At 60.5% G+C, this 57,671-nt stretch carries 45 protein-coding genes (2 of these 45 cut by a window edge); 15 read left to right on the plus strand and 30 right to left on the minus strand.

What is annotated here, in order from left to right:
- The 3 genes from VGN12_28665 to VGN12_28675 all read right to left on the minus strand — a co-directional run.
- A protein-coding gene (locus VGN12_28665) for a hypothetical protein (protein HEY4313458.1) crosses the window boundary here: on the minus strand, nt 1–1,533 show its 5' portion. 480 nt of this gene lie to the left of the window's left edge; 1,533 of the gene's 2,013 nt are visible here — the first part of the coding sequence; it begins with the start codon at nt 1,531–1,533; its stop codon lies beyond the left edge, outside the window.
- A 194-nt stretch (nt 1,534–1,727) separates the two neighbouring features.
- Nucleotides 1,728–2,672, minus strand: a complete 945-nt coding sequence (locus VGN12_28670; protein HEY4313459.1) for an alpha/beta hydrolase — start codon at nt 2,670–2,672, stop codon at nt 1,728–1,730.
- A 41-nt stretch (nt 2,673–2,713) separates the two neighbouring features.
- Nucleotides 2,714–4,120, minus strand: a complete 1,407-nt coding sequence (locus VGN12_28675; protein ID HEY4313460.1) for a cytochrome c — start codon at nt 4,118–4,120, stop codon at nt 2,714–2,716.
- A gap of 379 nt (nt 4,121–4,499) precedes the next feature.
- Between VGN12_28675 and VGN12_28680 the strand changes: the two genes are divergently transcribed.
- Nucleotides 4,500–4,913 carry a hypothetical protein gene (locus VGN12_28680; protein ID HEY4313461.1) on the plus strand — a complete coding sequence of 138 codons (414 nt, stop codon included), beginning with the start codon at nt 4,500–4,502 and terminating at the stop codon, nt 4,911–4,913.
- Between the two features lie 182 nt (nt 4,914–5,095).
- Nucleotides 5,096–5,686 (plus strand): YHS domain-containing protein, encoded by a 591-nt coding sequence (locus tag VGN12_28685; GenBank protein ID HEY4313462.1) that lies wholly within the window; start codon nt 5,096–5,098, stop codon nt 5,684–5,686.
- Nucleotides 5,687–6,337: 651 nt separating this feature from the next.
- On the opposite strand, the gene VGN12_28690 is transcribed toward VGN12_28685, so the two are convergent.
- Nucleotides 6,338–6,646, minus strand: a complete 309-nt coding sequence (locus tag VGN12_28690; GenBank protein HEY4313463.1) for a hypothetical protein — start codon at nt 6,644–6,646, stop codon at nt 6,338–6,340.
- 232 nt (nt 6,647–6,878) lie between these two features.
- Nucleotides 6,879–7,049 carry a hypothetical protein gene (locus VGN12_28695; GenBank protein ID HEY4313464.1) on the minus strand — a complete coding sequence of 57 codons (171 nt, stop codon included), beginning with the start codon at nt 7,047–7,049 and terminating at the stop codon, nt 6,879–6,881.
- Between the two features lie 285 nt (nt 7,050–7,334).
- Here VGN12_28695 and VGN12_28700 point away from each other — a divergent pair, with 285 nt between their 5' ends.
- The 5 genes from VGN12_28700 to mqnE all read left to right on the plus strand — a co-directional run bounded on the left by VGN12_28700 (nt 7,335) and on the right by mqnE (nt 12,452).
- The gene (locus tag VGN12_28700) at nt 7,335–8,603 is read left to right on the plus strand and encodes a hypothetical protein (protein ID HEY4313465.1); all 1,269 of its coding nucleotides are present in this window, start codon (nt 7,335–7,337) and stop codon (nt 8,601–8,603) included.
- 194 nt (nt 8,604–8,797) lie between these two features.
- Nucleotides 8,798–9,508 (plus strand): bifunctional demethylmenaquinone methyltransferase/2-methoxy-6-polyprenyl-1,4-benzoquinol methylase UbiE, encoded by a 711-nt coding sequence (ubiE, locus tag VGN12_28705; GenBank protein ID HEY4313466.1) that lies wholly within the window; start codon nt 8,798–8,800, stop codon nt 9,506–9,508.
- On the plus strand, nt 9,505–10,203 hold the full coding sequence (locus VGN12_28710; GenBank protein HEY4313467.1) for a flavin prenyltransferase UbiX: 699 nt from the start codon (nt 9,505–9,507) through the stop codon (nt 10,201–10,203). The genes ubiE and VGN12_28710 overlap by 4 nt, the downstream gene beginning before the upstream one ends.
- Nucleotides 10,204–10,232: 29 nt before the next feature.
- On the plus strand, nt 10,233–11,117 hold the full coding sequence (locus VGN12_28715; protein HEY4313468.1) for a UbiA-like polyprenyltransferase: 885 nt from the start codon (nt 10,233–10,235) through the stop codon (nt 11,115–11,117).
- 198 nt (nt 11,118–11,315) lie between these two features.
- On the plus strand, nt 11,316–12,452 hold the full coding sequence (mqnE, locus tag VGN12_28720) for an aminofutalosine synthase MqnE (GenBank protein ID HEY4313469.1): 1,137 nt from the start codon (nt 11,316–11,318) through the stop codon (nt 12,450–12,452).
- A 42-nt stretch (nt 12,453–12,494) separates the two neighbouring features.
- On the opposite strand, the gene recG is transcribed toward mqnE, so the two are convergent.
- From recG to priA, 4 genes are all read right to left on the minus strand, one after another.
- Complete coding sequence (recG, locus tag VGN12_28725; GenBank protein HEY4313470.1) at nt 12,495–14,588, minus strand: ATP-dependent DNA helicase RecG; 2,094 nt, start codon at nt 14,586–14,588, stop codon at nt 12,495–12,497.
- A 33-nt stretch (nt 14,589–14,621) separates the two neighbouring features.
- Nucleotides 14,622–15,095, minus strand: a complete 474-nt coding sequence (gene rnhA / locus VGN12_28730) for a ribonuclease HI (protein HEY4313471.1) — start codon at nt 15,093–15,095, stop codon at nt 14,622–14,624.
- 68 nt (nt 15,096–15,163) lie between these two features.
- Nucleotides 15,164–16,936: an ATP-binding protein gene (locus VGN12_28735; protein ID HEY4313472.1), complete on the minus strand. Its 1,773-nt coding sequence runs from the start codon at nt 16,934–16,936 to the stop codon at nt 15,164–15,166.
- A 141-nt stretch (nt 16,937–17,077) separates the two neighbouring features.
- Nucleotides 17,078–19,363, minus strand: coding sequence for a primosomal protein N' (priA, locus tag VGN12_28740; GenBank protein HEY4313473.1), 2,286 nt, complete (start codon nt 19,361–19,363; stop codon nt 17,078–17,080).
- A 195-nt stretch (nt 19,364–19,558) separates the two neighbouring features.
- Here priA and nadD point away from each other — a divergent pair, with 195 nt between their 5' ends.
- On the plus strand, nt 19,559–20,212 hold the full coding sequence (nadD, locus tag VGN12_28745; protein ID HEY4313474.1) for a nicotinate-nucleotide adenylyltransferase: 654 nt from the start codon (nt 19,559–19,561) through the stop codon (nt 20,210–20,212).
- Nucleotides 20,213–20,227: 15 nt separating this feature from the next.
- On the opposite strand, the gene VGN12_28750 is transcribed toward nadD, so the two are convergent.
- Nucleotides 20,228–20,485, minus strand: coding sequence for a hypothetical protein (locus tag VGN12_28750; GenBank protein HEY4313475.1), 258 nt, complete (start codon nt 20,483–20,485; stop codon nt 20,228–20,230).
- A 264-nt stretch (nt 20,486–20,749) separates the two neighbouring features.
- On the opposite strand from VGN12_28750, the gene VGN12_28755 reads away from it, so the two are divergent.
- Nucleotides 20,750–21,568 (plus strand): ATP-binding protein, encoded by an 819-nt coding sequence (locus tag VGN12_28755; protein ID HEY4313476.1) that lies wholly within the window; start codon nt 20,750–20,752, stop codon nt 21,566–21,568.
- Here the strand turns inward: VGN12_28755 and VGN12_28760 are convergent.
- Complete coding sequence (locus VGN12_28760) at nt 21,565–22,236, minus strand: hypothetical protein (GenBank protein HEY4313477.1); 672 nt, start codon at nt 22,234–22,236, stop codon at nt 21,565–21,567. The two genes, VGN12_28755 and VGN12_28760, sit on opposite strands and share 4 nt — an antisense overlap.
- Nucleotides 22,237–22,611: 375 nt before the next feature.
- On the opposite strand from VGN12_28760, the gene VGN12_28765 reads away from it, so the two are divergent.
- Nucleotides 22,612–22,989: a VOC family protein gene (locus VGN12_28765; protein HEY4313478.1), complete on the plus strand. Its 378-nt coding sequence runs from the start codon at nt 22,612–22,614 to the stop codon at nt 22,987–22,989.
- Between the two features lie 627 nt (nt 22,990–23,616).
- On the opposite strand, the gene VGN12_28770 is transcribed toward VGN12_28765, so the two are convergent.
- Nucleotides 23,617–24,564, minus strand: coding sequence for a metallophosphoesterase (locus VGN12_28770; GenBank protein ID HEY4313479.1), 948 nt, complete (start codon nt 24,562–24,564; stop codon nt 23,617–23,619).
- A gap of 253 nt (nt 24,565–24,817) precedes the next feature.
- On the opposite strand from VGN12_28770, the gene VGN12_28775 reads away from it, so the two are divergent.
- Both VGN12_28775 and VGN12_28780 read left to right on the plus strand, forming a co-directional pair.
- Nucleotides 24,818–25,336 (plus strand): sigma-70 family RNA polymerase sigma factor, encoded by a 519-nt coding sequence (locus VGN12_28775; GenBank protein ID HEY4313480.1) that lies wholly within the window; start codon nt 24,818–24,820, stop codon nt 25,334–25,336.
- Between the two features lies 1 nt (nt 25,337).
- Complete coding sequence (locus VGN12_28780) at nt 25,338–26,111, plus strand: anti-sigma factor (protein HEY4313481.1); 774 nt, start codon at nt 25,338–25,340, stop codon at nt 26,109–26,111.
- 63 nt (nt 26,112–26,174) lie between these two features.
- Here the strand turns inward: VGN12_28780 and VGN12_28785 are convergent, their stop codons facing one another.
- The 10 genes from VGN12_28785 to coxB are packed head-to-tail and all read right to left on the minus strand — an operon-like array spanning nt 26,175 to nt 38,316.
- Nucleotides 26,175–28,145 (minus strand): PAS domain S-box protein, encoded by a 1,971-nt coding sequence (locus VGN12_28785; GenBank protein HEY4313482.1) that lies wholly within the window; start codon nt 28,143–28,145, stop codon nt 26,175–26,177.
- A gap of 53 nt (nt 28,146–28,198) precedes the next feature.
- A complete protein-coding gene (locus tag VGN12_28790) occupies nt 28,199–28,744 on the minus strand; it encodes a hypothetical protein (protein HEY4313483.1) in 546 nt (181 codons plus the stop codon).
- The gene (locus VGN12_28795; protein ID HEY4313484.1) at nt 28,741–31,269 is read right to left on the minus strand and encodes a cytochrome c oxidase assembly protein; all 2,529 of its coding nucleotides are present in this window, start codon (nt 31,267–31,269) and stop codon (nt 28,741–28,743) included. Before VGN12_28795 ends, VGN12_28790 begins: the two co-directional genes overlap by 4 nt.
- A gap of 55 nt (nt 31,270–31,324) precedes the next feature.
- Nucleotides 31,325–32,773 (minus strand): cytochrome b N-terminal domain-containing protein, encoded by a 1,449-nt coding sequence (locus VGN12_28800; GenBank protein HEY4313485.1) that lies wholly within the window; start codon nt 32,771–32,773, stop codon nt 31,325–31,327.
- A gap of 12 nt (nt 32,774–32,785) precedes the next feature.
- Nucleotides 32,786–33,322, minus strand: coding sequence for a Rieske 2Fe-2S domain-containing protein (locus tag VGN12_28805; protein ID HEY4313486.1), 537 nt, complete (start codon nt 33,320–33,322; stop codon nt 32,786–32,788).
- The gene (locus VGN12_28810; GenBank protein HEY4313487.1) at nt 33,319–34,107 is read right to left on the minus strand and encodes a c-type cytochrome; all 789 of its coding nucleotides are present in this window, start codon (nt 34,105–34,107) and stop codon (nt 33,319–33,321) included. The genes VGN12_28805 and VGN12_28810 overlap by 4 nt, the downstream gene beginning before the upstream one ends.
- Nucleotides 34,108–34,163: 56 nt before the next feature.
- Complete coding sequence (locus tag VGN12_28815) at nt 34,164–34,961, minus strand: hypothetical protein (protein ID HEY4313488.1); 798 nt, start codon at nt 34,959–34,961, stop codon at nt 34,164–34,166.
- Nucleotides 34,962–34,996: 35 nt separating this feature from the next.
- Nucleotides 34,997–35,629: a heme-copper oxidase subunit III gene (locus VGN12_28820; GenBank protein ID HEY4313489.1), complete on the minus strand. Its 633-nt coding sequence runs from the start codon at nt 35,627–35,629 to the stop codon at nt 34,997–34,999.
- A gap of 12 nt (nt 35,630–35,641) precedes the next feature.
- Entirely contained in the window at nt 35,642–37,285 is a 1,644-nt protein-coding gene (gene ctaD, locus VGN12_28825) for a cytochrome c oxidase subunit I (protein HEY4313490.1), read from the minus strand.
- A 20-nt stretch (nt 37,286–37,305) separates the two neighbouring features.
- On the minus strand, nt 37,306–38,316 hold the full coding sequence (gene coxB / locus VGN12_28830) for a cytochrome c oxidase subunit II (GenBank protein ID HEY4313491.1): 1,011 nt from the start codon (nt 38,314–38,316) through the stop codon (nt 37,306–37,308).
- A 580-nt stretch (nt 38,317–38,896) separates the two neighbouring features.
- Between coxB and VGN12_28835 the strand changes: the two genes are divergently transcribed.
- A complete protein-coding gene (locus VGN12_28835) occupies nt 38,897–41,293 on the plus strand; it encodes a glycoside hydrolase family 15 protein (GenBank protein HEY4313492.1) in 2,397 nt (798 codons plus the stop codon).
- Between the two features lie 25 nt (nt 41,294–41,318).
- Here the strand turns inward: VGN12_28835 and VGN12_28840 are convergent, their stop codons facing one another.
- The 5 genes from VGN12_28840 to VGN12_28860 form a co-directional block, all read right to left on the minus strand.
- Nucleotides 41,319–42,431 carry a hypothetical protein gene (locus VGN12_28840; protein HEY4313493.1) on the minus strand — a complete coding sequence of 371 codons (1,113 nt, stop codon included), beginning with the start codon at nt 42,429–42,431 and terminating at the stop codon, nt 41,319–41,321.
- Between the two features lie 533 nt (nt 42,432–42,964).
- Nucleotides 42,965–44,371, minus strand: coding sequence for a c-type cytochrome domain-containing protein (locus VGN12_28845; GenBank protein HEY4313494.1), 1,407 nt, complete (start codon nt 44,369–44,371; stop codon nt 42,965–42,967).
- Nucleotides 44,372–44,462: 91 nt separating this feature from the next.
- Nucleotides 44,463–46,970: a DUF1553 domain-containing protein gene (locus VGN12_28850; GenBank protein ID HEY4313495.1), complete on the minus strand. Its 2,508-nt coding sequence runs from the start codon at nt 46,968–46,970 to the stop codon at nt 44,463–44,465.
- A gap of 85 nt (nt 46,971–47,055) precedes the next feature.
- Entirely contained in the window at nt 47,056–49,344 is a 2,289-nt protein-coding gene (locus tag VGN12_28855) for a PPC domain-containing protein (GenBank protein ID HEY4313496.1), read from the minus strand.
- Between the two features lie 302 nt (nt 49,345–49,646).
- The gene (locus VGN12_28860; GenBank protein ID HEY4313497.1) at nt 49,647–51,068 is read right to left on the minus strand and encodes a DUF1501 domain-containing protein; all 1,422 of its coding nucleotides are present in this window, start codon (nt 51,066–51,068) and stop codon (nt 49,647–49,649) included.
- A 282-nt stretch (nt 51,069–51,350) separates the two neighbouring features.
- Here VGN12_28860 and VGN12_28865 point away from each other — a divergent pair, with 282 nt between their 5' ends.
- Nucleotides 51,351–51,851 (plus strand): NIPSNAP family protein, encoded by a 501-nt coding sequence (locus VGN12_28865; protein HEY4313498.1) that lies wholly within the window; start codon nt 51,351–51,353, stop codon nt 51,849–51,851.
- Nucleotides 51,852–51,911: 60 nt separating this feature from the next.
- On the opposite strand, the gene VGN12_28870 is transcribed toward VGN12_28865, so the two are convergent.
- Nucleotides 51,912–53,066 carry an ADP-ribosylation factor-directed GTPase activating protein isoform b gene (locus tag VGN12_28870; protein HEY4313499.1) on the minus strand — a complete coding sequence of 385 codons (1,155 nt, stop codon included), beginning with the start codon at nt 53,064–53,066 and terminating at the stop codon, nt 51,912–51,914.
- Between the two features lie 443 nt (nt 53,067–53,509).
- Between VGN12_28870 and VGN12_28875 the strand changes: the two genes are divergently transcribed.
- Complete coding sequence (locus VGN12_28875; GenBank protein HEY4313500.1) at nt 53,510–54,196, plus strand: zinc metallopeptidase; 687 nt, start codon at nt 53,510–53,512, stop codon at nt 54,194–54,196.
- A gap of 15 nt (nt 54,197–54,211) precedes the next feature.
- Here the strand turns inward: VGN12_28875 and VGN12_28880 are convergent, their stop codons facing one another.
- Entirely contained in the window at nt 54,212–57,220 is a 3,009-nt protein-coding gene (locus VGN12_28880) for a PVC-type heme-binding CxxCH protein (GenBank protein ID HEY4313501.1), read from the minus strand.
- A 172-nt stretch (nt 57,221–57,392) separates the two neighbouring features.
- Nucleotides 57,393–57,671, minus strand: the 3' portion of a protein-coding gene (locus VGN12_28885; GenBank protein ID HEY4313502.1) for a helix-turn-helix transcriptional regulator. It continues 87 nt past the right edge of the window; the window shows 279 of its 366 coding nt (coding positions 88–366); the start codon falls outside the window, past its right edge — the gene reads right to left on this strand; the stop codon is at nt 57,393–57,395.

A 57,671-nucleotide genomic window follows, 5' to 3' on the forward strand; every position in this document is an offset into this window, starting at 1 on the left:
AAGATTCGCGGCCAGCATAGTGCCGAGCGCCGATTTGATCGGCCAGTGCCAGCGAACAAGCGCACCGGGACTTACCGCCAGACCGGCCAGGAATGCCAGCACGGGCAGAATCGGTATCCAAAAGCGGTCTATGCGATGGGTTAATAGCCACCAGATGGCGAACACGTAGAACGCATACACTGCGAGCCCTACCGCCAGCCGGCGGTAACAACTGGTCGCTACACCCAGCAGGGCCAAGGGTAGAACCAGCGGGCTGATCCAGGGGCTGCGCCAGGCAACATTCGCTGCCGATTCAAAAAGTTCCTCCGCCCCGAAACCCGGCGGACGGTGGGCGCGCGTCCATTGCGCGTTCAGCTCCGCGTCGCGCGTCTGGCCCCCAAAAACCTCGAAGGCCAGTGGATAAACGGGATTTCCCGTGAGTATCCAGTTCTTAACGAACCACGGGCCACAAGCAACACTGCTTGCCAGCGCAAAGGCCATGATGGGTCGCACCCATTCCGTGCGATGCGTCCATCCCGCATCGCTTGAAGCATTTTGCTGTGACGAATGCCACGGCCGCCATGCGCGGACGACAACGACCAACGCAGCGGGCAACAGAATGTACAACACGTTCGGATACTTGCACGCGGCACCAGAGCCCGCCAGAAACCCGGCCAACAACAATCGTGACGTGTTATTCCCACGCTCATCGCGCCACCAATTTACGACGGCATATACCGTTCCCCACAAATAGAGTGAGGAGAAACCCTCCATCAGCCCCAAAGTCGAGACGCGCACGATCCACGGCGTTGAGATGTAGACGAGTGCCGCCACGACGCCTGCCGTGGTACTGACAAAACGTTGTCCGGCCGCCATCAAGCCCAGCGCCGTCAGTGGCGCCGCCAGGGCGATCACGACTTTGCCGACCAGCGCGCCAAACCACCAATCGGCAAACGTAACCATCGCCGCCAATGGCAACATTTCGGTTCCCAATGGCATGTTGCCGTAAACGGTGTGCGGCAAGAATCCGATATGCCCGTTCAGATAAAACTCTTTGGGAACTTGCAGGTGGTATTCGCGCACATCGAAATCGACAGGCGTCAGTGATCCGCCCATCACGATCACGATGACAAACGGCGCAGCCCACCACAGCCAGTTGGTTGCGTTGTCGCGTTCATTGGCTACTTCCGCATGCGTGCCGCTAGTCTTCGCGCGATACTTTCCTCGGAATTGCCAGAGCCCGACGAGCCCCCACACTGTTAGGGCAAGTCCCGGCGCCACGAACAACGCGCGGACGTGCAACCCACCAGCGATGCCTACAAGAAAGGTGTAGAGCGAGACCACCCCGAATCCCACGCCGCACGCGAAGAAGACATGCTCGGCCGGCGTTAGCCCGCGATCAGCGCGGGTCGCGCGCATTACCAAAGTACCTGCCAGCCCACAGACGCCAAACAGCGCAAGCGCCGGCACGATTACTCGCAACCGATCGACAATTGCGAATTCTGCTGGATCGCCCGTCCAGTTGGCCGCTACCTCGTCGGGCAGCAGCAACATTTGCCCAAGCGCGCTAGCTCGCGAATTTCCACGAAGATCCGCGAGGGGCGCGCTGTAGAACAGTGCCGCATAACCGGCCGCAAGCGTGATGACAGCCACCCTCAGCCCGAGACGTCGCTGCGTTTGCGATTTAGTCTCGTGCGCAGCGCGCGCCCCACGATCATGGCTCGGCCTGGTCATATCGACGGCGGGCGCTACTTGCTCAGGTACTTATCGAACCAGGCGGTTACCGCGTCGTAATGGTTGAGAATACCCGGCCACCACGAATGCCCGCCCCCTGGCTGTACGATCAATTCGACCGGCAAGCCAATCGCCTCGCACTTCGCCTTGAAGATCTCTGACTGCTGTAGCGGCACGGTCTTATCCTTGTCGCCGTGAATCAGCAGCACGGGCGGATCGTCGGCCGTCACATGGTAAATCGGCGAGATCGAGCGCAACTGCGCTTCGGGGTCGTTCATTTCGCCGAATAAGCTCTTGAGGAAACCGGGGCGTTTCTCTTCGATCGCCTTCCAGCCCGCGTCCTCTCCCCAATTGATCATGTCGGTGGGCGGAAACCAAGCCACGATCGCTTGCACGCGACTGCTCTGTTGTTCGACGACGTCCTTCGAGTCTTTGTTGCCGTCGTCGCCCGTCAATCCAACCATCAAGGACAAATGCCCACCCGACGAGCCGCTGGTAATGCCCAGATGCGCCGGATCGACATGGTAATCGGCCGCGTGAAAACGTACGAAACGTACGGCGCGGCGCACGTCCTCGACCATCTCGGGCACAAAGTAGCGCGGCCCGCTGCCATGCCGCGTGACGAACAGCGTGTAGCCTCCCTTGAGAAGTCCCTGCACCCAATGCTCGCGCTTGCGTGGTTCTTCTTCGGACGGCACATTCGATTTGCGCGACCGCCAGCCGCCACTCGAGATCAGCACGATGCCGATTCCCTTGGGATTCTCTTGGGGCGTCAGCACGTCCATCGTCAGTGCCAGGCCGTCCTTGTGGCCATAGACGACGTCTTCGATCGCCGTGGCGGGAACAGGCTGAAACTCGGCGGCCGTCGAACGACCCGCGAACAGGAGCGTGCAAATCAACGCAAATAAGGTGCAAGCACAAGCGCGAATCAAGGCAAAACCTCCAAAGCTAGATGACACAAAGAATTCTTAAAAGCTGCGCGACACGGGCCGCGGAACTGTCAAAGCGTTTTCAAATACTCGATCACTGCCCGCTTTTCGTCTTCGCTCAGCTCATCAGGGAAAGTATGGCCTGCGGCGCTCTTGCTCGATAGCCGGGTGTCGAAATAACGACGCCGCTCGGCGCCATCCTTGACCGTGGCCGGAAGCTCGTCGAAACCGGTCACTTCCAGCCCCACGCGTTTCCGATCGTAGCCGTCCTCGGTCCGCAACCAAACGACCGGCCGGGCTGCGGAATGAAACAAATGCCATAGCGTGGGGACCGAGCCGTTGTGCAGGTACGGTGCCGAGGCCCAGACCCCATCCAGCGGCGGAGCGACATAACCGTCCGGCTTTTCCACCGCTGTGCGCTTCCCTTCTTCGCCCAACCAGCCGGTGCCGAAGCGGCGGCGATGCTCCGGTGGCATGCCACTCAGCCGCACTGGATCAGTATTCACGACGTCGATCGACACCCGTTTTTCGGGGTAGGTACCTTCCGGGCCGTATGTGCCATGACACTCAGCGCAAACCCGGCGAAAGATCGGCTCGCCTTGCGCGGCCAGGGCCGTATCGATTTCGTAGGGATACTTCGGCGCCTCGAGCGATTCGATCCAGGCCAGGATGTCGCGAAAATCCTCTTCCCACGCTTTGATCGTCGCCGCGTCATTCTCCGGATACAACGCGAATTGCATGATCGTACGAGGCGTCTTCTCAGCGAATCCATCGATGTAGAGCCGCGACTTCTTCTTCACATTCCACAGCGGCGGCGCATCCAGGTCGTGGTGTGCGTAAGCCGGCATCGTGGCGTCAAAGTGAACGTTCATCTCGTCATCGCGCAGCGCCGTGAGCTGAATGCTGAATACCTGGGCATCGATCGTTCCGTTGCTTGCCCCCAGGTGCGCCGTCAAACGACTTAATTGCCAAGGCTCTGGCTTGCCTCCGTCCAGCATCCAGGCGCGCATCACCTCGTGCGTAAGCGTGGTGAACGCGAAGTGCGAGTTGCCCAGCCCCGGCATCGATCGGCCGGCGACTTTGCCGCCATGACACGACAGGCAGGTCAGCGACCAGCCGCCACGGCCATCGTCGATGTAGGCCATCGGAATGCCAGCCTCGTCCTCGGGCGCTGTGGGCAGACCATACCGTGATAGCGACATCTTGCGCCGCTCGTCGGGCGTGGCCTTCTTGGCCTCGCCCTTCAGCGTGGCAGGCCAGGCACGCCAGATGTTCTCGAACGCGGTCGCCGGAAACTCGGCCGGCAGATAGGGCTTCGTGCGCAGCAGGTGGTAGCCATGCTGGGCCGAGCCCGTGGTATTGGCCTTGGCAGCGGGGCTCGGTTTTGGTTCGCAAGCAGTCTCTTCGGCCCACAGTTCAGGCGTGACATTCGTCAGCACAAAGAACAGGGCAACCAACACCGCAGGCCAACGTCGCATACAAGACGACATGCTTATGTTCCCGCAGAAATGCGCCACGAGTAATCGGCGCGACAAATGTCGCAGCTCGGACCGATTCTGAAATAATCGCGCGGCGGAAGCAATTTATCATAGTCGGGGCCACTCGGCGTTCGATAATAGCGACCGCCAAGCCGCTTTAGGTGCCGCCGGGGCAGTCCCGGCGAGTCGCCAAGGGCAAGGCCGCTACGATCACCGACGAAAAAAGCAGTGTAAGCAACGTTCTACTAAGGGATTAGAGCCGTTCAGCGGGTGTATCACCGACGACCTTGATTCGCCCGGGTTTCGCTTGACTTGGCTCCCCTCCCCTCGGACAATCACGACGGTGGGATCGCATTCCTCGGCGACCTCGGACGTACCTATGCAACGACGCGTCATTCACACTCTGCTGGCCTGCCTGTTGGCGCCCGTGGTGCTTGTTGTGAATGCCGTTCCCCAATCGCTGGCTAGTTGTGCTAGCGAGCCGGTCGTTGTCGCAAAGAAGTGCTGTGGCTGCTGCAAAGCCAAGACCGCAACGACCAAGAGCTGCTGCAGCAAGAAAGCCGCCGAGATCCCCAACCCGAATTGCTGCTGTACACAAGGTCCCACGCGTCCTGTTGCACCTACTCCGTCCGAAGGGCAGCAAGTCGTCAAGCAAGCGCTTTCGGCCTCACTGGCCGAGTCCGTGGGCAGTAGCTTGCCCCTCTCTTCTTCGTTGCGTACTCGCGGTAATGCGTCCCTGGCTGATTTCGATCAGCCGCCGGTTCGCATTCGCTTCTCGATCTGGTTGATCTGAATTTTCACCGCGTGATAGTAGCGCCGCGCGCTGGTGGTAAGCCTGAAAAGCCTGCCGCCTGCCGGGTTGTTGCATTCGCGCATTCGGTCGGTGATCATGCGCTCGTCTTGCGGGACAAGACGGGACGCCTAGGACGGTTCATTCGAAACAGTTCTTCGCTCTTTGATGAAAAGGAAATTTCCATGAAGACTCGTATCGCACTCGCGGGCTTGGTGGCCTCGGCCCTGTTGTTGACGCAAGCCTTGATTGCCGCGGACACGGCGGCCGACAGCACGTTCAAGGCCAAGTGCCCGGTGTCGGGCAAGGACGCCAAGTCGACGTCCACCGCCGATTTTGCCGGCGGCAAGGTCGAGTTCTGCTGCGACAACTGCCCGAAGGCTTTTAAAGCCGACGAAAAGAAGTTCGCCGCCAAGGCTGCTCTGCAGATGCTGGGCACCGGCCAGTTGAAGCAAGTCGCCTGCCCGATCAGCGGCAAGGCTCTGAATCCGGACCAGGTGACGACGATCGACGGCGTGAAGGTCGGCTTCTGCTGCCCGAACTGCAAAGGTGCCGTCGATAAGGCAGATGACAAGGTTGCCAAGGCGCTCGGCGGTGATCTGGCCAAGTGCTGCACGGCACAGACCAAGTGCCCGGTCAGCGGCAAGGCAATCGATCCGGCCCAAACCGTCGAGTACCAAGGCAAGAAGGTCTTCTTCTGCTGCGACGGCTGCCCGGCGGCCTTCGAGAAGGATCCTTCGAAGTTCACGGCCAAGCTGCCGCAACTGACCAAGTAGTTTGCCCTGTGTAACCGATTACGCGGGGCCTCTTTGGGTTTTCCCAGGAGGCCCCGCTTCGATCAATCTTTCCGAACCGGACTCGATCTCTGTCCGTAGCAAACATATGGGGATCTCTGCGCTACGCTCTGGATTGAACCTGGTCATGGCTGCGGCTGTTCTGGTCGCAGGCATTTGCCCGATTCAGCATTGTGCCGGTTGCGAGCGAGCGTGTTGTGCAAAGACGGCCGCCACGGGAGTAGGCCCGTCTGCGAAGTCGCCCGGCAATGTGGCTGCTCAGTCGGCTCCGTCACATAGTTGCTGCCATAAGTTAGACGCAAAGAATGGAGCGACCAGTGGTGACGTAGCGACTTTCGCGCCGCCGCCGAATGATCCGACCGGCGCCCCGGCTTCTTGCAGTTCCTGCTGCCAGCCGATCGAACCAGTTGTGCAGCAAAACGCTCCGCGGTTTGAACTGCGTCAACAGGTCGACTGGCTCGGCATGGTGGCCGCGATCGATTCGTTGCCACGCAATTCTAGCGACGGTGTTTCGTCGTTCGTCGGCGGGCCAACTGCTTTCGATTCTTCGCACCCGCCGCTGCGGGTCCTCCTCTGTACCTGGCGGAACTAATCGTCACTCCGCGCACAAATTGCGTGTGTTGACGTTCTGTTTCACCTTTCAATTTCGAGGAGAAATTCCATGTGTACGAAACGCGTTTTTATTTGCTCTTGCGCCCTGGTTGCCCTGTCGGTCGTCGCTCTGACGGTAGGTCCGAGCCTGGCTGCTAGTAGCAGCGCGGCGGCCAACGAGGCCGATTGCTGCGCGAAGGACGCCGCCTGTTGCGCCAATGGCGGAAGTGCCTGCTGCGTGGGCGCCGAGAAGTCGGCAACCGCTAAGGCGTGCTCGACCGCGAAGGCCAAGAGTTGCTGCTCGGCCAAGGCCGCGCCGCGGACGACGGCGGCTGCAAGCTGCTGTGCCACTGGCTGTGCGACCGATTGCTGCGGCAGTAACTGCGCGGCGTGCTGCGGTGACGCGTGCGAGGCCTGCTGCCCGCAATGCTGCACAGCAGCGACGAGCAGTTGCTGCGCGAGCGTCTGATCGACGCTTCACGTGGTTAGGTCCGTTGTAGAGTCGCGGGGTGTCCTAGCCGGGGCACCCCGCCTTTTTTGCGCCGCGACGATCGCGTCCGACCTTTGCGCGGGATCAGAACTCTTACGGCGCCAGATAATGCTCCGCTGTGTCGCCAACGGCCGCGCCCTCGTTTAAATTCCGCGTACGATGCGCCCGCAGCGTCATCCACGCCATGACCCCCAGGCCGACCACTCCCGACGTGGCATACACCACGCCGTAGCGAACTACTTCCTGAACAATTCGTTTCACCATCGTGCGTTGCACCCTGGCCCTGGCAGTCGTTGATAGCAGGTCTGCATGGTCGTATCGGTCGGGTTGCCAGCGCCGATTTAACGCGCCGCCGCGCGTCGTCAGGGTTTGACCGAATCGAGTTGTCGCGCGGCAAATCGCCTCACGAAATGAGTGCTAGCATCGTGCCGTTGGCGCGCACAATCGTTCGTGTGCCGAATGCCCTCGCGCAACTGCCCTTTTTTCGCTCTAGGCCATTTGCCATACTTGGCCGCCCCTTGTTTAAAATGGCCTGCCAAGGATGATTCGGTGAAGATATTTTTTTCCGTCGGCGAGCCGAGCGCAGACCTGCACGGGGCCAATCTGATGCGCGCCATTCAAGCGCGTCGACCGGGCGTCCAATTCGTCGGCTACGGCGGTCCCCTCATGGCCGAGGCAGGCTGCGACCTGCATTGCGACCTGACGGCGCTGGCCGTGATGTGGTTTCTGCGCGTGCTGTTGAATTTGCATAAGTTTCTGGACCTGGCCAGCCGGGCCGATCGCTACTTTCGCCACGAGCGACCGGATGCCGTGATCTTAATCGACTATCCCGGCTTCAACTGGTGGATTGCCCGTCGCGCCAAGGCGCACGGCATTCCGGTCTTCTATTACACGCCGCCGCAGATCTGGGCCTGGGGAAGCTGGCGCGTGAAGAAGATGCGCCGCTTCGTTGACCACGTGCTGTGCAGCCTACCGTTCGAGGAGCAGTGGTTTCGCCAACGCGGCTGCAACGCGACGTTTGTCGGCCACCCTTACTTCGACGAAGTACGGCGTCAGGTCCTCGACCAGACATTTCTCGAATCGCAGCGTGCCACTCCCGGTCGGCTAGTAACGATTCTGCCCGGCTCGCGCACGCAAGAGGTCGAGCAGAACTTGAGCACGCTGCTACGTGCCGCGGCCCTGGTACTCAAAGCAGTTCCCAGGACGCGTTTTGCCATCGCCAACTTCAAGCCACATCAGGCCGAACTGGCCCGGCGGATGGCCGTCGCCAGCGGTTTGCCGATCGAGGTCCATGTCGGTCGCACGCCCGAGCTGATCCGTCTGGCCGAGTGTTGCATGGCGGTTTCCGGCTCGGTGTCACTCGAACTGCTGTATCAGATCAAACCGACTGTGATCGTGTACAAAATCAGCCGTCTGGCCTATTTCGTGCAGGACTTCTTCCGCCACGTAAAGTACATCACGCTGGTGAACCTGCTATCGAGTGACATCCCGTTTGGGCCAGACCTGACCCCTTATGATCCCTACACGTCCGGCCACGAACGCGCGTTGTTTCCCGAGTATCTGACGTGCGAGGATCGCACGGTCGAGATCGCGGCCCACGTCGTGCAATGGCTGACGAACGAATCGTTGCGCAGCGAGCGCATGGCGGAACTGGCCGAACTCAAAGCCCGCGTCGGACATGGCGGCGCTTCGCGGCGGGCGGCCGAATACATTCTTCAGGTGGTCGACCGGCCCGCGGCCCCCCTGCCGCCCCCCCACTTCCTGCCTGGGATGCGCGTGGCCAGCAGCGGCGGCTTTACGGAAACGCAATCCGGATAGCGGTTTTTCTCGCTGCCGCTCGCCCCCCGTGCCCTGCGACCTGCTTCGGGCCAGCCCCTTAGGGAGCGGGCCCCTTCCTGTTATGATCGGGGGCTTTCCTGCGGTTAGCCAGTCGAGGGCGGCTGCGTCGCGGCCGCAATCCGCGCTGGTAGGCGCGACCACTTCCCACCCGATCATTAGCACGCTCGCATCGCATGGCCGTCGACAAGTCCGAAATCCGGGTCCGGCGCATGTTCGGCGAGATCGCCGGCCGTTACGACTTTTTAAACCACCTGCTTTCGCTGGGAATCGACCACTACTGGCGCTGGCGCACCGTGCGTCGCGTTCCTCCCCTGTCGCAAGAACCGATTCTCGACCTATGCACCGGCACCGGTGATCTGGCGCTGGCCTATCTGCGTGCGGGGCGCGGCACGACAGCCGTCTTCGGTGCCGACTTCTGTCACGAGATGCTGGTAATCGGCGAAGCCAAAGCTCGCCGCGCGGGGGCCAACGGCCTGCTGAACTTCCTCGAGGCGGATGCACAGCGGCTGCCGCTACCTGACGACCATTTTCAAATCGTGTGTGTCGCGTTTGGCTTGCGAAATATTACCGACACCGACCTCGGATTGCGCGAGATGACGCGCGTCTGCCGCCCTGGCGGACGCGTGGCGGTGCTCGAGTTCTCGCAGCCGCGCTGGCAACCATTCCGCGCCGTGTACGGTTGGTATTTTCGCAACGTGCTGCCGCGGATCGGCCAGGCGCTCGCACGAAATCGCTTAGACGCCTACAACTACCTGCCCGAGAGTGTGGGAGAATTTCCCTCAGGCGAAGCCCTGGCCGAGCGGATGCGCACCGCCGGACTGCACGACGTGCGACATTATCCGTTGACCCTCGGTGTCGCTACTTTGTACGTAGGCGTGAAATGAAGCGCAATGTCGTCCTGGCCATCACCGGAGCAAGCGGAGCGATCTACGCCGTTCGCCTGTTGGACGTGCTGGTTGCCATCGGTTGCGACGTGCAATTGGCGATCAGCCCGGCGGGCAAGGCCGTGCTACGCCAGGAATTGGGCCTGGACGTCGACGTCGAGCATTTCCGGCTGGAGAGTTTGCTTCCCACGCGCAAAGAACTGGCCGCGCTCGATCGTTTTAAGAGCGTACGCGAGCTAATCGGTGTCGATGCCTGGCAATACGGCGCCCCGCAGAATGCCGCGGCCGTCGCCACCGAACCGGGCCGCGTGCAATATCACCACTACCAGGACTTCTTCGCGGCAATCGCCAGCGGTTCGGCGCTGACCGACGGCATGGTCGTCTGCCCCTGCTCGGGCGGGACCTTGAGCGCGATCGCTCATGGAGCATCCGGAAATCTGATTCATCGCGCCGCCGATGTGCATTTGAAAGAGCACCGCCGCCTGATTCTGGTGCCGCGCGAAACCCCGTTGTCGCTTGTGCAACTCGACAACATGCGTCGCTGTGCCGAGGCGGGCGCCGTGGTCCTACCGGCGATGCCCGGCTTTTATCACGGCGTGCATTCGATTCGCGACCTGGTCGATTTCGTCGTCGGCCGGATCTGCGATCAGTTGGGTATCGCTCAACCGCTGATCAAGCGTTGGGGTGAGTCGTAGTGTCTGCCGAAAGGGAATCGAGCAACGTCATGCAGCGCCTGCGAATGATCCTGGAAATGATCCGTTTCAGCCATACGGTATTTGCGTTACCGTTTGCGCTGCTGTCGGCCGTCATGGCCTGGACACTCTCGGCTCATGACGAACCGCCTCGATCTTGGCGCTGGCAAGAGATCGTCGGTATCGTCGCCTGCATGGTATTCGCTCGCAGCGCGGCGATGGCATTCAACCGCCTGGCCGATCGCCGCATCGACGCCGAGAATCCGCGCACGGCAATGCGACATTTGCCTGCCGGCCTGCTGAGCGTCGGAAGCGTCACGGCGTTCGCCGTTATCTGCTCGCTGGCGTTTATCGCTTCGACGCTGCTGTTCCTGCCCAACCGCTGGCCGATCTACCTGTCGTTGCCAGTGTTAACGTTCCTGCTGGGCTACAGCTATACGAAGCGGTTCACGTCACTGGCGCACTTTTGGCTGGGTGCGGCGCTAATGCTCGCGCCGGTGGCGGCCTGGATTGCGGTACGCGGCGAGTTGGCCTGGCCGCCGGTGGTACTCGGCGCGGCGGTTCTGCTATGGGTCGCAGGCTTCGACATCATCTACGCCTGCCAGGACGTCGACTACGACCGCGGCCGAGGGTTGCGCAGCGTGCCAGTGCGATTGGGAGTGCAGGACGCGCTTCGTCTGGCCGCCGTGTGCCATCTGGGAACCGTGGCTCTGCTGTTCCTGCTCCCCGTGGTTTACCCATTACTGGGATGGATTTACCTAGCCGGCATCGTGGCCGTGGCGGCGTTATTGATCTACGAACATTGGCTGGTCCGCCCCGACGACCTGACACGCGTGAACATGGCCTTTTTCAACGTAAACGCCGTAATCAGCATCGGATTGTTCATCGTCGCGGCCCTGGACCTTTACATGCGATAGGAAAACGAGCCCGTTTCGCTGGCGACAAGGACCATCAGGCATTTTCCGGCATAGTGGTGACTGCTAAATTGAAGCGATCGTTCTGTACCCTGCCTCCGCCAGGCCGAGAGGCTCCCGGGGTCACAGGCCCCCGGCTACAGACGGTCGCCAAGGACTTTTCATAAATAGGAACCGGCGCTCGGGCGCTGGCTGTGAACCATGATTAAAGCCGTCCCCCCAACACTTGAGTCGATCCGCGCCAAGGTCGAAGCGGGCGAACGTCTGTCATTCGATGACGGAATGTTCCTCGATAATCCGGCCGTGCCACTCAACGAAGTGGGGGTGCTCGCCAATCTGGTGCGCGAGCGGAAGAACGGTTCCTACACCTATTACAACATCAACACACATCTCAATCCGACGAACGTCTGCGTGTATCGCTGCACGTTCTGCGCATTCCGCTCCGATCTGCGCGACCCGAAGGGGTACGCCATGAGCGACGAGCAGATTCTCGAGCGTGGTCGCGAAGCTGTCGACAGCGGTTGCACCGAGATGCACATCGTCGGCGGGCTGCATCACCAGCGAAAATACGATTGGTACCGCAACATCATCTCGATTTTGCACGCGGCCTATCCGCAGTTGCACCTGAAGGCCTGGACCGCAGTCGAGATCAATTGGTTTCAGCACCTGACCGGCATGTCGATGCAAGAGATCCTGGTCGACCTGCGCGAAGCAGGCCTGGGAAGCATGCCTGGCGGCGGCGCCGAGATTTTCCATCCGGAAGTGCGCGACCAGATTTGCGAGCACAAGGCCGACGCTCAGAACTGGCTCGACATTCACCGCACGGCTCACGAGCTCGGTCTGCGTACCAATTGCACCATGTTGTATGGGCATATCGAAAACTCGTTCCACCGCGTCGACCATCTGATTCGACTGCGCGAACTGCAGGACAAGACCGGCGGATTCCAGACGTTTATTCCACTGGCGTTCCATCCCGACAACACGGGACTGAGCCACATTCGCAAGCCATCGAGTGTCATGGACCTGCGCACAATGGCCGTCAGCCGCCTGATGCTCGACAACATCGATCACATCAAGGCTTACTGGATCATGCTCGGTATCGGCACGGCCCAGGCCGCGCTCTCCTACGGCGCAGACGATCTGGACGGCACCGTCCGGCACGAACTGATCTATCACGACGCCGGCGCCGAAACGCCGGAAGTTCTCACCGTCGACGCCATCAAGCAGTTGATCGTCGAAGCCGGACGCGAACCGGTCGAACGCGACACGCTCTATCACCGCATCGAGCGTGAGGGCGGCACCTGGAAGACGGCCGAAGCCATCACGACAGCCCGCTGATCAAACGGACTTACGCCAATAGCTTGTCGCGAAAACGCGGGGCTATCCCACGCTTCCCAAGTCCAGCACTTGGCCGTAGCGCACCAGCACCATGCGTCGCAGGCGCTCGTGCTCTGGTTTAGCCAGGCCGGGGTCGTCAGCGACCAATTGCTGGGCATCGCGACGGGCCTCTTCCAGCACGGCCGCGTCGGCAAGCGGATCCGCAACCCGCAATGGCGGCAAGCCGTGTTGCCGGGTGCCCAGCAGGTCGCCGGGACCGCGTAGCGAGAAATCAATCTCGGCCAGCTCGAAACCGTCCGTCGAACGAACGAACGCTTCGAGTCGTTTCTCCGAATCAGGCGACGTCGGCTCGGCAAACACGCAGCAAAAGCCCGAGTGGGCGCCGCGACTGACGCGACCGCGCAGTTGATGTAGCTGAGCCAGGCCGAACCGTTGCCCGCTCTCGATCGTCAACAAAGTCGCATTTGGCACGTCGACGCCGACTTCAACAACCGTGGTCGACACCAGTACCTGAATCTGCCCGTTGCGAAACGCGTCCATGACCGCATCCTTTTCCGAGGCTCCCATGCGACCGTGGATCAGTCCGAGTCGAAACGCCTCGAGCGGTCCGCTGGCCAACGCTTCATACGCCTCGTCCAGGCTGGTGGCATCCACATCGGCCGACGTTTCCACCAGCGGTACTACGACGTACCCCTGCCGCCCCTCGCGCAGTTTGCGGCCAAAGAACTCCCACCACCGGTCGCGCTGCTCAAGCGTGGCCAAATAGGTCCGCACCGGCTGCCGCCCCGGCGGGGAATCGCGCAACGTCGAGACGTCCAAATCGCCGAACAACGTCATGGCCACGGTGCGCGGAATCGGCGTGGCTGTCATCACCAGGTAGTGCGGGTCGAGGCCGGCCTGCTTCAGGCTCGCGCGCTGGCGGACGCCGAACTTGTGCTGCTCGTCGATCACCACCAACCCCAGCTTCGCAAACTCGACGTCCGCTTGCACGATGGCCTGCGTGCCGATCACCAGATCGAGTTCGCCGGCAGCGATTTTTTCGAGCGTCGCGCGCCGCTCGGCCGACGTCAGCGACCCGGTCAACAGGCCCCACCGTACCCGGCTGGCCGTGAGGAACTGTTCGATCGTGGCCGCGTGTTGTCGCGCCAGAATTTCGGTTGGCGCCATCAGTGCCGCTTGTTGGCCATGCGCGATCGCGAGCAATAGTGCATAGACAGCGACAACAGTCTTACCGCTTCCCACGTCACCCTGCACCAACCGATTCATCGGGTGGGGGCGCGTCAGGTCAGCCGAGACTTCGGCGATCACCTGGTTCTGACCGGCCGTGAGTTCGAAGGGGAATAGGCGGCGGATGCGCGCGTCGATCTTGGCCGACGCCTCGAGCGGGGGCGCTTGTCGCTGCTCGTACTGCGTATATCGTTTGATCGCCAGGGCCAACTGCATGACCAGCAACTCTTGATAGACAAAGCGCCGTCGAGCTCGCGCGAGAGATTCGCGCGTCGCCGGCGTGTGTATCTGCTCGACGGCTTCGCGTATCGGCGCCAGATTGTGCGTGGTCAGGTAGTCCGCCGGAAAGACCTCGTCCAAATGCTCGGCCATCGTCTCGACGACGCTACTGACAATGCGACGCATCTGCCCCTGCCGCACCCCTTCGGTCAGTGGGTAAACGGGCAGCAGTTTACCGCGTGGATCACCTTCCTCGCCTTCGAGATATTGCAGGTCAGGATGTACCATTTCGTAGATGCCACCGCGGAAACGCACCTTGCCCGAGACGAGCAATTCCTGCCCGACGGGCAACCGCTTGGCCATGAAGGGCTGATTGAACCAAATGGCGCGGACGTTTCCGGCCTCGCCGCGAATGAGCGCGCCCAGCACGGTGCCGCCTGACGATGTGTGCCGCTGGTCCAATTCGACGACCGTACCGTGTAGTCGGACGATCGCCTCGTCCTGCAGATCGCCGACGATGGCCAGATCAGTCAGATCTTGATAATCGCGCGGGAAGAAGAAAATCACATCCCGCGCCGTCTCCAGCCCTAGCTTGCGCAGCATCTCGGCGCGATTTGGGCCCACCCCCTTCAGGAACTGGATAGGGGTGACGAAGGATTCGGCCGGCGACTTGTCTTGAGTGGAAGACATCGCCCTATTCTAGCGAACGACGCGCCGCTGCAATTAGCGGAACTGCTGAATGGCGGCTACGGCCAATTCGTCGCAACGCTCGTTCTCGGCATGGCCGCTGTGCCCGGCGACCCAGGTGTATTTCAACCGGTGAGTGGCGACCAGCGCGTCGAGTTCGCGCCAGAGATCTTCGTTCTTGATTTCGGCCCAGCGTTTCCCTTCACGTCGGCGCCAGCCGTTGGCCTTCCACTTGGGCATCCATTCCGTCAGCCCCTTGCCAACGTAGACGCTGTCGGCGAAGAGTTCGACACTGGTCGGACGCGTCAGCGTTTCCAGTCCGCGCACGACGGCCGTCAGCTCCATGCGGTTGTTCGTGGTAATCTTCTCGCCGCCCGACTGCTCGACTTCCTTGCCGGATGCCGGATGTCGCAGGATAAACGCCCAACCGCCGGGCCCCGGGTTACCGCTGCACGCGCCGTCGGTAAACAGGTGTACCTCGACATCGGGGGACGTGGCAGGCTTGGACATGGCGAATATTCGAGCGTGACGGTGAAAGTGCTAACGGGACAAGAAGACCGGCGCGATGTCCGGTTCGGTTACGATCGCGCGGCGCTGGCCTCGGTCGGAAGCGGCGACCTGAGGAAATCCGATCGCTCGACGCTGTCCGACGCGGGCATCGTGGTGGGAATTGCCGTGGCGAACTGCACCTGCTCAGGCAGGCTCCAGGGCAAGCGCACGGTAAACTCGCTCCCCTTGCCCAGCTCGCTCTTCAGCGAAATCTCTCCGCCCAGCAATTTACACAGTTCCTTGACGATCGATAGCCCCAGTCCGGTGCCGGAGAATTCTCGCGTCATGGCGTCACCGCCGGTGAGAACCGTGTGACCCTGGCGGAATTTCTCGAAAATCGCGACCTGATCTTCTTCGGCAATGCCGACACCGGTGTCGGTGACCACCATCAACAAGTCGCCCCCCGCATCGCGCCGTGCCGAGACGAGGATCCGCCCCCCCTCAGGCGTGAACTTGATGGCGTTGGAGAGCAGGTTGTTCAGAATTTGCTGAACCTTGCTTTGATCCTGGTGCAATTCCGGCAGATTCGCCGTCACGTCGACGTCGAGGTCGATGTTCTTGCGCTCGGTCAATGGCCGCGCCATGTCGCACTGCGATCCGATGACATGCTCGATCGGGAAGTCGATCAAGCGGACTTCCATCTTGCCGCTTTCGATTTTCGCCAGGTCGAGAATATCGTTGATCATGTCCAGCAGCATCTTGCCGGATTTTTGGATGTTCCCCACGTAGCGTTTTTGCCGATCGTCGAGCGAATCGATCGAGCCCAGCACGTCACTGAAACCGATGATGCTGTTCAGCGGGGTGCGCAACTCGTGGCTCATCGTGGCCAGGAAGTCGCTCTTCAAGCGGTTCATTTCGAACAGCCGCATGTTCATCTGGGCCAATTCATCGACCTTGACGTCCAGGTCCAGGTTCAAATGCCGAAGTTCTTCCTGTGCGGCCATCAAATGGCGCAACATGCGATTGAACGCCACGCCCAGCTCTTCGAATTCATCGGCTGTGTGAATATCGGCCCGCTGCTCGACATTGCCGCGGCTGACCGCGTCGCTGACGTCGCGCAGGTGCTTCAGTGGCTTCACGATGACGTAGCGCACAATCACGTACGAAGCGACCATCGCCAGAAAAACCGTAATGATGGCAGTGCTAAGTAGAATCGCGCGGTTCTTTGCCAGGTCGACGCGCGTGGGATCGTTCGGAATATCGACCCGCGCGACCGAGATCAAATCACCGGCCTCGGGCGGACGCCCGTAAGAGACGCCCAGGCTTCCCAGACCCGCGATCGACGTTGCCGGATCGCCTCCGACAGCACCGGCCGCTGGGCGATGGCAGACAATAGTGCAAGAATCTTGCACGCGAATCGGCTGGTAGTAGTGATACTCGGATCCATCAGCCGAAAAGCGATCAGCGTATTCCGCCACCCCATCGACGGGGCGGGAGTTCATGAAATTATCGATCAGCCGCTTTTCAAAAGCGTTCTCCGGCTTTTCGATAGCCGGGGCCGAGGTCAACCCGATGAAGCGGTATGTGAAATCCTGTTGTTCCAGATCTTCGCTGAACAGCGGAACGATCCGCTTGAAGGCCTCGTTCGTCTCCAGCTTCTCCCAGTGCGTCCGCGTCAGCACCGTGTCGACGATCAGGCGTCCTTTGTCGGGATTCTGCTTGTAAACCAGATCCTCGGTTTGCTTGCCGTACCACCAGAAGCTGCCCGTGATCAACAGCAGCAAGCAGGCTCCGAACAGGAAACGGCATTTCCGCTCGAGGCTCGTCTCACCGAGGACGCGTTTAAAGGATCGGTATGACATCACTAACTCTTGCGGCAGATCACCCCAGGCCCAAATTGCATTGTAAGTGCGTTCACACGGCAGGGCCAAGATCAATCGAACGCCGTACCGGCCAAAAAAGCCTTAACTCCTGACGTCGAAACCAACTGCGATGCCCTAGGCCTACAGCATATCGAGGGGATCGACGTCGGCGATCCATTGCACATCATCAGGGGGAGGCAATTGCTGCTGGGCGTGCCGTATTGCCGCGCGGAGGGTGGCCGCGTCCGGCCCCTGCAACTGAATTTGAAAGCGATATTTGCCGCGCAGCTTGGCGATGGGCGCCGCCGCCGGTCCTAGAATTCGTGTGTCCTTGCTATCCGGCCCAAGTGATCGCGCGATGCTGGCGGCGATCGCTGCGGCAAATTCCTGCGTTATCGTTTCACGCGTTCCGCGCACCACCACGCGAATCATCGAGGCAAACGGCGGATATCCCAGCATGCGCCGCAGCGGCAGTTCGCGATCGGCGAACGCCGAATAATCATGGCGTACCGCCGCCTGGATCGCAGGATGGTCCGGGCTGAAAGTTTGTACTAGCACGCGGCCCCCGCGCGATCCGCGCCCCGTGCGGCCAGCGACCTGAACGAGCAACTGAAACGTTCGTTCGGCCGCGCGAAAATCTGGCAAGTGCAAGGCTGTGTCCGCATTCACCACGCCGACCAGCGTCACGTCCGGAAAGTCCAACCCCTTGGCGATCATCTGCGTGCCGAGCAGAATGCGCACGTCGCCACTGCGGAACGACGCTAGCGCCCGCTCGTGGCTGCCCGGCGATTGCATCGTGTCCGTGTCCATCCGCAGCGAAGTAAACTCAGGGAACCGCGTGCGCACCTCGGCTTCGAGCTTTTGCGTCCCCAGCCCACGGTAACGGATGCCGGGCGAATTGCATTGCGGACAAACGTGCGGCGCCGCGATTTCGTAATCGCAATAGTGGCATAGCGCGACGGCGCGCTGCCAATGATGCGTCAGCGCAATATCGCAATGTGGGCAGCGCACCACTTCGCCGCAGGCGGGACATTGTAAATGGGTCGAAAAGCCCCGCCGGTTCAACAGTAATATCACCTGGCCGCCGTCAGTTAATGCTTCCTGCATTGCCAAACGCATCGGCCGGCTGAGGGCGCCGCTGCCAGCGCCGCGCTCGAATTCATTGCGCAGGTCGATCGTCCGCACATCAGGCAATGGCCGGTCTAGTACGCGGCGCGGCATCTCAACCAATTGGTAGCTGCCACTTCGTGCCAGGTGCCAGCTCTCGAGCGATGGCGTTGCCGACCCCAGGACCAAAGGCACTCCCTCGGCTCGCGCGCGTTCGAGCGCCACGTCGCGCGCGTGATAGCGCGGCGCACTGTCCTGCTTGAACGACGCCTCGTGCTCTTCGTCGAGCACGATCAAACCCAGCCGCGGGACCGGTGCGAAGACCGCGCTGCGAGCGCCGACCACGACCGGAACTTCGTCCCGCGCGATGCGCTCCCAATGCCAGCCTCGTTCGGCGTCCGTCATGTGACTGTGCAGCACCGCCACCTGGCCGAAGCGGGCACGGAAACGTTGCTCGGTTTGTGGCGTAAGACTGATTTCAGGAACCAGCACGATGGCCTGTCGTCCGTACGACACGACCTCTTGAATCGCGCGGATGTAAACCTCGGTTTTTCCGCTGCCGGTAATCCCGTGCAGAACGATCGTCTTATGCTGCTTCGCCTCGAGCGCCCCCATGATCGTCGCCAGAGCCTGCTGCTGATCATCGTTCAACGCGTGGTTAGCTTCGCGCTCTGACAGTGGCTTGTCGTAGGCGTCCTGCCGCACGCGAATCACGTCCGAACGCAAGAGCCCCTTACGACGCAATGCCGTAATCGGCGCCGCGGTGCAGGCCAGCGTTTCCATCAGCTCGTTTTGCAAGACGGGCTTCGCAGCCGCGACCAAGTATCGGAGTACTTGCAACTGCTTGGTCGGCAGCTTTAACGCATCGAGCTGCGCGAATACCTCGGCGGGCACCGAAAGCACGTTCGCGCGCCGCGTCCCGGCTTGATGGCGCACCGCTGCCGGAAGCATGGTGTCGAGCGCCTGCGTCCAAGTGCAAAGATACCGCTCGGCAATCCATTGGCTGAGCCGGAACATCGTCGGGCTGAGCAAGCATTGCTCGTCAACGACCTCAGCAATTTCCTTCAACCGTCGATTTGTGGCCTGCTGCGCCAGGGCGACACAATATCCGATCCGCGTGCGATTGCCGTGCCCGAGCGGCGCATTCACGCGACACCCCACCTGAACCCGCCCGCGCAGGCTCTCAGGCACGAGGTAATCGAGCGGCTCGGTCGGGCCGATCGACAAGAGGACCGACGCCACCAGCACCTCGCTACGGTCGTCCAGCTCCCAGGCGGGTGCCTCGCTGTCGAACAATTCTTGTTGCTGGCCGGCTTTCAAGCTGATCTTTCCGCGTGATCGACGGCTCGTCGATGGTCCTGAGAGGGCCGGTTCGGTACGATACGACGACTTGAAGAACTGCTCATGGGCGGGATCTGGCGGCGCCCGACGACGACGGTAAAAACGAAATCAGTCCGCAATTCAATATGGGGCTCTGCCGGCGGTCCTGCAACCGTCTACGAAGGTGTGATTCGCATGCGACTAGGGCTGTTCGGCGGCTCATTTGATCCGGTCCACTATGGACACCTGCTGCTAGCGGAGTGTTGCCGCGAGCAATGCCGGTTGGACGAAGTGTGGTTTCTGCCGGCAGCCACGCCCCCGCACAAGCAAACGCGCGAATTGACGCCCGCTGCGCAGCGAATCGAAATGCTCGAACTGGCCATCGGCGGTCAGACATCGTTCAAGGTATGCCGGGCCGAGATTGAACGCGGTGGCGTGAGCTACACGGTGGATACCCTCGCACAACTAACGCACGAGGATGGCGGCCGACAGCTTTTCTTCTTGCTGGGGGCGGATTCGTTGGAAGATCTTCCCCATTGGCGTGAACCGGCCAAGATCTGCCAATTGGCAACCCTGGTCGTGGTTGGCCGCCCCAGCGCGCCGCCCCCCAACTATGCGCCTCTAACGACTCTGGTAACACCCGAGCGACTTGAGGAAATCCGCCGCCATCAGGTAGAAATGCCGCCGATCGGCCTGAGCAGCCGCGAAATCCGGCAGCGCGTCGCGGCGGGATCGAGCATTCGCTACCGCACCCCGCGCGCGGTGGAAAAATTTGTCGAATCGCAGCAGCTTTACCGGACGCCCAATTCGGCGAGCACCGCTACCGCCGCGAAGCCTGAATCGTGCTGAAGCGGCAGCAAACGTTTAGGCGGCGCGACGCGTTTCGAGGAACTGTCGCAAAGCAGGGTCGACTTTGTCGCGCCATCCGGCCCGTTCGCGGGATAACGCATCGGCCACGATGTGCAGTTTATCGAGGGGACTGCTGGCAAGATCGAGAAACAGCCACTTCTCGCCTTTAATCTCGCAGCCTCCACCCGGCCCATCGAGCCAGTCTTGGCGGACGTGATAGCCCAGCGAGGCGGCGGCGCCGAGCGCCCGTTCCAAGAGTTCGACCGTGTGCATCCGAGCACCTCCTGCCCGACCGGAGAATCCTTTCCGACGGTATCGATAACAGCGGGCGGATTATAGCGGCTTGCGTTTCAGTTGCCCAGGCGAGCACGACGATACGATCCAAGTAACTAACTCTCGATCGATCAAGGAGTTAGTCTTTTCAGGCGGCGCAAACAGGCGAGTCCAGCGGGAAAGCGGAGAGCTTTCCGTATGCGCGGCCCCGGGCAGGATGAGGCCCGGCGCAAGCAGGGTCGACTTTGCGGAACGAAGGTAATCATGCGCGGTGCAGACGAAATATCGCTCGAAGAGCAGGTAACGATCCTCAAGGAACGGTTGGCCCAAGCGCAGAAAATGACTGCGCTCGGCGAGCTGGCCAGTACGACCACGCACGAGTTCAACAACGTTCTGACGACGATCATTAACTACGCCAAGCTGGGGCTGCGCCATAAAGATATCGCGACGCGGGAAAAAGCCTTCGAAAAGATCCTGCTGGCCGGTACGCGCGCCGCGAAAATCACCAGCACGATTCTCGGCTTTGCCCGCAACCGGACGAATTCTTTCGAAGCAACCAATATGGTCAAGCTGGTCGAGGATTCGCTGCTGCTGCTGGAGCGCGAGCTGAATAAGTACCGCATTACGGTCGAAAAGTACCTCGACGCGGTGCCCCAGGCTTGGACGAACCCGAACCAGATTCAGCAGGTCCTATTGAATCTACTGATCAACGCGCGCCAGGCCATGCCGCAAGGTGGACGCGTCATCATCAAGCTGGCGCACGACGCCGAGTCCAACACCGTCGACCTGGTCGTGCGCGATAATGGCTGCGGGATGTCTCCCGAGGTGCTGCACCGCATTTTCGACCCCTTCTTCAGCACCAAGGCCGGACCGGACGCCAGCGGCAAAGGTGGTACCGGCCTGGGATTGGCAATGTGCCGCGAAATCATCGAGGCGCATCATGGGCGCATTCGCGTCGATAGTACTCCCGGCAAGGGAACGGCATTCACGCTGAAGCTGCCCGTGGCAGCCGCGCCGGTTCTCTCAATCGAAGGCGCGAGCATCGCAGCTACTACATCGGTTCCCGCACCACCGGCCCGCTAATCGGGCGGCGGAGTTAAACACTCGCCGGGGGGCGGTGCGCCGAAGCGTTGCAAGAGATCCCCGATGATCCGCTGTTCGAGCGCCGTATCGCGCCCCATCGGAATCCAACCCAATGAGAACGGTTGCGGCCCAATCGGCCCGCGTGCGCGACCGTACGTGGGAAAGCTGTCGAGCGTTGAAGTGGGACCTTGCGTCTGGTCGTTGTAACGATCGAGCGAATCGTCGTTGCGGAATGTGGCGTTACCCGCGTTTGAATGGTCGGGCCGGCGCAGGTCTTCCAATTCTTTGTACACGGCAACGTCGACCAGGTATCCGCTTTCCTGCGGCACGACCTGAATGATGGCGCGCCGACGAATCGTTTGATACGTCGATTCCAGTCGTTCATAAAAACCGACGGAATCCTTGCGCCACGGCTCGAGCAGAGTGGCGCCAAGCTCAGGCACAGTATCGATTCGGCCGAGCGTCGGCATATTGTCGACCAAGCGCACGCGATCTTCGCGCTCGATGTCGAAATAATTGTCGACCACTACGACCAGCTGATCCCAAAACACATCGCGATCCATCGGCGGAGCAAGCACGGGGTTCTGATACGCGATCGGCGGCGGCTTAACGGTCGCGCAGCCGCTTAGCGCGACAAGCAACCACAGCAGTAGGCCGAAATAGCGCATCGTCTTTCCCGGGCCGTGGCCGCGCGCAAGGCGCCGCCTGAACCCATGGGCGGAGTGTCGAATGAACGTTGAGAAGTGAGCCCGATCGTTTTCGATGGGCCGCATAGTCTCGCGAAACACGACAGTGCCGGCAAGATCATCCCAGCGAAAACGGCCGCTAAGTCTCTGTTCGGCCTGGGGCGAGCGGGCAGTTTAGGAAGAAACGGCGATTCTCTCCCCCCTCTCGACGAAATCTCGCATGCTGCTAGCAGTCGGCGGAGCGATTCCAACCGTGATCTAACAGGTAGTTTGCTTGAGGCCGGTTAGCTGACGGGTGATGATCTTAACCATCGAGCGTTTTCGGATTTTCGCAGGCCGTCGGACCATGAGGAGTGCATGAATTCCGCCACGTTCCGTCAGGTGCAGCCGATTCTCGGTTCGCGCGATCTCGCCAAGGCGGTTAACTTCTATGTCGAGCGGCTCGGATTCACCCTCGCGTTCGGTGATCCAACCATTGCAGTCAACTATGTCGGACTACGGCGGGACGGCGTCGAACTGCATATTCAGTTTCAGTACGAACACGAGATGCAGACAACCAGGCTCCGGATCGTCGTCGATGATCCGGATGCGCTCTACGAAGAGTACCGAAGCAAGGACGTTTTCTACGAAGGAACGCACCTGAAGGACACGCCTTGGGGAACTCGCGAGTTCGCACTCTATGATTTGGACCGAAATGCGCTGACATTCTACAGACACCTTTCTAAGTCGGGTTAACCGCCGCGTTGTTTACCCTCTCGTCATCGTCGGGCGCAAGATGATCCGACGGCCCGACGCCGCGACGTTGACGAGGAGTTAGCCTTCACTTCCGTCGCGGTTGGCCGTTTTGCGGCACCCTGCACGCCGGCAGGTTTTTGAGCCGCATCGGGAAGTGGTGCGGGAAGCTTTTGCGCCCCTGCCGCGATCCACGAGCGAATCGTCTCTTTCTCCTCGACGGACAACGGTCCCGTTGGCGAATCGCGCGGTGGCATCTCGTCGCGGTGAACCACCTCCCATAGCTCGGACTCCTGCGGGGATGTTGGTATGACTAGCTCAGGGTTGGCAGCCAGCCGTGACAGATCGAGCACGTAACCGAACCGGCCCTCGGGATGGGCGAGATCAGATCCGTGGCAGCCGGCGCACCTGGCGGCAAAAACGGCATGCACTTCGGTAGCGAAGTTTTGCCGCACCTCCGCTGCCCCTTGTGTTCGCACAAGACAAATGAATCCCAAGACGAACGGCCATGCGACAACTCGACGTAACCCTCTCATGGCTAACCTCTGCTTCTTGACATGAAGATTGGTAATCGCGCCGCCGGCCGGTCCCCCCGGGGGCTAACAGGGGAGCCGGACCAGGCGGCAACGATTATTCGAGCGTGGGATCGACGATCGCGAGTGAGCCGGCGTTTTCGACATAGGCCACTCTGGTGATGCCCAGGGCGCCACGTAGCCGGGACGCTGGCAAGTCGCGTATTGGTCCCGGCGTGCCCTTGCCGGGCTCACTTTGCGGAAAGGCCGTCGAACGAGCGGTGTGGAAGACAACCCTGCCTTCGACCTTTTGCATGATCTGATGGATGTGACCATTCAAGATCGTGACCGAGCCGAAACGTTTGAGCAGCGATAGCGCTCGCTCAGCGTCTTGGGTACCCCAACCCCACTTTTCGTAGACTGCCCACAACGGAACATGGGCGAAGACAACGATGGGGGTACTGTCGGAGATCCCCGATAAATCCTTGCCCAACCATTGCAGCTGTTGGGTGCCCAGCAGCCCAAGTCCGGCCACGCTCCCCGACTTGGCACTGGCCACATTCACCAGTCCCACAAAGTGGGCGCCTCCGAAGTCAAAGCTATACCAGCCGCTTCCCTGCGTTCCTCGACCGAATCGCTCGCGATAGAGTTCGTTATCGTCCCCCTCGAAATCGTGCTCACCCGGTACATAGAGCACGCGGGCTTTCAACTCCTTAAGCACCTCGGCGACCGTATCGAATTCTTCGGGCTTGGCGAGGTGCGTCAGATCGCCGGTGTGCAAGACGAACGAAGGGGGCTGCGGCAGTGCATTGATTTTGGCAACTGCCCTTTGCAAGGTGGCCACTACGTCCCGGTTCGGATCCTTGCTAAAGCCAATGTGGCTGTCGCTGATCTGCACGAACGAGAAATTGTTTCCGCCAGGTCGTTTCAACTGTTGGCCGAATACTTGCCCCGCAGGGAGGCCGCCACTGAGGGTCCACAGCAGCCCGGTGCCGGCCCACGCCATACATTCCAAGAAACCACGGCGGTCGATATCGTTGTCAGTCGAAGACGTTTGATCTGCCATAACGGACTTCTCCCATTCGCAGAGGTTATGATTGGGTTGCCAGAGCCTCGAGCGAAATAAGCGCCATGCTGTGGACATTTCGCAGCGAGTTCGTTTGCCACGGCACCTGCGAAGCGATCGCTTCCACGAATAGACTGGCCAGGATCGGGAAAAATTCCCGGGAAATTTCGTGCGATTTTGCGGGAATAAATCGCAGCAATTAGCAGTCTAGACTTGCAAGGGATGCAGTTTTGGCGAAAGGACAACGAGTCGCTTGCAGGACACAGAGCGGGCTAGCTTCGAAGAGGCGGTCTTGCCACATCTCGACGCGGCGTACAACTTGGCGCGCTGGCTAACGCGCAACGAGGCGGACGCGGACGATTGTGTGCAAGAGGCGTTTCTACGCGCCTATCGCTTCTATGCGGGCTTTCACGGCGTCAATTGCCGCGCCTGGCTGTTGACGATCGTGCGCAACACATGCTGCACTTGGCTGCAGGCCCATCGTGCCAGAAAACCGACCGTCACGTTCGACGAAGAGATGCACAGCACCGCAAGCACCGCGCCTGATGCGGAATTATTAGGGAAGATCGACCGAGAACTGCTGCGCAAAGCAATCGACGAGTTACCGCTTGAGTTTCGCGAGGTCATTGTGCTCCGAGATATCGATGGTACTTCCTACAAGGACATCGCCGAAATCGTGGGCATCCCCTTAGGCACGGTCATGTCGCGTCTGACGCGCGCTCGCGGGCGGCTGCAACATGGCCTGGCACGACAATTGGGCTCGGAGTCCTGACGTGGATTGCCAACAAGCAAAATATCTGTTGCCCGGCTACATCGACCGTGAGTTGGACCTGGTCCACAGTGTCGAGTTTGAAGAACACCTCGAAGGCTGCAGCGCCTGCAAGTCGGCGCACGAGCAACAGCAGGCGCTGCAAAGTGCCATCGGTGGTGCGTCGCTCTCCTACCGCGCGCCGACCGAATTGCGCAAGCGCATTCAAAGCCAACTCCGCCGAGTCGACGAACCAAAGATGACGTGGAATCGACGGTTGCGGTCCAATTCCGCGCTGGCGACCGCCGCCATGTTATTGGTGGCTGCAACGTGGGCCATCGGCCACAATTGGGCGGGAAACAAGAGTGACGGAGTCATTGATCAGGTCGTGGCCAGCCATGTCCGTTCCCTGTTGGTAGATCACGTCGCCGACGTGGCATCGTCGGACCGGCATCAGGTGAAGCCCTGGTTCAGCGGAAAGCTCGACTACGCGCCTGAGTTCGATGATTTCGCATCGCAGGGCTTCCCTCTCTCGGGCGGTCGACTCGACTATGTGAATCGTCGGCCGGTTGCGGCGATGGTGTATGGCCGCCGAAAGCACGTGATTAATCTCTTTTGCTGGCCAGCTACTAGCGAGCGAACTGCCCCGATTCAACTGCTGGACCGGCAAGGCTATCACCTAGCGCACTGGGTCAAATCCGGGTTGGAGTTTTGGGCAGTCTCGGATCTGAATACCACCGAGCTGCGCGAATTTGCAGAATTGCTCCAAGCCGCGGGTACTGATTCAGCCGCCAACTAGACGCCGCGTGATTATTCGTGAACGGAGTTGTCCGCCGGCAGAATTCACGATTATGGACGCCCGCTAAATCTGATTCGCCGCCGCGGGCAGTTCGATCGTGAACGTGGTGCCTTCTCCCATCACGCTATCGACATGGATCTGGCCCTGGTGATCCTTGATGGTGCCATGCACCAGACTGAGGCCCAGCCCCATGCTCCCCGTTTTTCGACGCATTGTGAAAAAGGGGTCGAAGATGTGCATCTGCACGTCGCGCGGGATGCCGGGCCCGTCGTCGCTGATCTTCACTTCGTAATGGTCGTTCGAGGCGGCTGTCACGATCTGAATCTGAATGCGCTCACGCTGCCGAGATTCGATCGAGTTGCGCAGCAGGTTCGTCAACGCCTGCTCGACGGCAATCGAATTCATCATCACTAATCCCACCTCGGCGGCAAGGTTCACGTGAATCTGCGCTCCGCGTTCCAGGGCGTATTTGTGCGTACGTCCGACGGCCCCCTGCACAACCTCGTTGAGCGCCTGCGGAGCCTTGTCCGTTGGCTCCTGGCGGGCGAAATGCAGTATGTTCTTGACGATCCTGCCGCAGCGCTGTGCGTCGGCCTTGATCCCTTCCAGGCAGCGTGCCAGGGCCTCGTCGTCCCCTGCCGCCTGTGCGGCCATGGCCATCTCGGCGGCCAGCAAGATCGTACCGACCGGATTATTGATCTCGTGGGCGATTCCCGCAGCCAGCGTGCCCAAGGACGCCAGCCGCTCGGCCGATCGTAACGTCTGCTGCGACGCCTCGAGGGCGCGCGTCCGCGAACGAACCAGTTCTTCCAGATGCTCGCGATAACGCGCCAACTCCAAGTCCGAGGCTCGACGCTCGTTGATGTCTTCCAGAATGCCGATATAGCGAAACGGTTCGCCGTCCCGATCACGTATTAACGTGGTGGTCAAGCGCCCCCACACCACTCGGCCGTCTTTGGTGATATGCCGCTTGTCGCGCGTATAGTGCGAGGTCACGCCTCGGGCGAGCTCGGCCGTCTTTTCGCGTCCCTCGGCGAGATCGTCCGGATGCGTGATATCGTAGGGCGTGATCTTCGTTAACTCCGCCTCGGAATAACCAAGCATCTCGCACAAGGCACGGTTGGCGCGCTGCACGCGCTGCCGGGCATCCAACATGAACATGCCGACCGGAATCGACTCGAAGGCCATGCGAAAGCGCTCTTCGCTTTCGGCCAGCTTCATCTGCGCCAGCTTCTGAGCGCTGATGTCGCGCGTCATTGCGAGCACCGTTTGCACGACGCCGCTGGCGTCTAATTCCGGAATTAAGCGCGCCTCGAAATATCGAACGCGATCTGGCCCCTCGTACGCGAATTCACTTTCGACGATCTGGCCACTATCAAAGGCCTTTAACCTTGACTCGTTCCACTCCGCCACCAGGTGCGCCGGCATTTCCAATTCGGCGTTAGTCTTTCCCAGAAACACCTCACGCGGCAGCCCCGTAACTTCCTCGACGCGGCGATTTACGTACAAATGCTGGCCCGGGCGATTAAAGCGGGCGATGACGTCCGGAGCATTCTCGGCCAGAGAACGCATCTCGTCGTCCCGCCCGCGCAATTCGCGTTCGACCGTTTTTTGCTGGGAAATGTCGATGCTGATGCCCAGGACTTCACGAACTTGTCCCGATTTATCCAGCACGGGTATGAAGTAAGCGATATAGAAAAACGTTCCCAGTGGGCCGGGGAACGCGCATTCGGCCGTTTGCGGTTTTCCCGTGGTGATGGCAGCACACAGCAGCGGCATGTACGACTGCGTGACTTGAATGGGCAGCAAGTCTTCGTCGCGGAGTCCGATGACTTCTTTTTCCGTCCGGCCCTGCATCTGACCCATCGCTTTGTTGATAAAGCGAAATCGTCGCTGTTCGTCATAGACGACACAGGGAAAAGGCAGGCCGTCAAAGATTGCCCGAAAACGCTCGTGCCAGCTGGGCGACTCGTCGTCGGACGTCGACTGGGATGCGTCACCGTCTTGGGTTGAGATTCGGGATTGGCTTGGCATCAGAGCCTCCACCGGAGTTGGGCAAGCGTCTCGGCCTGGCGTGTACGCCCAGTCTAGCCGAAGGTTGATTTTTTCGCGGCTCTTTTTCGCACTAGAAACTGGTGAACCGAGAAAAGCGCGATCGGAATGATGGGCCAGCCCACCCACAAGCTCGTGTCAAACCAGGCGGGGGTTGAAGCGCGGACAGCCAATTCAAAGCCGACGGAATGCTGCTCGCCATTGGCGCTGGTCACGTCGACTGTCACCTGCCAATCGCCGGCCGGCTGCAAATTTAGAAGTGCCGAGCGAAGCAGCTTGTTCGTCGCCTCGGCGCTGGTGGCATTTCGCGTAGTTACGGATCCCGACGCTGCGTGCCGGGCAGTAACTGTCACCCCAACGTCGGCAACCACGCTGCCGGTATCGACGTCTTGCACGCAAACCGTGAAATCGGTCTCTCCCGTGCCGAGCATCGACCGGGAAGCGAAAACCGAGAGTCGCCAGCTTCCCACTTGCTCGCTGACACATAACTTCCCACCGTCGGCCTGCGCTCTCACCGCGGCGCCGGCGATGACCATCGCAATAGTGGCGCCCGTAAGAAAACGTAGGTAGTGATCGATCACGGCGTCCCTCCCAAAGCGCTATTGGCCGGCAATGTTCCTCGCATCTCCATGGGTTGATGCACAATCCAAATCGCGAGCACAAACAGTGCGACGATTAGAGCGGACCAGGGCAAGAACTTCTTTAGGGTGCGTCGTAACGACGACGGATCGTTGGCGGCCCGGAAAACGAGGTACAGCGACATGAGCAAACCGACATCGAGACTGAAAATCTCGGCTCTCAGCAACCAATCGGGCGGATCGATTGCACAGCAACGGCGCGCGATGCTCTGCGTGCCGGCGATCTTCCAGCCCCAGTCCCCGGCCAGGCGTACCGTGGCCGGCAGCCAGGTGTTTGCCCCGACAACCAGGTGAAATCCGTAATGGGCCAGCCACATCGCGGCGCCGATCGGTGCGAGTGCCGGTGCGAATTGAGATACGACACCAGTGACGCTTGCAGCGAGGTCTTTCGAATCTCTCGCCAAGAAGCTAACGACCGTCAGCAACAAAAGAGGGATCACGATCAGGGACGTCAGCAGGTACATCGTCTCGACGGCCATCGGCGAAAAGCCTGTCGCGCGCTCGAGCCACTGCTCGGCATCCACGACCGGCGCGATCATGCCGGCAGCATTTGAGAAGGCGGCAAACGTCAAAAATGCAACGAGCGCCGCCACGTCGGCACGCTGCCCCAGCGGCGCCGCTACGTCTGAAGCACTGCGCGGCGCATCCGCCGTTCGAATGGCCGTCAAGATGCCAACGTTCGCCACCGGGCAAGCATGCACGCAATCTAGACAGAATGTGCAATCCAGATTGTCGCGCTTGCGCGGCACGTGCAATTGCATTTCGCAGCCGCGTACGTTATCGCCTCCTCGCATGCATTCCTTCGTACGACACGAGGCACATACCGACGTGTCCCTCACGCGCACCTGCCACGGCGAAACCAGCGACTGCACGAACTGAAACTGCCCGACCGGACAGACGTATTTACAAAATGCCGCCCCGCGAAAAACAACGTCAACGACGAATGCTAGGACGAAATAACCGACAATGATCCAGGCCGTCCACCAAGGGCTTAGCCACAGATCGAGCGCTTCATAGGCCCAAAAGAAGAGCAGCAACAGGCCCACCGCGAGCCATTTCGAACGCAGCCAGGTCGGCCAATTCCAACGAGGCGACACAAAGCGGCGCGCGACGGCCCTGGGCAACGTCAAAGGGCACGCCATGCAAAACAAATTGCCCGCGAACAACAGCGTCAGCACCAGGATGCCGCGCCAATGCACCCACGGTAACACTCCGGCCAGATTGAGCGGCGCGACGTCGGGGCCCGTAAATCCGTCGATTACGATCACCGTGGCCAGCAGGAACAGCCCACATTGCAGAATTCGCCGCGTATAGGGCCAACTCAGTACAGGCCCGAGGACGGGAATTCGCAGCAAGTCTGCGGACATAACTTTCCGCGATGGCCCGGCAAGGGTTGTCATCACTCCTTCGCCGCCAGCAAATTGCCGCGTGGACGCAAGACTCGCCAGCGCCAAACCGGTCGGATTTCGCGGAAGAACATCGAACATCGGCGATCGTGTAATGATCGGAAGGGCCACGTAGGCAGCAGATTGCGTTTTTGCAGAATATGCCATGGCGATAGCGGGCCGAGGCCAGGCCGGTCCAATTTGCCGGGCTGAGAATCTGCCCTCACTCACGCGTGACTCCTCGCCACGATGCGTGCCGCGAATCCGACGCCCTGGATAGAGCAGTTGTGTCGCGATCCATGCGAGCGGCACCAGATAAGCAAGCGTACCCAGCACCCACATCAAGGCCCCTGCCACCGCCTGATCGGTCAGCGCCGAGAGGCCGCCAACGCGCGGCACGGCATCATAACGCGGATAGACGACGTGATCCGCAAAGGTCAAGAACGCACAGAGCACTGTCGCAGGCATCGCCGCCAGAAACAGATACGGGAGCATTGCCGCCCGTGGCCACAGCGGTCGACTGGGCCAAGGTTGCACGACGGGCCACCAGAACAACATCGCGCTAACAAAAAAACAGGCATGTTCCGCTATGTGCCAAAACTCACTGCCGAGCGCCAACTCGTACATCACCGGGATGTGCCAGATCCACAGCATGACCGTGGCCGCCACCCAGCCTGTCGGCGGATACGTGAGCCACTCGACGGCGATGTGAACGGCCCGCAACCGCAGCAATGGAGCGATCCAATACCTCAGCACCTCGCGCGGTAAACCGCGCATTAAAGGTAGCTGCGGCGTGCCGAGCAGCAACAAGGGCGGCGCGACGTACATCAGCAACATGTGCTGAACCATGTGCGCCGAAAGCAAGAGCCCCGAAAACGGCTCAAGCGGCGAACAGACCGCCAATAACAGCGCCGCAAGTCCAGCAAAGAACGCCGTTAGATGGTAACCGGTCCAATGCGAGCCGGGCCGAAGAACAAGCTGCCGCCAGCCGCGCGCGTAGATGACCCCAGTAATGACGCACGCGAAAATCGTCCAGGGAGCCAGCGACCACGAGCGAAGAAACGCGGCGACAGTCGGATTCATGATCGCTGCGCTCGATTCTTCTTTGAAGGCGCCTCACAGACGCAGACCATCTAGGCTATTTTCCCGCGGCCACATCGGCAGGCTCGGGCGCGCCCGCGACAGGCTTTCCTAACGTGCTCAAGAACGAGACCAACGCCTCGACCTCGGCGGGCGAAAGCTGCTTGCCGTAAGCCGGCATGTTGCCTCCTCCCTGAATCACCTGACGAATCAGCTCGTCACGCACCAAACGCGTTGAGACAGTTGTCAGGTCTGGGCCGCGTTTCCCCCCTGCTCCGTCCAACGCGTGACAGTTCCGACACGTCTTATTCTGAAACACAGCCGCACCCTGCAATTGCTGTGGCGAAAGATCCTTCACCATCTGCTCGGGCACCGGCGTGCCGCTCCAAGCATTCATATCAGGCGACCACGGGGCGACATTCCCCAACCACCACAGCACGCCATAAACAGCGAAGAACAGCAACACGATCAACACCGTGGCCGGTCGCCGGCGCGGGCTGCGTTCTCCCTTGCCAGCAACGAAAGGGAGCAACACAAGAATTGCGATGCCCACGACCGGCATCACAAGCATGATGGCCGTTTCCATCTGCGGCGGAGATAGCGCCAGCAAGGCGAACAGTGGCAAGAAGTACCAGTCGGGACGTGGCTCGGCCGCGATCAACGTTGGGTCGGGCGGTCCGCTGGGCCCTTTCGGCCCAAACGAGATCGCCAACGCAAACACGACCAGCACGCAACATGCCGAGAAGAGCGCGTCTTTCATAAAATCGTAGGGAAAAAACGGCTCCCCTTCGGCCAATTCCTTTGAGTATTCCGCGTCATAAGTTTGCGGATCTACTGGTCTGCCCGCGCGGGGGCGCGACGAAATGCCTTGCCGTACAACCAGGTACAAATGAGGCACCAACAGCAAAATTGCCAGTGCCGGCAAGACAAACACGTGCAAGCCGAAGAATCGGCTCAGCGTTTCACCACCGATGTTGGGACCGCCGAGTAATACATGCACAAGGGCAGGTCCGATCACTGGAACGCGCCCCGTCATGGCCGCCCCCACGCCGACACCCCAATAGGCATCCTGATCCCAGCGCAGCACCTGGCCGGTGAATGCCAGCCCCAAGGTTACGAACAATAGTCCCACGCCTAACAGCCACGTCAACTCGCGAGGATATTTGAACGCTCCCATCAGGACCACGCGCGTGGCATGACAGACCAACATCACGACCATGCCGGTCGCACTCCAATAATGCACGGCGCGCAGCAGCCAACCAAGCGGTTGCTCGGTATTCAAATATTCCAGACTTGTGTAAGCATCAGCCGCCGACGGCACGTACACCACGGCCAAACAGATGCCTGTGATGATTTGCAGCACGAACATCGATAGCGTGGCGCTGCCAAACACGTAGAACCATCCCAGCCCACGCGGCACGGGATGCACGAGAATCGGCAACATGGCGCTGCGCAGCCCGAGCCGGTCATCCAGCCAGCCAACCACGTTACCCACGATCGATCGCATGTTCGAATTCTTTCAGCCAGGTTGCTGCAGGGTTGGCAAACGCCCGGCCCGGATCGACAGTCGGCCGTTCGCCACACGATTTTCAAGCACATAAAGCCCACGCGGCGGCGGCCCCGAGGCATGACTGCCGTCTTCGTAATACACGCCACCATGACAGGGGCAGAGAAACAGACCCGATTGCGGAAACCAGGAAACGGGGCAGCCCAAGTGCGTGCAGTTCACGGAAAATACTTGAAATACGTCGGGCCCTGCACGCCGAACATAGGCGGCCAAACGTTGCGAATCGCCATCCCACGGTCGATGGAGCGGATCGACAAAGTCGACCAGTCGCGTCTGCTTTTCAGGGAAATCTTCGACCGGCCCCAGGTCAATCCATTCGTTGGTCGGCGTGCGCAGCACCGGCGATAGCAAATAACCCAAGATCGGCACACCCGCTGCCACGGTCGATAGCGCGCCCAGCACAACGCTCAGCCAGCCCAGCACGCGCCGGCGGTGCGGATCAGCCGGCGCGGCATCGGCGGGTGCCTGCGAATGTTCTGTCGTTGTCATAATCCCCCCGCCTGATCGGTCGGCTCTTTGTGGCTATCCATGGGATGTCGCCACGAAGCAAGTAACGCCACGACCTCCGCGATTTGTTGGTTCGAGAGCGGCTTACCGTCGGGCAGCATCGCGCCCAAGCGGCGAAAATCCGGCATGCCAAGATCCGCGCGACCCGTGATCACGATTCGCCGTAGCGCCTGATCACTGATCAGTGATAGAAATGCCGCATCATGCAAAGCCCCGGCCTCCTTGCCTCCTTGCCCCTGCGCGCCATGGCAGTTGCCGCACGCGAGTCCGAAGAGTTGCAAGGCGGTCTCATGGTTCTTTGAGGATTGCCCCTCTGCGGCATCGCCCGGAGCAACATACGCCGGCAGCGACGCAGCGTCCGCGACGTCTGCCTTGCCCCACTTCGACCGCACGCCGCGCACGAGAATCGCGATCTGCTCATCGGTCAACGTGCCGCCGCTCCCTCTTGAAAAGGCGGGCATCAAAGTCGACGTGCGTCCCTGGGAAACTACACGTGTGAATTCGGCATCGGGAATAATGGCCAGGAAGAGCGAGTCATTCAGGGGTGGCGCCGGACCAAACTTGCCGTCAGCGCCGTGACAACCCGAACAGTTCTGGGCAAACAGTTTCACAAAGTCGCGGATCTCGCCAGGCCGCTCGAAGTGCTTGAGCGCTTCGCGACGTCCGCAGCCCGCCAGTGCCATAACCGCGAGTGCCACGGCCGCCAGCGCGCAGCACAAGCCGATAATACGGCGTGAATCTGGCAGCGTTCTCGAATTAACGTTCATAAAGACGATGGCACACGTTTCACAAGCAGAATTGGATTCGAAAACGACATTGTTGGCTAAACCGGACGCAAAGGGACCTTCTTCGATCGCACCACGACCAGGCCGGCCGTCGCGCCGTAAACGACTTGCGAAGCAATGAACCACGGCCAATCGACGCGCGAGTTCATTACCGGGTTCAGCACGCCCATAAAGCCATATATGGCGCCTGTCCATAACAGCGGCGCGATCACTCCGCCCCATAACACGGGATAGCGTGGCAAGGTCGGCAATAAAATTCCGTAAAACAATCCGGACGTCGCCGACACAATTGTGTGAATCACCAAGCCAAGCACAAGCGCCGTCGCATCGAATTGCTCGAGCTCGGCGCCCGTCATTTCGGACATTGATGGAAGCAACATCGCGGCCAGCAGATTCACCGGGTACCAAATCCCGCGCCCACTCACTAGGCCGTAGGCCAAGGCAACGATGGCCATGGCTGCGCCGCCGACGATGCCGCCGCGCACACCGGTCGAGTAAGGATGCACCTGGGCTGGCACTTGCATGCGCGCGATAAAGCCGCGCGGCCTTGATTCAATCGCCACGTCAACTCGTTCGATGGCACGCGCCCGTTGGTCGATCGGCACCCAGGCATGCTCTTCCTCGCCGCGACCGGGTAGCAGTTGCGAAATCCAACGAGCCAGACCGCCGATCAATAACGCCGCCCCTAAGCCCGACAAAGCCCAATTCGTCACACAGCCTGCACACAACAGCGTAATGCCCAGCGAAACGACCAGCGGTGACGCCGTCTCGATCGGCATCCGGATCGTTTCACGGTTCGCGCCGTGCTCGGCCATCGTTGCTTCCGAACTATTCATATTGCGGGTGCCGTCTTGTTGCCTATGCGGTCATGTCAGCGGCCAATGACATACACGACGGTAAAAACCACTAACCACACCGAATCGACGAGATGCCAGTACCAACTCACCACCTCGAAACCCACCTGATGTTGCTGCGATACGAATCGTTTCGCTGACAACGCAAGCATCAACGTCAACACGATCACGCCCACCGTGACGTGCAGCGCATGAAATCCGACCAAGGTGAAATAGGTCGTGCCGAAAAGGTTCGTACCAATCGTGAGTCCGTGCTCGACGATCAAGTCGCGCCACTCCGCCGCCGTCCCCGCCAAGAACGCAATTCCCAGGAGAATCGTCGCGGCCAGCCATCGGCGAAAGGCAGACAAGTCTCCTTGACGAAGTGCGCTGTTTGCCCAATGCACGGTAAAGCTGCTCGACACGAGCGCAATGGTGCCGGCGATCACCAGCGGCCAGCGCAGCACCTCGGCCGGCGTTGGTCCTATCGTGTCTTTTCCCAAATAGGTGATGTACGCCACGATCAACGTGCTGAAGAACGCCGCTTCGGAACAAATGAAGCACGCCATCCCGACCTGCACGCGATGCTCTTCGTTGAAATCGGCGGCCGGGAATCCACGATGATGCCCGTGGCCGGTTGCGGCGGCGCTAGTCAGATGTGCTTCACTCATGAATCGGGTGTCCTACTCGTGTTCCCAGTCGGGATCTTCCGGATGCTTCAAATCCCATAGCGGCCGGCGGCTCCGCACGATCGGGATTTCTTCGAAGTTGTAGTGCGCCGGGGGCGAAGTCGTGGCCCATTCGAGCGTCCACGCATCCCACGGATCATCACCGCTCGATTCCCCGCGCCGCCACGACACAAACAGATTCCAGAAGAAGAACAAGAAGCTGACCGCCAGCAGCATGGCGCCGACAGTCGAAAGCTGATTCCAGATCGTCCAACCACGATCGGCCGAATACGTGTAAATGCGCCTCGGCATTCCCAGCAGGCCGGCGATATGCATGGGAAAAAAGGTGAGGTTAAAGCCGGCAAGCATCAGCCAGAAGTGCCAGCGTGCCAGGCGCTCGCTCAACAAACGGCCGGTCATCTTCGGAAACCAGAAGTAATAGGCGGCCATGATGGCGAACAAGCTGCCGCCAAACAGCACATAATGAAAATGCCCGACCACGAAGTAGCTGTCGCTGACTTGCCAGTCGATCGGCACCGCGGCCAGCATAATGCCAGTCAATCCTCCGATTAGAAACATCGCCAAAAAGCCCACCGCGAACAGCATTGGCGATTGCATGCGAATCTTGCCGCCGTAAATCGTGGCGATCCAGTTGAACATCTTGATGCCGGTCGGCACCGCGATCAGAAACGACGCTCCCGAAAAAATCGCATCCAAGGCATCGCTCATGCCTACCGTGAACATGTGATGCGCCCAGACCCCCATCGAGATCACGCCGATCACCACTGTTGCCGCCGCGACCGACTCGTAGCCAAAAATCACCTTGCGCGAAAAGACGGGCACGACCTCGGAAATGATTCCAAAGGCCGGCAGCGCCATGATGTACACTTCGGGATGCCCGAAGAACCAGAACAGGTGCTGCCATAACAATGCCGAGCCGCCGGCCTGCGTATCGAAAAAATGCGCGCCCAACCCCCTATCCAGCAGCAACATGATCGCGGCAGCCGTGAACGGCGGCAGTGCAAAGATCAATAACACACCATCGAACATCATCATCCACACGAACAGCGGCACCCGCGCCAGCGACATGCCGGGGGCTCGCATGACCAGAATCGTGGTCACCAAATTCACGGCCGTGGCCGTGGTGCCGATGCCGCTGACCATGAGTCCGAGAATCCAATAGTCGGTGCTATGGTCGCGCGAAAAGGCGTACTCCGTCAGCGGCGCATAGGCGAACCAACCTACGTTCGGAGCACCCCCGGCCAGAAAGCTCAGGTACGTCAGCGTTCCGCCGAAGGCGAACATCCAGTAGCTGAAGGCATTCAACCGGGGAAACGCCATATCCCGCGCACCGATCATCAGCGGAATCAGGTAATTTCCAAATCCGAATAGCATCGGCATGACGACGAAGAAGACCATCGTCGTGCCGTGCATGGTAAAGAGCTGGTTGAACATGTCCGGTCCAACCAGGTGAGAGTCCGGCACCCACAGCTGCGCGCGTATGATCAGCGCCTCGAGCCCCCCCACGGCCATGAATATCAGGCTCGTGATGATGTACAGGATGCCGATCTGCTTGTGGTCGAGCGTCGTCGCCCACGACGGCGCACGTTGGGCGACCGGTGGCGAAACGTTCTCGGCGGGATGATCGAGCACAGCCATATAAGCAGAACGAACGACAATTAGTGCAGGGTTTCCAAATAATCGACAACCGCGTCAATCTCAGCCGAACTGAGACGCATGTTGGGCATCTCGGAACCCGGTTTGATCGAGTCCGGATCGGCGATCCAAGCGCGCAGTTGCTCGTGATCGTTGTCAGCGGCGCCCGCCGCGATCGTACGGCGCGTCATCAGATGCGTCAGGTCCGGGCCCACCGTCCCGTGGGCCGCAGTGCCGCGAATCGTGTGACAATTGACGCAGGAAAGCGACAGAAATCGCTCGCGCCCCTTGGTGACGTTCGCCAGCGCCAGCGCCGGCTGTGCCTCGTTTTTGCGCCACGCCTGGAATGACTCCGCGCTTTCGGCCACAACGCGCAGCTTCATGTTGGCGTGCTGCATACCGCAGAACTCGGCGCATTGACCGAAGAACGTCCCCGGCTCTTCGGCCGTAAACCACATGTGGTTAGTCTGCCCTGGCACCAGGTCGGTTTTTCCGGCCAAGCGTGGCACCCAAAAACTGTGGATCACGTCGGCCGACAACAGCTCAACCTCGATTCGTGCCGGCTGGCCATCCGTGCCCGTCGGCACGTGCAATTCATTGGCGGTATGCACGCCCGCGCCGGGCTGCTCATCGAGATAGACGACGTCCCACCACCATTGATGGCCAATCAATTGCACGCGCAGTGCTGGAGGATCGTCGTTTCCTTCCTGCGCTTCGAAAACGCTGCGCACGACCACGAGAAACAACACAAACACGATCAACAGTGGCGCCACGGTCCAAGCCACTTCCAGCGGCTGACTGCCGTAAACCTGCGCGGGCTCCGGGTCGTTCCCCGCCTTTCGGCGGCGATATCGCCAAGCCGCGTAGACCAGCATCCCCTCGACGAGGGCAAAGATGGCCCCCGTGATGCCGAAGACCAGGTAGAACAGATCGCGGATCGAAGCCGCGGGCCGAGACGCGGGATGAAATACCGACAAGTCATCCGCCGCGGCCGAGCGGACCAAAGCAACGAGCAGAATTGACGCGAGGCACAAGGCGCAGCGCCAGGCACGCCGCCGACTCGCTGTTGCTCGAAAGCCATTTCCGTGCTGTGCGTCGCCCATCATTCCTTGACAGCGATCGAGGGACTATCGAGTACTTGCCGGCCCACGGACCTAAACGCCGCAAGCGGAGGCAATTAGTTTGCGATAGCATCTGCGCCACGCGGCAGGCCTATCGTCTGCTACTTTTTGCCCGGCTAGTCATCGATAAGAGGATTTCGCGTCCCGAACTACATCCGGCCGTGAATGCGTGTGCAGTGTACCGCTTCGGCAATCGGTCGCCAAGCATTATCGGCAGGCATCAAATAACCGGCGCAGGGCGCCGGCTCTAACGAATCTTCGGGGGCACAGGCGTTCACAGCGAGCGCAATCGCCCACGAATGAGGCCCGACGGCATGCGAGGGACATTCCGGCAGCGTAAACTTGCAGGCCTGGGATCAAGCCATCCCCAAGCTACCTTTCCCGCCACCCGGCGGATGCGCACCTGGGGTTGCGAACAGCAGCCAGGCATCGCGGTGGCCGATCGTCAGCGGCAGAGCGTGCCGCGCCAACTTTTTGTCAGGAGTCTTTCCACGTGGCGGAATTGTTGAACAAGAATCCTGCGACCGGTGCCCCCGGAATTCCTCCACGCTGGACACGAGCCAATAAGGAAGGGGTCGGCACCGCCTATTCCGATCTCAGCCGCATCTGGTTCACAATGTCGCGCGGGACGATCAACGAAGTCTCTTTTCCGACAATTGATCGACCTCAGATTCGCGACTTGCAATACATGGTGACCGACGGCGAGACCTTCTTTCACGACGGCCGGCGGCACGCTCACCACGTTTCCACATGCCTCGCTCCGAATACGCTCGGCTATCGCATTACCACACACTGTCCTCAGGGGCGCTACACGCTCGAACGGCAAGTGATCACCGATCCGCACCGTCCCTGCTTGCTCTTGCACACCAAGTTGGATGCGCCGGACGATCTGCTTCACAAGCTAAAGCTTTACGTCCTGTTGGCGCCGCACCTCGACGTAGGAGGTTGGAACAATAACGGCAATGTCGCGCAGACGCCGCACGGATTGGCTCTGACGGCGCACAAGAATGGCATCTGGCTTGCGATGCAGGCGACGATCCCCTTTGCCAAGACTTCGTGCGGATATGTTGGCATCACCGATGGCTGGCAAGACCTGGCCCATGATTTTCGCATGGACTGGCAATTCGATTCGGCCACCGACGGCAATATCGCGCTGACCGGCGAGCTTGATCTGAGCGTGAGCCACGAGTTCACCTTGGCGCTCAGCTTCGGCTACACCATGCACCAGGCGCTCGTTTCCATCGCGCAATCGTTGAGCGAGCCATTTGACGCCCACTTGAAAACGTTTACCGGCCAATGGGCCCGCGCCGCCGACCATCTGCGTACGGAACCCATTCCCCACGCAGGCGACGGCGGGAATCTCTACCGCACCAGCCATAGCTTGATCTTGGCGCATGAAGACAAGATCTTCGACGGCGCTACGATCGCCTCGCTCAGCACGCCGTGGGGCGAGGTTATGGGAGACGATGCCCTCGGCGGCTACCACCTGGTGTGGACCCGCGACATGTGCAACAGCGCCACCGGGCTGCTGGCCGCGGGGCATACAAAGCCACCGCTGCGGGCGCTGATTTACCTGGCCTGTTCGCAATGCCCCGACGGCGGCTTTTTTCAAAACTTTTGGATCAGTGGCGAGCCGTACTGGCGCGGCGTGCAGTTGGACGAAGTTTCGTTCCCAATCATGCTCGCCTGGCGTCTGCAGGCTGCGGACGGACTAGACGGCTTCGATCCCTGGCCCATGATTCGCAACGCCGCCGGCTACTTAATTGAGCATGGTCCCGCCACGCCACAGGAGCGCTGGGAAGAGAATGGCGGATATTCGCCGTCAACATTGGCCGCAAATATCGCAGGCCTGATTTGCGCCGCCAGTTTCGCGCGCCAACGACGTGACGAAACCACGGCCAACTTGCTGGAAGACTACGCCGATTTTCTCGAATCGCACGTCGACCAATGGACCGTCACGACGGCCGGCGAACTCGTGCCTGGCATTTCACGGCATTACATCCGCCTGCATCCCGTAACTCCGGGCGATCCGTTCGCGGACGAGGACCCGAACCGCGGCTGGATCGAGTTGAAGAATCAACCTCCCGGCGCGCCGACTGGTTTTCCGGCAAAGAACATTGTTGACGCGGGTTTCCTGGAACTGGTGCGCTATGGTATTCGCGCGGCGGGCACGCCGCTGATGGAAGATTCCCTGCGCGTCATCGACGCGGTGCTTCGCGTTGATACACCGTACGGGCCATGCTGGCATCGCTACAATCACGACGGCTATGGTCAGAAACTGGACGGCGGCCCGTTCGAGGGTTGGGGGCACGGGCACGCCTGGCCGTTGTTAACCGGCGAGCGGGGGCATTACGAACTTGCGGCCGGCCACAGCCCGACTCCTTACATTCATGCGATGGAAAAATTCGCTACGCCCACCGCGCTACTACCTGAGCAGGTCTGGGATCAACCGGACAAGCCCGAAGCAATGTTGTACTTCGGCCGTGAAACCGGCGCGGCGATGCCGCTGGTCTGGGCGCATGGCGAGTATATCAAGCTGCTGCGATCCACGTCCGATGGCCGCGTCTTCGACCTGCTTCCACCGGTGGCCGAGCGGTATCTTTCGCAGCGAGATCGACAACCGATCGAAATCTGGAAATTCAATCGACAGCCGCCCACGATTGCTGCCGGAACTCGTTTAAAGATTATCGCGCGAACGGCGTTTCGGTTGCACTGGTCGATTGATGAGTGGCAGCACACCAATGATTCCGACTCAACTCATACCGCCATCGGTCAGAATTACTGCGACATTCCGGTGGAGTCAGCCCAGCGGGCACCAGTCCGCTTCACCTTCTATTGGCTCGATGCGGGTCGGTGGGAAGGGCGCGATTTCGTCATCAATGTGACCTGACAAGTCACGAGTTCAAGCCACAACGTTACTGTCCTGCGCCAATGACGGGTTCTTGCGCCAGGCCGATGCTACGGTCATGGTCGAGTGTCACCGTCACGGTCTTTTTCTGCCAGCTTACGCGGGCGCGCATTGGCGGCATGGCAGGAGCAGCCGCTGGCGAACCCGCCGGAACGGCGGGCTGTAGAAGCTGCAATCCGGCCAACGCATGCCCCACTCCAAAAGATCGGCGCGAAATACACAACACCACCGGCGGGCGCGAAGCGCCCGATAAGGCCGACATCTCAGCGAATTGCGACTGAACTTCGCTATCGCGAGTGATCGAGATACTGTCGTCGGCCGAGAGAAAACGTACCCGCTGCCATTGCGCTTGATTCTCGGCAGTGGCGCTGGCCAAATAATCACTGAGCGCCAGGTTTACGATCTTCACGGAGTTACCCAACTCGCGATCGAAGGCAGCACAAATCGCATCCACGACATGCTCCGAGCATTCTTCTTCCGCCGCCTCATGGCTATCCGAGACGCGTTGCTGGGCGACGCGCTCGGCAAACTTGCCGAGAAGTCGTGGCTGCTGCTTGGCCGTAATTTCCTTGAATACCATATCGCTTTCGGCGATGCACGAGGCCGGTTGGCACGTCAAACCCGTGGCATCAAGGAACATCCGCTTCACCGCGTGAAACGTGACCGTCGCGTCGCTTTCGATCTGTACGCGATGCGAAACGCCCGACCCTGCCAGGCGGACGGTGCCGTCAACGTGAACATCGACGACGACCCGTTGATTGTCCGGAACGGGCACCATGCTGAGCGCGCCTTCGACATGGGCGTTGCCCTGCACCGGGATGTTCAACAGCGTATCTTGAAACGGGCCATCAACGACCAAACGTTCCGGCCGGGCGTGACTCAAGGCCTCGGACGATAGACGGCAATCGAAATCGCCCAAATACGATACGACGGCCAACAGACTGCGTGTGCGTCGATCGAGCCGCTTGGCGCAATCAGCGTCACCCCAGCGAACCCCCAGGACCAACTTCGCATTTCGATCCTTGCTCTCGGTTTCGCGAGATTCTTCAGCCTCTGCGATGCCGGCTGCGCCAAGAATGGCGAAGAATGCTAACGCTCCGACGAGCAGTATTCTTGCCAAGCCTCGCGACTTTGCAAGGGACGCAGATGCGAACAGCGAGCGGGACCGATTGACGGCCCAAGAGGGAAACATGGGGCGCCTCAACTCTGTTTAGGGCAAACACTCTAAGAAGCGTTTGCGATTCTTACGTTTCTCTGCCATTCCTCCCGGGCAGAGTTCGGGCAATCAAGAACAAGACGGAATGCATCGAACTCTCTCAGTCGCAGTTGCCCGAGGCGTTTCCGCCTCAAGGATGCGACTGGCTCAGAAGCAAACCCGATGCCAATATTCGAAACGATGTGCGCATCCATCTGCGACACCGCGTGAAAATCGAAGAATGAGAGGGAAAAGATGTGAGGCTGAGCGAAGAACTCGCTTGCCTAATTCCACAATATGCAGGAAGTCAAACGAAGGATAGGGTCGGACTGCGCATTTTGCAGCCAGTAGCGCGCTAGGGAGTTCGTGACAAGATTCACGAGCGCGGGAGTCGGAAATCGTTGCGGCATCAGGCTCCCATAGGCGCCCAGCCCATGACCTGCTCCGCGAATGGGAATCTATTTGGCGGCAGCTTGCTGCGCAACTGGCTGCGTGGCTGCCGGTGCGTAACCAGGCGCGGCTTTGAAAGCCGTGATGAGAGCGCCATCAGCGGTGTTCCACACGCGAACTTCCCCGTCGAAGCTGCCGGTGGCCAGCCGCTTCGTGCTGTCGTTGTAGGTCAGGGAGTAAACCCAGTCGACATGCCCCTCGTAGTTGCGAACAGCTTTTCGCTCACCGGCCTCGAACTGCCGGGCCGTCTTATCGGCCGAGCAGCAGAAGATCTGCCCCGCCTGCACCGTGACGTCGTAGACCTCTTGGCCGAAGCCGGTGATCTCCGCGATCTTTCCGGCATCGGCTGATTTCCAGATGTGGATTTTCTTGTCCCGACCGGAGGACAGAACCTGACTGGAATCGGCGTTGAATGCCACGCCGAAGACCTGTTCGCCGTGGCCCGGGTAGGTCACCAGAGACTCCCCCGTCGCAGCGTCGAATAGCTTCGAGGTCTTATCGCGGCTGGCCGAGGCGAGCCTGCTGCCGTCGTGGTTCCAGGCAATGGCCATGACCCAGTCGGCATGATCCTCGATCACGCGATCTTCTTTGCCGGTCGCCACGTCGTAGATACGAATCGAGCGATCCGCCCCGCAGGCCGCCAACTTATTACCGGCAGGATTGAACGCCACTCCCCAGGCAACATCCGACATCGATCCGAGTTGCCGAACGCTCTTTCCGGTCGCAGGGTCATACAACGTGACTTCGCCCGACTGACCTGGCAGGCCGCCGGCCGCCGCCAATAGAGATCCATCCGGGCTGTACGCCAGCCCCAACGTGCGCTGCGGCACATCCTTAATGCGGCGCAACAGGGCCCCAGTGGCTGGATTCCAAATCGTTATCTCGCGATAGCCGCTGGCCGCCAACTCCTGACCGTCAGGACGGAAGGCAAGCGCCGTCACCGGGACGGGTACGCGGTAGGTTTCGGGCGGAGCCGGATGCGGAAGCCGCGGCACGATCGAGGCCAACAGCGCCTTGGGGTCTGGCGAGTCGAACTTCGCCCCCTCTTCGATCCAACGGCGGACCGTGGCGACTTGCTCCGCTGAGAGCGGATCACCGTCTTTCGGCATCCGCTCACCGGTGTCTTCCGAGGCGATCAACCGCAACAGTTCGCTCTCGTCGGGCTTGCCCGCCGTTATCGGGGCCGAAGCACTCGCCCCTGCTTTGCCCAACAACTCGAACGTCGTGGTCTGAAAGTCTCCCTTCGGGTCGGCCGGACCATGGCAAGCCTGGCACTTCTGCACCAGGATCGGGGCCACGTCCTTCGTAAAGCTGACCGGCGTTGCCGTTTGAGCGGCCGGCTCGTCCGCTCGGACCGAGCTGACAGCTGCGACCAGGAGAATGAGAATCACGGAGAGCGTTCGAATCGCTTGCATGCGTTTAACCTCGTATCAACTTCGCCCATTGCCGTCTGCCATAGGTGACAGGCGTGGCGATCAAAAAGCCATTTCTCTCGCGACGGCACAGTTAGTGCTGGAACAAAAACTCATTGGCGTTCAGCAACGCCCAGCAGACATCTTCCAAGCCGCGCATGCGGTCACCGCTGGCCGTGATATGGCGGGTGGCAGCCCCCACTTCGGCCTCGCTGGGCGGCCGCGACAAGGCCGCCAGGTAAAGCTGGCTGACCAGGTCGGCATCACCCATTCCGGCCGCGACCAGGGACCGTAGCCGGTTCTTTTCGTCGCGTACTTTGGAATGCACGAGCGGACCATTGATCATCTGCAACGCCTGCGACAGATTCGAGTCGCTCGAACGCTCGCATTGGCAAGCCGTCTCGCGAGCTGGTTGGCCGAACACCTTCAGGAAGTAATTGTCCGTGTCAGGGCTGGGGAGTTGGGTCGCGCGAGTGCCCGAGGGGAGACCGGCGAACTTCTCGTCGATCCCGGTAACGCGACAGATGGCGTCCAACAGTTGCTCGGCACTTAAGAGCCGAGTCGTGGCATGCGAGAAGTACTTGGTATCGGTGCGATTGAAGTCATTCTTACGCGAACTTAACTGGTAGACCCGACTGTTGAGGATGGTGCGCAAGGTGTGCTTTCGATCGAAGCGGTGCGCGACGAAATCCTTGGCCAGGTGATCCAATAGCGCGGCACTGGCCGGCGGATTCGAATCACGGAAATCATCAACCGGTTCGACGATGCCGCGCCCCATCAGGTGCCCCCACATGCGGTTAACTTCCACCTTGGCAAAGAAGGGGTTGTCGGGCGCGGTGAGCCAATTGGCGAACGAATCGCGTCGATCCTCGTCGCCCGTGACCTCGGCGTCCCCCTTTAGCGGCAGCCAGGGCTTCATCTGCTTGCCGGTACGCGGCTGTGTGACCTCGCCGCTGCGGGCGATCCATACCACTTGTTCTTCCGGCGTCATGCCGGGCTTCTTCTGAATGCGGTTGAAGAAGGCACCGATGCCATAGTAGTTGTCCTGCGTCCACCGCTCGAAGGGATGGTTGTGGCACTTGGCGCATTGGATGCGAATGCCCAAGAACAATTGCGACGTCGTTTCGGTGCAGTCATTCGTATCGGCCGCGGTGCGATAAAAATTTGCCGCCGGATTCGAGTACGTGCTGCCATCGGCGGTGAGCAGTGTGCGGGCAAACTGGTCGGCCGGCATATTGTCGCGCAAGGCGGCCACCAGCCAACGATGAAACTTGTAAACACCTGCCGGCGTGACTTTGTTGCCGCGCAACCGCAGCAGATCGGCCCATTTCATGGCCCAGAAATCGGCATACTCGGGCCGATCGAGCAAAGCATCAATCAGCTTCGCCCGTTTGTCCGGTGCGGTGTCGGCCAGAAACTTCTGTGCATCAATTACCGACGGCAGTTCTCCGATGACGTCCAAATAGACGCGGCGGACAAATTCCTCATCACTGCACAGATCCGAAGGGAGAATCTGCAGTTGTTGGAGCTTTTCGAAGATGTCGTGGTCGACGAAGCTGTTTTCCGGTGGGGCGTTCCATTTGAAGCCCTCGATATCCTTGAGGAATACCAAGGATGCCGTCTCCATCTTCTCCAAATAGCGGACCAGGATTGCCGATTCGCCGCGATCCAGCCCGACGACAAAGCCATCGTTGTCGACCGTGGCGACGCTTTCATCCGAGCTAGAGAAGCAGGCCAGTTCCGTCACGTCGCGAACGCTGCCGTCGCTGAAGTGCGCCAGCACCAGCATCTGCTGCGTATGAGCCGGACGACGCAGCACACGCTGCCGTGGATAAACATCAACCTTCACACAACGTGGGGCATCGGCCGGATCAGCCTTGCAGCCTTGAGCGATCCATTCCTTCAAGATCGCATAGCTGGGGTCCGCCTTCTTCAAACGGCGACCGCCGCCATGCGCGATTTCCATCAGAGGCTTCCGCAGCAGCAAGCTTTCGTCCGGCTCGTATACGTTCGTGCGGCGGCCGAACGCCTCGCGCACTAGCGTCTCGGTATCGACCGCCGGATCGTAAGCCCGCAGCGACAGGCGGAATCCCCCCTTGCCGCTGGGCGAGCCGTGACACGCGCCGGAATTGCACCCTTGCTTGGATAACGCGACCAGCGTGCCGTATTCAAACGACACAGCCTCGGGGTGAGACTGATTCGAAACCTCGACCGTGGTCGTCGCGGTTTGACCACCACTGGTGATCGTGATCGCGGCTTGTCCGTCGCCGACGGGGATCGCCACACCTTGCTCGATGCGAACGATTTTTTCATCGCTCGAGCTGAACTGCGCGGACCTAGTCAAGTCCTGCGTTGTGCCGTCGGCGTAGAAACCGCTGACGATCAGATGCATCCGCCGTTGCGGCGTTGCCAACTGAAATGCGGCAGGCTGCACCTCGATTCGCTCCGGCGTCCCCACGACGACCGGTTCGAGCGGTATGTCGGCGGTCGCTGCGGGCTCGGCACGCAGTCGATCGGCAGCCAGCGCCGTTCCCAACAGGGCCAGCATCGCCAGGCAGATCACATTCCAGGTCCGACGGGTACAGCATGTAAAACGGCGCATCGCTTCTCCCTCGCTATGAGCTGCTTACGTTTTCAATAATCGACAGAGCGTTTGGTCCCAAAGGCCACACGACCTTGGAAGTACGCTACGGCCGAGTAATCTCCAGATTCACCGGATCGCTCTCGATCGTGATCGCGCGATCTTTTACTTTCGCCGACGCAACCAGCGCCAATTCCGCCTTGCCCGCTACCACCTCCGCCGTTGCGACGAGTTCGAGCGTGGCCTCGCTTTGCCCCTCGGGCACCGTGATTTCCGGCGGCATGGTGATACCCGCCGGCAATGGCCGGAACCGCAAGGTGACCGGTCCATTGGCATCGCCGTAACGCGTCAGCGTGAGCTTCACGGCCTGTTTGCCGCCGGCCGGTAGCGGGCCTGCCGGCGCGACTGAAACTTGAATGGGCTTTACGACATGCAGGACAAGGTTGTCCACAGTCACGCGCTTCGGCTGATTTTGAAATGTCGCCGTGCCGACGACACGGAACGGGTAATCCCCTTCCGCCAGCCCGGCGGGTCCGGATAGCTCGATCGTTGCGTCGGGCTTTCCTTTCTCGATCGGTGCGACTTTTGCCGTAACGCCCGGCGGTAGACCTTCGACCCCCAGATCGACTTTGTCATCGAAGTTGTTCGACCGGGTCACCTGCACCTTGAACGACGTAGCGCCGACGATTTGCGGAAACGGAACGACCACACCGGCAGGTGGTGCGAGTTGGAAAAAATCCGCGAAGGCGGCGCCAACGCCCAAACCTATCAAGCCGTCGAGATTCGCCGGCGGATAAGCCCAACCGTTAAACGCTCCTTTCAAGGGGGCGATCGTACTGGCTACCGCTTTAACGTTCGTCTCGCCAATCTTTGCGGTGCCGACGACGCGAAAATTCACCCAACGCCCCTGATCGAAGGTGGGTGGTAGCGTGACGTGCAGGACGGTTTCTTTCCCCTTCTCACCGATCGTATTCCCCGCTACGACAAGTCCATCGCCGGCTCCTTCCAGAGCCAACGAGATCGGCCCCTCGTAGTCGCGGCGGGCGCAGGTCACTTTGGCGACAAATACGCCTCCCTTTGGCGCATCGAACTTGTCCGCTTCGACAGCCAGCGTGAAGCCAGCCTGATACGGCTCGATGGCTACGCGATAGACATATTCCGGACCGCCGCGGCGCAACAAATCTTCGACCAGCAGACGGTACACGCCATCGGCCGGCGCGGTGAAATCGAGGACTCCTTCGTCTCCGCCAGTATCCTCGGCCTCGGCAACCTGTCCGCCATCGGCTTTCAATACGCGCAGGTAGAGGTCACTCGGCGAGCCGAGGCTGCGCGTCTTTCCGGCGAAGAGAAAGCGCTGCCCTTGCTTAGCTTCGAATTGGTAATAGTCACGGTCCTTGGCATTGTCGAAGCGACCGTTCACGGCCGACGGTATTCCGATCGGCGAGGCGGTCTCGGGGGTGTCATTCGGTTCCAGTTCGATTTGCTCGGTTAGACCATCCGTTGCCAGGCTGACCATCGTCGAACCCTGGCCGGTCGGAAATTTCGCCGACAATGGCATCCGCTCGGCGGCACCGTCGCCAGGAATCGGCACATTCATGGGCGGCACTTCGTCGCTCGTATAGCCAGCGACTTGCAACTTCGCTCCACTGCCACGCCGGCCACCGGAGGGAAACACGGCAGTGGCTAACGGGAAGTTACCCATCCGCAAACGATAGCGATGCGTTCCGCCCCCCTGATAACGAATGTCGCGTAGCTCAAGGTAATACGTCCCGACGGTCGGCAGCGTGTAAGCAAAGCGACAATCGGCGCCGATGCCTGGCGCGTCGTCGCTGTAGGCCAGTTCCTTGCCCGTCGCGTCGAGCAAGCGAATGACCGGGTCCAGCGGGTAACCCAGCCGGCGCGCTACAACCTCGACAGTAATCCTTTGTCCGGCGACACCGTTGAACTTATAGAAGTCGTAGCTTTCCGGTTCGCACGCGCCGTCAACGGCCACGCTGGTGGCGATTTCCTGCGCCGCGGCCAGTGTTTTGTTCGTGCCGATTTTCGTGATGCTCGGCAGGTCGTCGACCATCACCAACCGCAGGCTCGAAATGCCACCTCCCGTGGCGAGGCGCATCCCATAGATTCCCACGGGAACCGTCGCCGGCACGTTAACCCGATAACTGATCTGCCCCGGCTCGGTACCATTCTTTTCCAAACCTGGCGTCAGCGCAGCTTCGGCTGGCATGTTCCACCAGATGCCCGTCGGGCCGGCGAGATTGCCACCGAAGAAAACGATATCCGTCGGCTTACCGGGCGCCAGCGCGCCGGGCAATGCATGGCTGATCGCTGGGGGCTGCGCTTGAGCGACGTCGCCCAGCATCGTGACTGCCACGGTCACGACAAATAGAGCCATGGCAATTGCAGGCAATGATCGTGCTGACGTAATACCGGCCATAGAGCGGTGGGAATTCATAACCGAGTTTCAGGCCCTGTTCGGGACCCGGTTGGGGGCGCTGCGGGCAGCGTCGTGGGGCGTGAAAGCGAAGCAAAGGGCGGGGCTTATTCGCAGTCGACCACCGGGGAGGCAGCCGAAGCGAAAGTCACACTTCTGGCAGGACTTCGGTCGCTGACGCGAGCGTTTCCCCTCGAAACTCTCGCGGTCGCTCCCATGACCTTAAACCGGCGCAAAGGGGGTTGTCAAACAATTAGGCGCATTTATGCGAACAGATCGGCTAACGCCCGCCCCTCGCACACGGCCAGCGGTCGCCCCATCCGGTCGACCAGCTTCGTGGCCGGATCGATGCCGAGCGCATGATAGATCGTGGCCACGTAGTCTTGAGGTGAGCAAGGCGAAGCAGCCGGATACGCAGCGTGAGCGTCGCTTGCCCCGTAAACCGTGCCACCTCGAATTCCGCCCCCGGCCAAGAGTCCGTTGTAGCAACGCGGCCAATGGTCGCGGCCGGCGCCGGCGGTCGTTATCTGTGGCTTACGTCCAAATTCGCCAACCCAAGCCACGATCGTCTCGTCCAGCATTCCTCGCTGTTCGAGATCTTCGAGCAGCGCCGAGAGAGCCTGATCCGCAGGTGGGATCAGATCGTCTTTCAGCCGATTGAAATTATTGCCGTGCGTATCCCAGAAGTTCCGGCCATCGTTGTGCCAATTGACGGACACCAGCGAGACGCCATGCTCGACCAGGCGGCGCGCCAGAAGCACGCTTTGCCCGTGAATGTTGCGGCCATAGCGGTCGCGCATCGCGTCGGACTCGGCCGCCAGGTCGAAGGCCTGTCGCGCCGCGGGCGCGCTCAACAGCCCAATTGCCTTCTGCTTGAAATTGTCGAGCCCCGCGTCGGCAGCGCGTTCGGCGATACGGCGCTGCTGGTCGATCTCGGCAAGCAATGACTTTCGGCTATCGAGACGCGCCACCGTAACGTCGTCCGAAAGCGACAACTCATCGACGCGCCAATTGGCCGCGTTCGGGTCGCCAGCGATCAACATGGGATCGTAGCGCGAACCAAGCCATCCGCCGTTCTGCCCAGGCGAACGGCCCCCCGGAGCCGCCGGGTGCATCGCCAACCACGGCAAGGTTACGAACGGCGGCACCACAGGATCGCCGGGGCGCATCCGCGCTACGACCGAACCAAGATGCGGCGTGTCGCGATCACTGGGAGGCTCGGCATCGCTTTTCACAACGGGCGCTAAATGGCCGGTTAGCGTGACGTGACCGCTCGACAAATGCGCGGGGTCGTTGTGCGTCAACGAGCGGATGATTGCCAATCGGTCGGTCAGCTTCGCGACGCGCTGGAAGTGTTCGCTAATGAACACGCCCGGTACAGCGGTTGAGATCGGCTGAAACGAACCGCGGACTTCGGCCGGCGCATCGGGCTTCGGGTCGAACGTCTCGAGCTGGCTCGGACCGCCCCACATGAAGAGAAAAATACAGGCCTTGGCCCGGCCAAACCCTGCCCCCGAGACGTCCTTTTGGGTGGCGCCAATAGCGCGACCACGCAACAGCCCGTCGAGCCCTAACCCCATCGCACTGACGCAACCGGCCCGCAAAACGCGCCTTCGCGATGTCCGCCACGAGCGGCGGAAATCCGCGCAGCCGTCGGCTCTGACGTTGGCAAAATTTGAGGGCATGGCAAGTTTGGCGGGAATGTCGGCGGGACGCGCGGTTAATCCGGCTCGTCGTGAGCTCGAACACATGCACGCGCGTTGATTGATTCTATCAGGATGGCGCAAGCCGACACAACAACAATCAGCCACGTCCCCCCCTTGGTCGGAGGGGGTGCCCAGCAATCGGGATTGTAAACAATCGTCTGCCGGGCGGTTGCATACAAGTTGCCGGACCGGATAATGCGGCACAACGCTTATCGTTTGCCGTCCGAATCGACGCCCCGAGTTGCCTCAGGAGATTTCGCGATGCTCGCCCGTGCCGCAAAGAAGCCGACCGTCCTAACCGTATTGACGTTTTTGGCGGGACTCGCGGTCTCGATCATCGTCAACAATCTGCCGGTGCGGGCCACCGCCGATGATGCAACATCGACCAAGAGCACGGCTTCCGCCCCCGGCGAACGGTTCTTTGAAATGCGGACTTACATCGCCAACGAAGGCAAATTCGAAGATTTGCACAAGCGCTTTCGCGATCATACGAACCGGCTATTTCAGAAGCACGGTATGGAACTGATCGGTTACTGGACGCCAGTTGCCGACGCCAAGGGTGAAATCACAGACGAAGCGCAGCGGACGCTGGTTTACATTCTGGCGTATCCCAGTCGCGAAGCTCGCGAGCAGTCGTGGAAGGGATTCATGGGCGACCCCGAATGGCAAGCCGCTTACAAGGAATCGCACAAAAACGGCCCGCTTGTCGGCAAGGTCATCTCGCAGTTCTTGAAGCCGACAGATTACTCGCCGATCAAGTAGCGAGAATGGGCTGCTCCCCAAACGCGGCGACGGCATTTTGCTGCAGCGGCGACTCCAGAATTACAGCGATGCCGGCGCGGGCCCAGGACCTGACGCCTGGCCCGAGAGCAAATGTTCGGGCTTACCGAACCGCCGCTCGCGGTAGATCTTCAATCCGCGTGCTGCGTGATACAGGCCGCCACATTCCAGTTCGTACTCTTTTGTCTCTTCCAGCATCTTGCACAAGTAATTCACGGACTGGGTGAGCCACGGGGCCTTGAGATCGCTCTCAGGGACGGCCAAGGCCAGGAACTCCAGCGTGTGCCCGGTCGTGCCGATACGCTGCCCGATGTCGCCGGTCCAGCGAGCCCCGTTGAAGTAGTCGGACGAGAACGAACCGTCCGGCTGTTGATAGGCTTTCATGACGGCAATCGCTCCGCCCGGCTCGCCGTACAGCTTGTCGTAGGCCGCTTTCCAGCCGCCCGTGAGCTTGCCGCCTGATTCCAGGTATTTGTTCAGAGCCACGGTCAGAGCAGTCAGGCGATGCGTTCCTCCGCAGGCGCTGCGTCGCAAATCTTGCTTCGACTCCATCGCCACCACCCGCTCGATCGTCCACTCGCTGCCGTCTTTCGATTTCCACTTGGCATCGAGCGGCAGGTAGGCGGTAAAGCCCATCAGCGACCACGTTGCTTCCATGTTTTCATAAATGTCCCATTGCGCTTGCGTGACGAGGTCACGGACGGTGTACGTTTTGCCGCCGACTTTGATGGGCGTCGTGTCAGGCAAGCCGATCAGTGAAAGATATCCGAGCCACTGATCCTCGTGCCCCTGCCCTGTTTTGCTTGCTGGCTCGAGGGGCGCTTCAAGACCTTTATCCCCAGGTATCAGGTTCCAACCGGTTAGTCGTCCCCCTTGCTGCAAGTAGGCCAGAGCCGACGTGGGCTTGCCGTCTACTTCCAGTTGCAGGTCCGGGCCGAAAGCCAGGATGCCATGCACGACTTGCCAGGCGGCGTTGCTCTCGGCCACCAGGTGACGCTGCGCGGTCAGCGCGATCGCCCGATCGATACGATCGCGGAATTCGTCGGCGGCGGGAATTGCTTCAGGTTTGCTTCGCGAGGTGGCCGCCGAAGCGCGCGAAATGTCGCCTTCACTGCACCCGGCCAGAAGCGGCAGTGCAGCGACAATTACAAACAGAAGCAAACCGAATTGCGCAAAACGCTTCGATCCGTACGACATGGGGAGGGCTCGCTATTGCCCCAGGGGTTGGGGCGTAGTTGCGTGCCTCCCTGCACTGCGGGGGGGTGGGCGTTCCATCACCCAAAAAAAGGCTAGATCTCACCGCAGAAAAGATACCACGCAATTTCAGCCGCGGCCAATGAGCCGAACCGACGGTAGCGATTCGACGGGTCGCGAAGGCGAGCTCTTGGAAATCCTCTCGCCAGTTCCCCGCGACCGTCAACTTCGAACCGTCCAGCCTCGGCCGTCTTGCGGAAATCCTTTATTTCCAACAAGATACCGCGACCTGTGGACCCGGAATCAACCGCCAGTGGCAGCTATTCGTAGAATGGATAAGACAGACGCAACCATTTAACAATTGCCGCCGCCGGGCGAATTCCCTTTAAGGGCGAACGCTTCCGCCCGCGGGCAACCCAAGAATATCGAACGGAGTGGGTTTTTCGATGCATCTGATGTATTTCGACGTGTCGTATTTGTTATTCCTCGCGCCGGCGTTTTTGCTGGCGATGTGGGCGCAGATGCGCGTTCACTCGGCCTACGCTCAGGCTCAGCAGCAGCCGGCCCCGCTTAGCGGTGCGGCGGCCGCGCGCCATGTGCTCGACTCGGCGGGTTTAAACAACATCGAGATCGAACAGATTCCCGGCAAACTGACTGACCATTACGATCCTCGGCAAAAGGTGCTTCGGCTGAGTCCCGAGGTTTACCAGAGCCGATCTCTGGCCGCGGTGGGAATCGCGGCCCACGAAGCCGGGCATGCGATCCAGGACGCCCATAGCTACGCCCCTTTGGCGATCCGCAACGCGGCGGTGCCGGTGGCGAATTTTGGTAGTGGGTTCAGCATGGTGCTGTTCTTCATTGGCCTCTTGGCGCATCTGCCCTTCTTGTTGTTTGCCGGCATCGCGCTGTTTGGCGCCGTGGTGTTCTTCCAGGTAGTGAACCTGCCGGTGGAGTTCGACGCCAGCAACCGCGCTAAGGCACAATTGGTATCGCTGGGGATCGCGGATCGTGATCAGATGGTCTACGTCAATCGCGTGTTGAACGCCGCCGCCTGGACCTATGTGGCCGCGACGCTGCAATCGGTGTTGACGCTGCTTTATCTGATCAGCCGTGCGAATAATCAGCGCGACTAAGACTGAATAAATGCGCTATCGACCCGTGCCGGTCGACGCCGGCGCGGGTACGTCGCTCTGCAGGTAACGCATCAGGTCGCGCACCTGGTCGGCGTCTAGCTCGTCGAGAATTTTTTCCGGCATCAGCGACTGGTTGGCCGCTTCGATCGTCTCGACTTCCTCTTGCGATATCGTCGTCCGCTGATTCTTGGCGTCGAGGATCGTGATCGTCGACGGAGTGCTCTCCGCGATCAGGCCCGTCAGGACTCGGCCGTTCTTGGTGGCCACTACGTAGTTGAAGAACTCCTTGCGAATCACGGCGCTCGGGTCGACGATGCTGGTGAGCAGGAATTCCCGATTCTTGCGATCCGCCCCGGTCAGTTCAGGGCCGACCTTGTTCCCTTCGCCGAACAGCGTGTGGCAAATGCCGCAATGCTTGGCGAATAGCGGCTTGCCGCGCACGGCGTCACCCGTCGTCAGATTCATCGAGACACTGATGCCATGAATTCTGGCCCGCTTCTCGGCCGGCGTCTCGTCAGTAACCTTGCCCCAATGCTTGGTAAGAAGCTCTTCGATGTGCGGCTCCTTGAACAGCGCGATCTGGCGGAGTTGGGCCGCGGGGACCTGGTCCGGCTTGATCTCGCCCCGATCCACGGCCTCGAGCAAAAGCACCGCTGACGACGCTCGTGCGCACAGCAGTGACAGGGCCCGCGTCCGAACTTCCCCCTTGGTAGTCGGCAGCATCAGTAGCACTGACTCGCCGACGCTGGAGTCGGAATATCGCTCGAGCGCCGCGAGCGCTGCCGCCTGTATCGCCGCGGGCTCCTGCTCGTTCAATAAATCTACGAGCGGTTCCACGGTCGACGGGTCCCCGGCTTGTCCCACCACTTCGATGAGCGATATTCGATCCGCTTGCGTTACCGCGTGGTCCGCGATCAACGTCAAGGCGCGGGCAATTGCCTCACGGCTCCCCAGTCGTATCGCGCAGCGAAGCCGGACGGGTCGCGACTCGCGCTCAATGTGCATGCCGCTTACGGCCGCGCGCAGCGCTTCGGGCACGCCGTCCAGCTTATGACCTTGCAACCCCCGCTCTATTCCTGCCAGCAGCGCATCGAACTCGGCCTCGCCGGGCGCCGCGGCTAGCAGCCGAGCGCAGGCGGCGAAATCTTCCGGCGTTGCCGTGGCCGCATAACGACGAGCCAGACGTGGCAGAATAAATTCCCGGGTAAGAGGATGTTTCCACCCCTCGCGCGTAGCGAATAGATCCAAAACCGACGCACGGTCAGAACCGGCCTTATCCTCTACCGCCCACCACAAGAGCAGCGAAATATGCGGATCATTCGTGTCTTCGTCGCGTGCTAGTAGCGCCGCGATCAGCGGCAGGGCCTCGTCGCCGGGCAATCGTTTGGCCGTGCAAGCCAATTGGCTGCGCACCACAGGGCTGGATTCGGTCTGGGCGAGTATCAAGAAGCGCTCGGCCACATTCGTAGAGATATGCCGCTTGTCACCGAGCAATCGCACGGCCCAGGTTCGCACATCCTCGGCTGGATGGCCGAGTAGCTGAAGCGCTAGCGCTTCGTCGAATCCGCCACATTGATACAGCGCCCACAACGATTCGATGGCCCGCCGAGCGTCGCTCGATTGCCGGGCCCCTGTTACCAGGCCTGGTAACACAGATGCGTCCTGTCGTTCGGCGAGAATCAACCGTGCCTCGCGGCTGAACCATTCGTTGCGATGGGTGAGCAAATCCACCAACTCGGTGCTGGGAAGCTTTCGCAGGTTTAGTCCAGCGACCGGCTTGGTGCCGTCGGCCACGAGTTTGTAAATACGGCCGTTCGAGCGATCCCAATCATCCTTGGGGTCGACATGATTCGCACGTTTGTCGTACCAGTCGGCTATGAACAAACTGCCGTCAGGACCAACCGTGCAATCCACCGGCCGAAAGGATTGATCGTCGGTCGTCACAAGATCGCCACCGAAGGAATTGACGAAGCTCGAGCCCTGGCGCTCGATTTTGTGCCAATAGATGGCGTTCGAAAGCACGTTCGCGGCGATGTACTGATCCTCAAGCTGCTTGGGGAATGATCCACCTTGATAGACCACGCCGCCGCAGGTGACGTGTCCCCCTTTGAAACCGATGTAGGGAACGTGATCGAAATATCCGTAAGCGTGCGGGTTTTGTAGCTCGCCATGCTTGGCAAAGCCTTTGACGTAGTAGGCCCCTTGGACCTGGTGCAGCATCGCCCGCTCGCCCCAGTTGGTGCCGGCGATGATGTTGCCGTGGCGATCGAAATCCGCGCCCCAAGTGTTGCCGCCCCCTTCGGCAAAAAGCTCGAATTCTTTCGTGCGCGGATGATAGCGCCAGATTCCCTGTTGGAACGTGATGCCGCGAATGTTGGCCGTGACGGTGCTTCCTTGCGCGCCGTAGAGCCAGCCATCGGGCCCCCATTGCAGACTATTCGCCAGGGCATGTGCGTCTTCCAAACCGAAGCCGGTCAGCAAGACCTCGGGATCACCATCAGGCACATCGTCGTCGTTCCGATCGGCATAGAACAACAAGTAGGGGGCCTGTACGACGAACACGCCACCATGTCCGATTGCGAGTCCTGTGGCGAGGTTCAAGCCGTCGACAAAATCCTTGGCTGCGTCTGCCTGGCCATCGCCATCGGTGTCTTCGAGGATCGTAATACGATCCTCGCCGCGCGGGCCGCGCGGCGGAGGCTCCGGCACGCGGTCGTACTTCGTGCGCAAATACTGGTCCACTTTCACAGCAGTGAGTCCAGCCGGATTGGGATATTGCAGGTATTGGATGACCCACATCCGACCGCGGGCGTCGAAATTCATCGAAACCGGTTGCCGGATGGCCGGCTCACTGGCAAAGAGCTGCAGGCGATAGCCCGCAGGAATTTTGAATCGCGGCATCGCCTCGGCTGGAGTTAGCCCTTCGGCCGTCGCCGGCGTAGCCGCCGACGATGACATGGCGGCTACGAAGCAGCATGTGGCCACCAGACAATAAGCACGCGCGGTCAAAGGGCGGGAGGGCATCGTGGAGAGGGTCCTGCTGCGGGCAATTATTGGCGAGGGAAACGACCCGAACCAAGCAGAACCATCATAATGCACGCGATAGCCGAGTTCATGCCGCGACTAAGGGCAGGAATTAACCGGCCCATACGCACGCCAAGTCGATAGAAAATCCCCCCAGAACCCCGCGGATGATTCAGCGCGTATTGGACATGCCGGGGTGAACATCTGACGGTCGACGGGCGAGCGCCCATGTCGTTTCCGCGATTCCGCGGTCGCGAGCTCGCTCACGATCCTGCGATTTAATACTTCGCACTCGGCACAGCCGGCAGGGCATGTAGACCATTCCCCCGCAACTAGCACAGCGTTCGGCCGGCCCCTGCGGAAGGTCTTCGTCATCGTCCAGGGGATGACAACGCACGGGATAATCGGGGCGCCGGCCGGCGGCAATCGCGCCGATCGAGGCGCGGCTGAC

The organism is Pirellulales bacterium (assembly GCA_036499395.1).
Lineage (GTDB): Bacteria > Planctomycetota > Planctomycetia > Pirellulales > JACPPG01 > JACPPG01.

What these genes read in the sequence shown, in the direction of transcription:
- VGN12_28675 (HEY4313460.1), bottom strand. Translation starts at nt 4,120, where the DNA reads ATGCGACGTTGGCCTGCGGTGTTGGTTGCCCTGTTCTTTGTGCTGACG.
- VGN12_28680 (HEY4313461.1), top strand. Translation starts at nt 4,500, where the DNA reads ATGCAACGACGCGTCATTCACACTCTGCTGGCCTGCCTGTTGGCGCCC.
- VGN12_28685 (HEY4313462.1), top strand. Translation starts at nt 5,096, where the DNA reads ATGAAGACTCGTATCGCACTCGCGGGCTTGGTGGCCTCGGCCCTGTTG.
- VGN12_28695 (HEY4313464.1), bottom strand. Translation starts at nt 7,049, where the DNA reads ATGGTGAAACGAATTGTTCAGGAAGTAGTTCGCTACGGCGTGGTGTAT.
- ubiE (HEY4313466.1), top strand. Translation starts at nt 8,798, where the DNA reads ATGGCCGTCGACAAGTCCGAAATCCGGGTCCGGCGCATGTTCGGCGAG.
- VGN12_28710 (HEY4313467.1), top strand. Translation starts at nt 9,505, where the DNA reads ATGAAGCGCAATGTCGTCCTGGCCATCACCGGAGCAAGCGGAGCGATC.
- VGN12_28715 (HEY4313468.1), top strand. Translation starts at nt 10,233, where the DNA reads ATGCAGCGCCTGCGAATGATCCTGGAAATGATCCGTTTCAGCCATACG.
- mqnE (HEY4313469.1), top strand. Translation starts at nt 11,316, where the DNA reads ATGATTAAAGCCGTCCCCCCAACACTTGAGTCGATCCGCGCCAAGGTC.
- recG (HEY4313470.1), bottom strand. Translation starts at nt 14,588, where the DNA reads ATGTCTTCCACTCAAGACAAGTCGCCGGCCGAATCCTTCGTCACCCCT.
- rnhA (HEY4313471.1), bottom strand. Translation starts at nt 15,095, where the DNA reads ATGTCCAAGCCTGCCACGTCCCCCGATGTCGAGGTACACCTGTTTACC.
- VGN12_28735 (HEY4313472.1), bottom strand. Translation starts at nt 16,936, where the DNA reads ATGTCATACCGATCCTTTAAACGCGTCCTCGGTGAGACGAGCCTCGAG.
- nadD (HEY4313474.1), top strand. Translation starts at nt 19,559, where the DNA reads ATGCGACTAGGGCTGTTCGGCGGCTCATTTGATCCGGTCCACTATGGA.
- VGN12_28750 (HEY4313475.1), bottom strand. Translation starts at nt 20,485, where the DNA reads ATGCACACGGTCGAACTCTTGGAACGGGCGCTCGGCGCCGCCGCCTCG.
- VGN12_28755 (HEY4313476.1), top strand. Translation starts at nt 20,750, where the DNA reads ATGCGCGGTGCAGACGAAATATCGCTCGAAGAGCAGGTAACGATCCTC.
- VGN12_28760 (HEY4313477.1), bottom strand. Translation starts at nt 22,236, where the DNA reads ATGCGCTATTTCGGCCTACTGCTGTGGTTGCTTGTCGCGCTAAGCGGC.
- VGN12_28765 (HEY4313478.1), top strand. Translation starts at nt 22,612, where the DNA reads ATGAATTCCGCCACGTTCCGTCAGGTGCAGCCGATTCTCGGTTCGCGC.
- VGN12_28770 (HEY4313479.1), bottom strand. Translation starts at nt 24,564, where the DNA reads ATGGCAGATCAAACGTCTTCGACTGACAACGATATCGACCGCCGTGGT.
- VGN12_28785 (HEY4313482.1), bottom strand. Translation starts at nt 28,145, where the DNA reads ATGCCAAGCCAATCCCGAATCTCAACCCAAGACGGTGACGCATCCCAG.
- VGN12_28795 (HEY4313484.1), bottom strand. Translation starts at nt 31,269, where the DNA reads ATGAATCCGACTGTCGCCGCGTTTCTTCGCTCGTGGTCGCTGGCTCCC.
- VGN12_28800 (HEY4313485.1), bottom strand. Translation starts at nt 32,773, where the DNA reads ATGCGATCGATCGTGGGTAACGTGGTTGGCTGGCTGGATGACCGGCTC.
- VGN12_28805 (HEY4313486.1), bottom strand. Translation starts at nt 33,322, where the DNA reads ATGACAACGACAGAACATTCGCAGGCACCCGCCGATGCCGCGCCGGCT.
- VGN12_28810 (HEY4313487.1), bottom strand. Translation starts at nt 34,107, where the DNA reads ATGAACGTTAATTCGAGAACGCTGCCAGATTCACGCCGTATTATCGGC.
- VGN12_28815 (HEY4313488.1), bottom strand. Translation starts at nt 34,961, where the DNA reads ATGAATAGTTCGGAAGCAACGATGGCCGAGCACGGCGCGAACCGTGAA.
- VGN12_28820 (HEY4313489.1), bottom strand. Translation starts at nt 35,629, where the DNA reads ATGAGTGAAGCACATCTGACTAGCGCCGCCGCAACCGGCCACGGGCAT.
- ctaD (HEY4313490.1), bottom strand. Translation starts at nt 37,285, where the DNA reads ATGGCTGTGCTCGATCATCCCGCCGAGAACGTTTCGCCACCGGTCGCC.
- VGN12_28845 (HEY4313494.1), bottom strand. Translation starts at nt 44,371, where the DNA reads ATGCAAGCGATTCGAACGCTCTCCGTGATTCTCATTCTCCTGGTCGCA.
- VGN12_28850 (HEY4313495.1), bottom strand. Translation starts at nt 46,970, where the DNA reads ATGCGCCGTTTTACATGCTGTACCCGTCGGACCTGGAATGTGATCTGC.
- VGN12_28855 (HEY4313496.1), bottom strand. Translation starts at nt 49,344, where the DNA reads ATGGCTCTATTTGTCGTGACCGTGGCAGTCACGATGCTGGGCGACGTC.
- VGN12_28860 (HEY4313497.1), bottom strand. Translation starts at nt 51,068, where the DNA reads ATGCCCTCAAATTTTGCCAACGTCAGAGCCGACGGCTGCGCGGATTTC.
- VGN12_28865 (HEY4313498.1), top strand. Translation starts at nt 51,351, where the DNA reads ATGCTCGCCCGTGCCGCAAAGAAGCCGACCGTCCTAACCGTATTGACG.
- VGN12_28870 (HEY4313499.1), bottom strand. Translation starts at nt 53,066, where the DNA reads ATGTCGTACGGATCGAAGCGTTTTGCGCAATTCGGTTTGCTTCTGTTT.
- VGN12_28875 (HEY4313500.1), top strand. Translation starts at nt 53,510, where the DNA reads ATGCATCTGATGTATTTCGACGTGTCGTATTTGTTATTCCTCGCGCCG.
- VGN12_28880 (HEY4313501.1), bottom strand. Translation starts at nt 57,220, where the DNA reads ATGCCCTCCCGCCCTTTGACCGCGCGTGCTTATTGTCTGGTGGCCACA.